This is a genomic window from Pseudomonas sp. MIL9, assembly GCF_016887925.1.
Classification (GTDB): Bacteria; Pseudomonadota; Gammaproteobacteria; order Pseudomonadales; family Pseudomonadaceae; genus Aquipseudomonas; species Aquipseudomonas mohnii.
Map to the genome: position 1 here is coordinate 115,343 of NZ_JAFEHE010000004.1, position 57,671 is coordinate 173,013.

The window sequence follows — 57,671 nt, forward strand, 5'->3', positions numbered from 1 at the left end:
TGCTGGGGGCCAAGGGGGTCATCCAGATCCCGACCACGGGCATGCAAGCCAGCGCCAGCACCGATCTGGATGCCGAGCTGAACCTGGACGCCAGTGAAGACATCATTACCGATACCTTCGACCAGACGGACTCCTCGACTTACTCCTACTCAACGACCGCGACCCTCTACGACTCCCTGGGCACCAGCCACACCAGCACGCTGTATTTCAGCAAAACCGCCGAGAACACCTGGGATGTCCATACCGCGATCGATGGCAACCTGCTGACCGAGACGCAGACCGTGGCGTTCAGCTCCAGCGGCCTGATCACCAGCGGAGAGACCGGCACCTACACCTATGACCCTGACAACGGTGCCGCGGACATGACCATCGCATTGGATCTGACGGGCACGACACAGTTCGGTAACGACTCCGAGGTGTCCGACATTTCTCAGAATGGCTACACCTCGGGCAGCCTGGTGAGTTTCACCATCGACGATACCGGAACGGTCATTGCCACCTATTCCAACGACCAGACGCAGAGCATCGACCAGATTCAGCTGGCCACGTTCAGCAATGAAAACGGCCTGAAATCCAACGGTGACAACACCTGGCTTGCCACCTCCGAATCCGGCCAGGCCTTACTGGGTGTTGCCAGCAGCGGTTCTCTGGGCTCGATCCTGAGTGGCACGACCGAGGACTCCAACGTCGACCTGACCTCCGAACTGGTGAACCTGATCATTGCCCAGCGCAACTTCCAGGCGAATGCCAAGTCGGTGACGGCGCAAAGCGAAGTGCTTCAGCAAGCCGTAAACATCGGTTCTTAACCCATGGACCGCATGCTTTTCACGGCGATGAGCGGGGCCAATCAGGCGCTCGAGCAGCAAGCCGTCGTAGCCAACAACCTGGCCAACATCGTGACTCCGGGCTTTCGTTCGCAACTGGTCGAAATGCAGTCCTCGCCAGTCATGGGCGAGGGCTTGCCCACACGGGTTTCGGTCGCAGCCAACGGCGTGGGTGTCGACTGGACCGAAGGGCCGATCACCCATACCGACCGGGCGCTGGATGTCGCGCTCGGCGAAAACGGCATGTTGGCGGTGCAGACCGCAGACGGCAAAGAGGCCTATACCCGGCGAGGTGATTTGCAGGTCGATGGCACCGGCGCAATGACCGTGGGTGGGCGCCCGGTCATCGGTGACGGGGGACCGATCACCGTGCCGCTGGGCAGCGAAGTCACGTTGGGCAGCGATGGCACGATCAGCGTCCGTGAACTGGGCATGGAGCCCCGTGGCCTGAGTCCGGTCGGTCGACTGAAGATGGTGTCGGCCTTGCCCGGCACGCTGCAGGCCGGCACCGACGGGCTATTCCGGCCACAGCCCAATGCCAGCGGCACCGTGCAGCCACTGCCTGCCGACGAAAACATGCGGGTGACACCCGGAGCACTGGAGGGCAGCAACGTCAGCCCGACCAACGCCATGGTCGCGATGATCGACAACTCGCGACGCTATGACATGCAGATGAAAGCCATCAGTACCGCCGACGAAAACGCCAAGACCGCCAATAGCCTGCTCTCCCTGCAGGGCTGACCTCACGGTTGAATGAATAAGGAACCGATCGATGATCAGATCACTGTGGACGGCCAAAACCGGCCTGGAAGCCCAGCAGGGCCAAATGGACGTGATTGCCAACAACCTGGCCAACGTCAGCACCAATGGCTTCAAACGGTCGCGGGCGGTATTTGAAGATCTGGTGTATCAGAACGTGCGCCAGCCGGGCGCGCAAAGCAGCACCGATACCCGACTGCCATCTGGCTTGCAGGTCGGCACAGGGGTGCGTGAAGTCGCCACTGAACGCCTGCATACCCAAGGCAATCTGGAAGAGACCAGCAACTCCAAGGATCTGGCGATCAATGGCCTGGGTTTTTTCCAGGTGGACATGCCGGACGGCACCACCGCCTATACCCGTGACGGCAGCTTCCAGCTCGACTCGAACGGCGAGATGGTCACTTCCAACGGCTACAAGCTATCGGCAGGGGTCACCATTCCGGCCAACGCCACGGCCATCTCGATCAGTACCGACGGCATCGTTTCGGTGACCCAGCCCAGTAGCGCCACTTCGACCCAGGTTGGCCAACTGAACCTGGCGCTGTTCATCAACCCGGCAGGCCTGCAAAGCATCGGTCAGAACCTCTACCTGGAAACTGACGCCTCGGGCTCTCCGACCGAAACCACACCGGGCCTCAACGGCGGCGGAACGCTGTCCCAGGGTTACGTCGAAACCTCCAACGTCAACGTGGTGGAGGAAATGGTAAGCATGATCCAGACCCAGCGCGCTTACGAAATCAACAGTAAGGCGGTCGAGAGCTCGGACGAAATGCTTCAGCGTCTGACCCAGCTCTGACCGCTATGTTCGAGACACACAAAATGGCTCACAAGCCCTCATCGGCATGGCCGCTGTCCGTGGCACTGGCCGGCATGCTGGCGACCGCAGGCTGCGATCAACTGCCCCACAAGCCCGTCGTGCCTGACGAGGATATGCAGGTGCCGGCCCTGCCGGCTCGCCTGGCCAACGGCTCGATCTACCAGAGCAGCCGTGGATCGCAGCCCCTGTTCGAGGATCGGCGTCCGCGGATGGTCGGCGACACGCTGACCATCGAACTGGAAGAACAAGTCAGTGCCAGCAAGACCTCTTCCTCCAACGCCAACCGTGCCGGCTCCATGGGGTTGAGTCTGGCGACCACCTCCAGTCGTGCGTCCCAGGTCGACAATTTTGGGCTGGATGCCTCGACGACCCACGACTTCAGTGGCGGCGGCGGCTCCCAGGCGAGAAATTCCTTCACCGGCACAATTTCCGTGACGGTCATGCAGGTGATGCCCAATGGCAACCTGCGGGTGCGCGGCGACAAGCAGATTGCAATCAACCAGGGCACCGAATTCATACGTTTCTCTGGCGTGGTCAATCCCAGAACCATCACCGGAGAAAACACGGTGTCGTCGATCCAGGTCTCACAGGCCCGGATCGAGTACGTCGGTGATGGCTACATCAACGAAGCACAGCGCATGGGCTGGCTCCATCGCATCCTCCTTAATGTGTCTCCTTTCTGAGTACGGGAACCATGGCTGACTCTGTATTCATTCAATCTCTTTTGCGCGCAGCCAAATCCGCAGCTCAAGCGCTCTGCACCCTGTTGTGCGCCGGCACGTTATCGCTCGGCGGCGCGGCACAGGGCGAGCAGATACGCGACATTGCCGATTTTGCCGGGATACGCCCCAACAGCCTGGTGGGCTATGGCCTGGTGGTCGGCCTGGATGGCAGCGGCGACCAGACCACCCAGAGTCCCTTCACCGAACAAGGCCTGACCAACATGCTGTCGCAGCTGGGGGTCACCCTGCCTGCGGACGCCAACATGCAGATGCGCAATATTGCAGCAGTCATCGTGACTGCCAACCTGCCGTCACTCTCGCGCCCGGGGCAGCAGATTGACGTGGTCGTGTCATCGATCGGTAACGCGCGCAGCCTGCGCGGCGGCACCTTGCTGATGACGCCGATGAAAGGGGCCGATGGCGAGGTTTATGCGGTGGCTCAAGGCAACCTGCTGATCGGCGGAGCCGGTGCTTCGGCGAACGGCAGCAGCGTGCAGATCAACCAACTGGCCGGTGGGCGTATCAGTCGCGGCGCCACCGTCGAACGCGCGGTTCCGTTGCGCCTGAGCAGCGACAACGGCTTGCTCAGTCTCTACATGCATGAGCCTGACTCCGCCACGGCCCAGCGTGTCGTCTATGCCATCAATTCCGAAATGCACCGTACGGTGGCGTCGGCCATGGATGGCGGGATGATCGAGATTCAGGGGCCGCTGTCACCCAATGAACGAGTCAACTTCATGGCCCGCATCGAGAGTATCGAGGTATTGCCAATCCAGACCCGTCCCAAGGTGATTCTTGATTCGCGCACCGGCTCTATCGTGCTCAACAGCTCGGTGAAGCTGTATCGCGCCGCAGTCGCGCACGGCAATCTCTCGGTCGTCATCGACACCACCAACACCGTCAGCCAACCCGGCGCCCTCAGTGGCGGCCAGACAGCCGTGACTTCCCAAAGCAATATCTCCATCGAATCCCAGGGTGGTTCGCTGCACTTGCTTGAAGGCACAGCGAATTTGATGGACGTGATCAAGGGATTGAACGCGTTGGGGGCTACGCCGCAAGACCTGATGGTCATTCTGCAGGCACTCAAGGCCGCCGGTTCCCTACGTGCCGAACTCGAGATCATCTGATGAACAGTACTGGCAGCACCGATGGCTTTGCCCTTGATGTCCAGGGCCTGGAGCAACTCAAGCGACGCTCGCATCAGGACGCCAGCGGGGGGCTGAAAGAGGCCAGCAAACAGTTTGAAGCCCTGTTCCTGCAGATGATGCTCAAAAGTATGCGAGGCGCGATTCCGAAATCGGAAATGTCCAGTGACTCGCAGACCGAGATGTACACCGAAATGCTCGATCAGCAGTGGGCGCAGAGCCTGTCGGGAAAAGGCATCGGCCTGGCCGAGCAACTGACCCGACAGCTCAGCGGTCATTCCGCCATCTACAGCGATGCCAACACCGACATCGATGCGCAAGCGGCCCTGTTCCTCGATCTGCCGCCGTCACGCCCGACCGGCACCACGTCGCCCTTTGCGAACACGGCGTATCAGACTCAAGCGTTTGAAGCCTGGAAACGCCGCGAAGTCAGCGGCGCGCAAAACGAACAACCCGAGCATGTGCTGGCGTTCGTTTCACGCTTGAACGAACCGGCGCAAAAAGCCGCACTCAGCAGTGGCGTGCCAGCCGAGCTGATCCTTGCCCAGGCAGCACTGGAAACCGATTGGGGACGACGCCAGATCACCACCCCGAATGGGGCCGACAGCCACAACCTGTTCGGGATCAAGGCCGGCAGCCAATGGCAAGGCGCGACAACGCAGGTCATGACCACTGAATACGCTGAAGGTGAGGCGCAAAAACAGGTGGAGCGCTTCCGCGTTTACCCGACCGATGAGGCGGCCTTCAACGATTACGCCCGATTGATTCGCACCCGCCCCGGTTACGCCGCCGTGCGCAACGCCACCGACGCGCCACAGGCGGCCATCGCGTTGCAACAGGGGGGGTACGCCACCGACCCGCGATACGCCCAAAAACTGATTTCAGTCATGGCCACCATCGGCCCGCTGCGACCTGTCCCTACCGTGGCGCAACTGGAAAAGTGACGGACAACCCAATGCCGAGCGCCCCGATCGCGCCAGTCATGGACCTGTCGACAAAAGATTCTTGAAAAGAATCAGGGTTACCGGTCAAGTTGCACTTTCGCGGAGCCGATAGTGCGCACTATGTAGCGTAGGAGCTTCTCGATGAATATTATTTCCATTGGTGTCAGCGGCCTCTCCGCCGCACAGATCGCACTCAGTACCAGCAGTAACAACACCACCAACGCCTATACGGATGGCTATACCCGGCAGGTCGCCAACTTCTCCGAATCCGCATCGGGCAGCGGTGTGCAGATTTCCAGTGTCGATCGCCAGTACAACCAGTTCGTGACCACCCAACTCAACAGTTCGATCAGCACCGAAAGCGCGCTGTCGACCTATCAAACCGAAGTCGATCAGATCGACAGCCTGTTGGCCGATGGCGATGCCAGCCTCGATACCCTGCTGCAAAGCTTCTTTTCAGCCATCCAGACCCTGACCTCCGACGCCAGCGACACCGCAGCGCGGGAAGAAGTCGTAGGCGCGGCTGAAACGCTGACATCGCAGTTCACCCAGTTGGGCAGCTACCTGGACGAGATGGCGGACGACGTGAACAGCCAGATCGATGATCAGGTCACGCAGGTCAACGATCTCACCGGGCAAATTGCCGATCTCAACAAAAAAATCAGCCTGTCCGACGCACTGGGCACAACCTCCAACGACCTGCTCGATCAACGGGATCTGCTGGTCAGTCAGCTCAGCGAATTGGTCAATGTCGATGTCACCACGCAGGACAACGGCAGTTACAGTGTGTCCCTGAGCAACGGCCTTGCGCTGGTGTCCGGCAATGACAGTTTCGAACTGCAAACCAGCGTCTCGGCCAGCGACCCCACCCAAACGGTGGTCGCCTACGTGGACGCCGCCGGCAACACCACCGTGCTTGACGATTCAACGTTCGAAGGCGGCTCCCTGGGTGGGCTGATGGATTTTCGCGACACCACGCTGACCGAAACGCAAAACCAGTTGGGCATCCTGGCGGTCACATTGACACAAGCTTTCAACACCCTGCAGGCCTCGGGCATCGACCTGAATGGCGATACGGGAACCGATTTCTTCTCGGTCGACGACCCCAGCATTTACGGCAATACCAACAACACCGGCGACGCGATATTGACCGCGACTTTCACCGACGATGTGAGCGCATTGAGTGCCAGCGACTACACCGTCAGTTACTCCGCCAGCAACGGCTACACCGTGACCCGCAATGACACCGGCGCCAGTGTGGATTCAACCTACGACACCGACACCCTGACGTTCGCCGGGATCAGTGTGACCATCAGTGGCACCGCCGATGACGGCGACAGCTTTCTGGTGTTGCCGACACGCAACGCCGCCAGCAGTTTCAGCACCCTGACCAGTGACGGAAGCCTGATCGCTGCGGGTACCTCGACCGGCAGCAGCGATAACACCAACGCCCTGGCGATGCTCGACCTGCAAACCGACAGCCTCGTCGGCGGCACTTCGACCCTCAGCCAGACGTACTCGACACTGGTCAGTGACGTGGGCAGCACCGCCAGTAAAGTCGCTGGCCAACTCGAAACCCAATCGAGCCTGACCGAGCAACTGACCACGCTGCAGCAATCGGAATCGGGGGTCAATCTGGATGAAGAGGCGGCCGACCTGATTGTCTATCAACAGTATTACCAGGCCTGCGCGAAGATCGTCGAAGTAGGCACTACCGTGCTCGACAGCATTCTCGACATCAGCTGATAACCGTCTGAAAGGAGCGTCACGCCATGCGTCTCAGCACTGCGACGATTTACAACCAAAGCTTGAACGCCATGCTCGCACAGGAAAGCGCCTATCAGGACGCTGCCCAGGAAGTCGCCAGTGGCACCCGAGTGGTCAACCCTTCCGACGACTCGCTGGCCGCCGCCCAGGCTGTCAACGTCCGACAGGCGATCTCGACCAATGAGCAATACGCCGACTCGCGCAGCGCGATCACCACCTCGCTATCCCAGGAAGAAAGCACCCTCGACAGCATCAACGATGCCATCAGCAGCGCCATGGCCCTGCTCGTTCAGGCCAACAACGGCACCTTGAGCGACGCTGACCGCGAGTCGATCGCCACCTCGTTGCAGGGCGTCTACGACACGCTGGTGACGTTGGCCAACGCCACCGACAGTAACGGCAACTACCTGTTTTCCGGCTATCAGAGCCAGAGCCCGGCGTTTGCCGAAAATGCCAATGGCGAGCTGGTCTATCAGGGCGACAACAACGTCGTCACGCAGCAAGTCAGCTCCACCCAGACCATGGCCAGCGGCGATACCGGCGCAACGATCTTCCTGTCGGTCAGCAGCTCCGCAGATTTCATCGCCGAAGCCGGCGACAACACCGGCAGCGTGACCTACGACGGCCCCGACATCACGGACACACAGGATGCGAATTACGGAACAGGCTTTGTCGTGACCTTCAGCACCGCCACCGACGGCACTGCCCAATACAGCATTGATGGCGCCGATCCGGTTGCCTATTCCTCGGGCGACACCCTTGAAGTCAACGGCTTGTCCCTGACCCTAAGCGGAACCCCGGCCGACGGCGACACCATCACGGTCAGTGCCGCCGCCGATGCCGATCCGGACCTGTTCGCAACGTTGAAAAACCTGATCTCGGTGTTGCAGACACCAGTGGATACCGAGGCCGATCAGGCCAACCTGAGTAACACCCTGTCCACGGCCAGCCGCGAATTGAGTAACGCCCAGGACACGGTGCTCACCGTCCAGACATCCGTCGGTTCACGGCTTAATCAGTTGGAAGTGCTCGACACCATCGGCGATGACCTGGCACTCAGCTACACCGAACGTCTTTCCGGCCTGGTCGATGCCGACTACACCGAGTCGGTCACCGAATACACCGCGCTGCAAGTGGCGCTACAGGCCGCCCAGCAAACCTTCGTCAGCATTCAGAAGATGTCGCTGTTCGAGTACATCTGAGCCCTCGGCCCCTGCGCCGCCCGGACGACCTGGCGGTCGCAGGAGCGTTTCAGGGCCGCGCCATGTTGTCGATCAGGTACTGCATGAATTGCAGTGTGCTGGTCATCAATCTTTCGAGAAACTGCCCCAGATCGCCCATCACCACCATCAGCAAAACCAACCCCACGCTCAACGTCGCCGGGAAACCCACGGAGAACACCGTCAACTGTGGCGAGACGCGGTTCAGAATGCCCATGGCCAGGTTGATGATCAGCAGCGTGCCGACCATGGGCAGAGCCAATAAAAGACCGGTGAGGAAGATCGTGCTGCCATAGCGGGCTATCAGATTCCAGGCATTGGGGTCGAAATGCAGGTTGCCGATCGGCAAGGTCTTGAAGGTGCTTGCCAGCAGCTCAAGCACCATCAGGTGCCCGTTCAGCGCGAGAAACATCAGGATCGTGATCATGCCCAGAAAGCGCGACAGTACCATGCTGTTGGTGCTGGTATCGGCGGAAAAAAAGGTGGCGAACGCCAGGCCCATTTGCATGCCGCAAATGTCGCCGGTCATCTCGACCACCGCCAGCGTGATACGCATGACCATGCCCAGGGACATCCCGATCAACACTTGCTCCACAATCACCCCAAGCCCCGCCCACGAGAACAGGGTGACATCCGGCAAGGGCGGCAGATTGGGCGCGAGCAGGAAAGCAAGGAGCATCGCCAGGCCCACCTTCACCTGACTCGAGACGTTTTTATGACCGAGAATCGGGTCGCTCATCAGATACGCCAGCACTCGACAAAACGGCCAGAAGAAGCCGGTCACCCAGAGCTGCAACTGTGCCGAACTGACTTCGATCACGGGCGTCAGCCGATCAGCATGGGCAAATTGCTGAACAATGCGCGTGTGTAGTCCACCAGCATCTCCATGATCAGCGGACCTGCCAGCACCAGCACCACGCACACCCCGACAATTTTGGGGATGAACGACAGGGTGGATTCGTTGATCTGCGTCGCGGCCTGAAACAGGCTCACCAACAGCCCGATAAACAGCGTCACGAGCAGCACGGGCGCGGCCACGATCATGCTCATGCGCATGCCTTTGTAAGCCAGGTCCATGACCATTTCCGGTGTCATTATCTACGTCCTCGAAGCCACTTCATCAGGTGTAAAAACTTTGCGCCAGCGAGCCGAGCAGCAACTGCCAGCCATCGACCAGCACAAACAGCATCAACTTGAACGGCAGCGAGATCGTGGACGGCGGCACCATCATCATGCCCAGCGCCATCAACACACTCGCCACCACCAGGTCGATGATCAAAAACGGAATGAAGATGGTGAAGCCGGCCTGAAAAGCAGTCTTCAGCTCGCTGGTCACAAAGGCCGGCAACAATACCCGCATCGGTACATCCTCAGGGCCCTGCAAGTCCTCGATCTGGGCCAGCCGCGCAAACAATGCGAGGTCGCCCTGACGCGTTTGGGTCAGCATGAATTTGCGAAACGGCTGACTCGCCTTGTCGAGAAACTGCTCGACCGTGATCTCGTCTTTGGAGAACGGTAGCCAGGCTTTTTCGTACGCCTGATCGAGGGTCGGTGACATGACGAAAAAAGTCAGGAACAGCGACAACCCCAACAACACCTGGTTCGGCGGTGCCGACGTGGTGCCAATGGCGGTGCGAAGCAAACCCAGGACAATGATGATGCGGGTAAACCCGGTCATCATCAGCAGCACCGCAGGCAAGAACGCCATGGCACTGAGCAGCAACAGGGTTTGCAGGCTCAACGACCACTGCTGACCACCCGCCTGCCCGGTGAAGGCCGCCAGCCCTTGAATCGCCGGTTCGGCCTGAGCATCGGTCAAGCACGCGAACAGCAATACAGCCGACAGCGTCCGTTTCAACCCGCGTCGAACAAAAACCGGCGCACTCATGACGGGCTCCCCGGACCCTCGCCAGTACGCTGGACACTGCGCTTCAGAGCACCGGCCAGGCGTTCGGCAAAACCGTCACCGAGCATGACAGCGCTGCCCTCGGGATCGGCGGGCGGTGCATCCATCTGCGACAGTGCACTGACCTGTTGCGCGGTGACACCCAGCACCAGCCACTGGCCCCGTACCTCGACGATCACCACTTTCTCGCGCTGGCCCAGGCTTGTGCTGCTGACGACACGCATCAATTTCCCGGGGGACAGCGGACGCGCACCGACACGCCGCACGATCCAGCCACAGAGCAAAACACAAGCAACCACTAGCGCCAGCGCCAATGCCGTCTTGCCGAGCAATGCCAGGTTCATCAGGCTGTCCGAAGGGACGCCGAGGGCCACGGGCGGCGGAGTCTGACTGACGAGGCTCATCGGTTGAGTTTTTGAACGCGTTCGGAAGGCGTGATGATTTCCGTGATTCGGATACCGTACTTGTCGTCCACGACCACCACCTCGCCCTGGGCTATCAGGTAGCTGTTGATCAAGATGTCCATCGGCTCCCCCGCCAGGCCGTCGAGTGCCAGCACCGAACCCTGGGCCAGTTCCAGCAACTGCTTGATGGTAATCCGCGTGCGGCCCAGCTCTACGCTCAGCTTGACCGGAATATCCATGATCATTTCCAGCTCGCGTGCTGCTGCCGTGGGCTGCGGCGCGGTCAACGGCTTGAACAGGCTGGTGCCGACGCTCGGTGCAGGGCTGTCGGCCGTCGCCTCGGCCTCGGCCTCGCTCTGTTCGGCCAGGGCGATGGCCCAGGGATCCTCAGCAACCGCCCCGGCGCCCTGCTCGGCCAGCGCGTCAGCCCAGTCATCGGCCACTTGCGGCTCGGTAGTGTTTGAATCAGTCATGGTCGGATTCCTTGGCAGTGGACACGTGGCCCTTCACGAATCGGCTGGTAGAAGAGGAGGCAAGGCTCAGGGAGTGATCGACCAGTTCCTTGACGAGCAACGCACGCATCCCGTTCTGGCTGCCATATTCGCAACTCATGACAGGCACGCCGTCGACACGCGCACAGACGATATCGGGCAGTTCGATGGGTAAAACGTCGCCGACTTTCAGCGCCATGACCTGCCCTACCCGGGCATCCATTTCGACAAAGTCAGCGATCAGCTCAATCTGGGAATGGGTGATCTCGCCGGCCATGCGCTTGTTCCAATGCCGCTCCTCTTCTGGATTGGTATCGGTGAGCGGGCCGTTGAGCAACTGACGCATCGGCTCGATCATCAGGTAGGGGATGACGATGTTGAAGTCGCTGGACAGGTTGCCGACCTCCAGATGGAAGGTCGCATTCACTACGATTTCATTGGGCGAACTGGTGATATTGGCGAACTTGGCCTGCATCTCGGAACGCAAATATTCGATTTCCAGCGGGTAAACGGACTTCCAGGCATTTTTGTAAGCGTCCACCGACAACCCCAGCAAACGCTGGATGATGCGCTGCTCGGTATGCGTAAATTCCCGCCCTTCGGACTTGGTCACAAAGCGGCCGTCACCGCCAAACAGATTGTCCACCACCATGAACACCACGCTCGGCGGAAACACCACCAACGCAGTACCTCGCAGCGGCTTCATCGCCAACAGGTTGATGTTGGTGGGCATCGGCATGTGCAGGGAAAAGTCGCTGTAACTTTGATAGCGCACGCTTTTGACCGTGATGTCGATGCTGCGCCTGATCAAATTGAACAAGCCCATGCGGAAGTAGCGCGCGAAACGCTCGTTGATGATATCCAGCGCGTGCAAGCGCTCGTGGATCACCCGGTGCTGAGTCGCCGGGTCGTACGGACGGACCTGGGCATCCTTGAGCACCCCGACATCGTCATCCGGAGCATCGTCGTCGCCCCCACGAAGCAACATGTCGATCTCGTCCTGGGAGAGCAAATCGTCAATGGCCATGGGTTACTGCACAATAAAGTCGGTGTAAAGAACGTTCAGCACCGAGAGTTCAGGCTGCTGTGCCGCCAGGGATTTTTTGAGTGTTTCGAGGATTTTCGCCGCCAGGATTTCCTTGCCCTGAGGGTTGACCAGCTGCGTGCTGTTTTGCCCGCTCAGCAGTGTCAGAAGCTGGCTGCGAATCTGCGGCATGTACTGCTGCATGAGCTTTTGCGTCGCATCGTTTCCGACTTCCAGTGCAAACCCCACATACAGCAGGCTTTGCTCATCGCGTTCGTTTTGAAGATTGACCGTCATCGGTGCAATCGTCACCAGCCGTGGCGCCTGGGGAGTGTTCTCGACGGTTTCAACCTTCGCCGCTGCATCTGCATGCACTGCTGTTTTGCTCATGTAGAAGTACATGCCGCCGGAACTGGCTGCCGCGGCGACCAGCGCCATCAACAGAATCAGGAGCCAGGGAAATTTGCGGGTGGTGGTCATTGGCTGGAACCATGCAATGAAGGAGAACGGTTAGGCAGGGCTCAAGTATGACCAGCCCCCTGGTCTTCCCATGGGGCGATAAGACCAGGGTAACGGCGGTATCTCGCGGTTTTGATTTGCCATTCAGACGTACAGGTCGACACCCGAACTGCGCACAACGATACGCTGCACCGCCGCCTGCTCAACGTCCGGCACGGCATCGGCGCTGCTCATCGGGGCGTTTGCTCGATTGCCTGGCGAATCGCGCCGAGCCTGATCGCCAGAGGCCTGGCGCGCAGACTCATCGTTCACCGAGGCCTGCCCCAGGGAAATACCCTGGGATGCGAGGGCCTCGCGCAACTGCGGCAATGCCTGCTCCACCGCGGCACGCACCGACGCATGTGCCGACTGGAACTGCGCATGGGTGCTGCCGTCATTGAGATTGAGGCTGATCGACAGCGGGCCGAGCTCGACGGGATTGAGTTGCAAGTCGACCTGCTGCTCGCCCCGCGTGATCATGTCGAACACCTGCTGACCGAGGCCGTCCTGCCATTCGGACGTGCCAACAGCGGTCGCGAGCACCAGACCATTGCTGATGACTTTGTCGCTGCCAGTCAGGCCGACAGAGCTCAATGTCAGCGATGCCAGGCTAAAGCTACTCTGGGCATCGCTACTGACGGAGCCATCGGCCTGGCTGTCGACCGGTGTGTTGTCGGTTTGCGCGCGCAGATCTTGCAGCACATCGGTAACGGGTCCGGTCAGCGTCTGCGACGTGTCCTGCCTGTCGATCGGATCGGACGTGTCCTGACCGGCATCAACGCCTGAGTCGACCAACGTCAGATGCTCGGCCGGCAGTTTGCTGTTGGCGCTGATCAACGTATCGGGGTCCGCGGGCACAGCGCCCTGAGCGGGGATCTCGGCGGGTAGAGCAACCGCTGGCGCAACGACCATCGAAGAGATATCGGGTTGGCCTGCGCTTTCGATCAGCGCCATGCGCTGACGAATGTCCTCCAACGAGCTGTCGACAGCACTCGAACTGTCCGAGGCACTCAGATCGGCATCGCTCGCAAGATCGTCTGCCGTGGCATAGAGATCCAGGCCAAGGTCATCGTCCGTGAGCGAGGCATCCGGCTCGGCGGAAGTGGAAGCCAGTGGCGGGGTCAGGGGGGGCATGGCTGATGTCGAAACGGCTGGAGCCGGCTGCTCGCCCGGTTCGGGGACGACACTTGCCACTTCGGAGGACGGCAACGTCGGCGCAAGGTCGGCGTCTTCGACCGGGCCACGGGTTGCGGTCTGCACCGTACTGTCGGTGATCGACGATACAGAGGTTGGCGTCACGGGTTCGGCGCTCGGGTCTGCCGCCTCTGTTTGAGGCTTGGCGTCCCCCATCGCAGCGGTCGGGCTCGCCGGGTCCTTGCTCGCCGGCGCCTCGCTCACCTGACTCAGCACAGACGAAAACGACTCACTCGTCGTGCCTGGCTTCTGGCCGCAAGCACTGGACTGAGTCGACGCAGCGGACGATGGGGCAAACGAAGCGATGATATCCATGGTGTCCCTTAGTGGCTGCTATCGATGGAGGACGAAAAATGACCAGGCCGCCGACGTAACTGGCTGGCCATTTCATCGGTTTGGCGCTGCTCCACACGCCCGGCCTGCAACCGCTCCTGCTGGGCCCGACGACTCAACAGCGCTTCTATCGCATTGACCTTGCGCCATTGCTCCAGCCAGCTCTGTTGGTGCAGGGCCACCTGTTTGCGGTGACGCTCCAGACTTTTTTGCGCGCGATCGACGGCCTCTTCCAGTGAATGGAGAAAGCCACGGTAGTTCGTGAGCGCAGAAGGGCTCATGCCATCCTTGAGCAACTCCTGCTGCAGGTTTTGGCGGTACTCCTGTTGATACTGGTCAAGCGTGCGCAGCTGATTGACCACCTGCTGTTCGGCGTGACGGCTCTGCGCCAAAGCGCGCGCCGCAACGTCCCGCGCTTTGCCGGTCAGCTCGATCAGCAGGTCAAGCGATTGATTAGCCATGGGTGATTACTCGCCAGGGACAGGAAAAAGTCATTTGCCAGGGAACAAGAGGTTGAGCCCGGACAGGGTCTCTTCCACGCTGGCGCGATCATTGATGCGCTGTTGCAGAAACCGCTCGATGTGCGGGTACAAACCGACGGCACGGTCGAGCTGGGGATCGTGTCCCGGCGCATAGGCGCCGACACTGATCAGGTCGCGATTGCGCTGGTAACGGGACAGGGTCTGCTTGAGCTGTTGCGCCTTGCGCTGCTGCGATTCACTGACGATGGCGGTCATCGCCCGACTGATCGAAGCTTCGATATCGATGGCCGGGTAATGCCCGCTTTCGGCCAGATGACGCGACAGGACAATGTGCCCATCCAGGATCGCCCGCGCCGCATCGGCAATCGGATCCTGCTGATCGTCGCCCTCGCTGAGCACCGTATAAAACGCCGTGATCGACCCGCCGCCGGGCGGACCATTGCCGGTGCGCTCGACGAGCTTGGGCAGCTTGGCAAACACGGATGGCGGATAGCCCTTGGTCGCCGGCGGCTCGCCCACGGCCAACGCGATCTCGCGTTGAGCCATGGCGTAGCGGGTCAACGAGTCCATGATCAGCAGAACATCCTTGCCCTGATCGCGAAAATCCTCTGCCAGGCGCGTCGCGTATGCCGCGCCCTGCAAACGTTGCAGCGGGGACGTATCGGCCGGCGCCGCTACAACCACAGAACGGCGCAAGCCTTCTTCACCCAGGATGTTGTCGATGAAATCCTGCACTTCCCTGCCTCGCTCCCCGATCAGCCCAACCACGATGACGTCGGCCTGGGTATAGCGGGCCATCATGCCGAGCAGTACCGATTTGCCGACGCCTGAACCGGCAAACAGCCCCAGGCGCTGACCACGACCGACACACAGCAAAGCATTGATGGCACGGATGCCGACATCGATCTGACGATCGATAGGGGCACGCTTGAGAGGGTTGAGCGGCTGTGTGTGCAAGCTGGAGTGATGGGCTCCCAGCAACGGTCCGCCGCCGTCCAGCGGCTGCCCGCTGCTGTCCAGCACCCGGCCGAGCAGCGACAGGCCCAGCGGAAAATAACGACCGCCGGCCGCGCCCGTCAGGCCGTCGTCCGAGGCAAAGACCCGCGCCCCCGGTTGCAGACCGTGGATTTCTTCCAGTGGCATCAGGTAGAGGATATCCCCTGAAAAGCCCACCACTTCGGCCTCGGCATAAGCGGGGGCCGGGCGGGCGAGACTGAGCACCGCCAACTCGATGCGGCAGGCACCACCCAACGGCAGACGCAGGCCCACCGCCTCCAGCACCATGCCAGTGGCGCGGGTGATTCGCCCGCTGCGCAGGTAGTGCGCCACCCTCAGCGACTCGCCCTGAAACGTGTCCAGCACGCCGCTCCAGCGTTCGACATGCAGGTTGCCCGGGATCATGGCTGCTCGCCGAGGATCGCCACGGCGTCCTCCAGCCCCCGCGCGATGCTGCGATTCAACATCTCCAGGCGTGACTGGCGCGTGGCGTCCAACTCACCGCTGGCGCTGACCACTCGACAGCCGCCAGGCAACATCGTGGTATCGGCGTGCAAGGCCCAACCCGCCGCACCAATCTGTTCGCCCAGGCTGCCTTGAACCAACTGCAAGTCATCGGGGTTCAGCCACAGGCGCGGCTTGCCACTCAGCTCGGGGTCGCTGTTGAGCATCTTCTGCACAATAACGATCACCTGCTCCGGTTGGGCGGTCAGGGCTTCTCCTGCCAATTGCTGCGCGGCCTCAAGCGCGATCCGGGCCAACTGGCGGGCAATATGCCCGTCCATCTGCTTGAGCGCCTGATCGAAGTTTCGGCACAACTCCAGCAACGGTTGCAAGGTGTGCACAACCTGCTGCTGCAACTCCACGGCGGCGGCCTGACGACCCTCGCTCAGGCCTTGGGCATACCCCTGTTCCACCCCTTGCGCATGGCCAACTTGCTGCGCCTCGCTGAGGGTCTTTTCGCGCAGCACCTGCATTTCCAGCCGGTGCTGAAAGGCTTGCTTGCGCAGCCTTTCCCGATGGCTCATCTCCGGATCAGGGGCAGGCAATTCATTGCAGCCCAGCGGGTCCATCTGCCAGGGTTGCCAACGGTCGCTGTCGGGTGCGGGAGAGGACTCAGACATAAGCGTCATTACCGCGTGCAGTCACAATTTCACCGCTGTCGGACAAGCGTCGAACCACCTGCAGGATGGCCTTCTGTTCAGACTCGATCTGCGACATGCGGATCGGTCCGCGCGCCTCCATGTCCTCTCGGAACAATTGCGCGGCACGCTGCGACATGTTGTTGAGGAAGCGCTCCAGCAAGGCCGGCGGTGCGCCTTTAAGAGCAATAGCCAGCGAGTTGCTTTCGACCTGCTGAAGCAGCGTCTGAATGCCGCGATCGTCCACCTCGATAAGGTTTTCGAACAGGAACATCTCGTCGAGGATCTTCTGCGCCAGGTCTTCGTTGTGCTGGCGCACGGTTTCGATGGCCGACTCTTCGTGCGTGGAACTCATCAAGTTGAGGATTTCCGCCGCCGTTCTGACACCGCCCATTTTGCTGCGTTTGAGGCTTTGCCCATCCAGCATCACACCCAGTACTTCCGTCAGTTCCTGCAACGCCACCGGTTGTACGCCGCTGAAGGTCGCGATTCGCAGAATGATGTCGTTGCGCAGACGGTCGGGCAGCAACTGGAGAATGTCGGAAGCCTGATGACGCTCCAGATGCACGAGGATGGTCGCGATGATCTGTGGATGCTCGTCACGAATCATCTCGGCCACCATCGACGCTTCCATCAGGTTCAACTTGTCGATGCCGGAACCGGTGTTGGTGCTCTCCAGAATATCGTCGATCAGGCTGGCCGCGCGTTCGCTGCCCAAAGCCTTGGTCAAGACCGCGCGAATATGATCACTGGTCTGGATATTGATGGCCGCATATTGATCGGTCTCGTCCATGAACTCTTCAAGGACCTGGCGCATTTCCTCATGGGACACCTGGCTCAGTCGCGCCATCTCGATGCTGATGGCTTCGACATCCGTGCTCGGCAGGAATTTGAACACTTCGGCTGCACTGTCGGCATCGAGCGACAGCAGCAGGATGGCGCTGCGGCGAGCCCCGCTCATTTTGTTAGTCATTTTTCTTCATCCATCCGCGCACGATCATGGCGACCAGTCTCGGGTCTTCGGCTGCGATCTGCTGCAAGCTCTGCATGTTCTGCTCATACACGGCCGACTTGCGTGGCAGGGTGTGCGGCGCGGGGTCCTGGCCGGCGATCATGACAGCGGTGCCCGTGGCCGTCGGGACCAGTGCCGTCCCCGGCTCAGACTCGCTCGCCAGCGCCAACCGGTTCAACTCGCCATGGCGCCGTTGCATCGGCCTGAGCACCAGCCACCACAGCGTCAGCGCGGCAAAGCCGACCAGTAGATAGCGCATGGCGCTCATCAACAGGTTGTATGCCTCGGGGGTTTTCCACCACGCGGGCTCAGCCACGGCAATCTCTGTTTCAACAAACGGGCTGTTAATCACTTGCAGCGCATCGCCCCGACTTTCCGTGAAGCCCATGGCCTGGCGAACCAGATTGTTGATGTTTTCCAGTTCTTCCTTGCTCAGGGGCTCAGGGGTCGGCGTGCCGTCCTTGAGCACCGTGCGATAGTTGACCACCACTGCCGTCGTCAGGCGCTGGATGTTGCCCAGGCTCGATTTGACGTGCTCGACATTGCGGTCGACTTCGTAGTTGATCATCCGCTCGCTCTGCAGCGACTTTTCGTTCTTGCCGCCCTTGGTGTCAGCTGCGTTGGCCGCACTGGCGGCTGTCGTGTTCGCGGCGTTGGCCGCGGGCGTTGGCGCGGTGGCGCGCGTCGGCGCGGGGGTATTGGGTGGCGAGTTGGTCAGCGCCCCCGGAACGCCTCGACCGGCGTCGTCGCCCTCCAATACATGCTCGGACGTCTGCTTGCTGCGCACCGCCGCTTCATTGGGGTCCTGATTGGGGGCGTAACGTTCGGCGGTGCTTTCGCGACTGGAAAAATCGATCTGCGCGACCACCTGCGCATGAACGTTCTGATTGCCCAGCGGCGGCGTCAGGATGTCTTCGATGCGACGCTGGTAAGTGCGCTCGACCTCACGCACATAATTGAGCTGCGAGCCATCCAGGCCGGGATTGTCACCATGGGTCTGCGACAACAGACGACCGTTCTGATCGACCACGGTAACGGCATCGACGTTCAGTTCCGGCACGCTGGAAGTCACCAGATGCACAATCGCATTGGCCTGACTCTGCCCCAGCTCTCGACCGGGTTGCAGGGTCAACACGACCGACGCACGCGCCGCTTCGCGGTCGCGGACAAACACCGACTGCTTGGCCATGACCAGATGAACACGCGCCTTGGCGACCGGTCCCAAGGACTCGATGGTGCGAGACAACTCACCTTCAAGGCCGCGCTGATAATTCAAATGCTCGGCAAACTGACTGACACCGAAGGCCTGCTTGTCCAGCAACTCGAAACCAATGCCGCCGCCCTTGGGCAACCCTTGCTCGGCGAGTTGCAGGCGTAACGCATTCATCTTGTCGCTGGGCACCATGATGGTGTTGCCACCCTCGCCCAGCCGATAAGAAATGGCGCGCTTGTCCAGCTCACCGATGATCTGCCCGCCGTCCGCTTCACTGAGACCGGAAAACAGCACGCGATACTCCGGTTCGCGCGCCCACAGCAGCAGGGCCACGACGACCGCAATGACCGCCGCGCCCGCCAACAGCAAAGGCAGCAGGGGCTGACTGCGAAACAGCGTCGACAACGCCTCCAGCGGCTTGGCCGGAGTGCGGGTCAGAGTGTTTTTTTGCGCGCCTTTGGCCAGGACTGCGGAACTCACGAACACCTCGATAGCGAGGATAGGGCCTGTACGAAAGACATTGCAGAGTCCGGTAGCAGTAGTAGTCGATCAGCCTCCTGTTTCAGGCAGCACCCAGGGGTACCGCAGCGAATCGGGACGGCCGGCAGGACTTCATTCTGGCGAAAATGGCGGAAGCTAAAGGCCGGAAAAGCCGCCGGTTTTGTGGTCAATTGAGCGAATGTGCGGACCGGCAGGCTTGGTAATCTGCTGGCCTAATCGCTGCATACAGGTCTTGCGCCATGAATTCGTCCGCCCTCACCAATGCCTTGCAACAACTGACGCTCCTCGCCGAGCAGGCCGAAGGCGCGAATATGCATAACGTCAGCAGCGGGCCCGCCAGTGGTTTCGCCGGTGAATTGCAGGTTTCGCTGCAGCGCATCAACCAATTGCAACAAGCCGCCAGCAACCAATCCAACGCCTTCCAGGCAGGCAGTGCCGCGGTTTCGCTCAGCGATGTGATGGCCGACTCACAGAAAGCCAGCATTGCCTTCCAGATGGGTGTGCAAGTGCGCAATCGCCTGCTCACGGCCTACAAAGACGTGATGGCCATGCAGGTCTGAAGTCGCGGAGCCCGGCGGGCTTCGTGGCACGGCGCTCGGCAGCCTTGCTGATGAGATCGTTGAAAAACGCGATCAAGCCCTAAAGACGGGTTTGCCCGTTGCCGATGTTGCGTTCAAACGCACTCCTTTGAGTGTGAACACAACACCTTGCTCAACGAGCAAGGCCAGGCACTCACCAAGACAGGCCCCCACATGACAACGACCACCACCTCCAGCAGCTCGACCGCAACCGTTACCTCCCTGGGCGTTGGCTCCGGGCTGGATCTGGACAGCATTCTGGAAAGTCTGGAAGACTCGAAAGAGACCAGCCTGCTGGACCCGATCACCGCACAAGAGGACTCGGTGGAGGCCGAAATATCGGCCTACGGTACGTTGACGAGTGCCCTGACCACCCTGCAATCAGCGGTTGAAGCCCTGGCCGATGAGAGCCTTTACAAGTCGTTGACCACGACCTTGTCCGGCACCGGCGTGACGGCGGCAACCACCAGCGAAGCCGAAGCCGGCACCTACCAGCTGGAAGTGACACAACTGGCCCAGGCACAAAGCCTCACCACCGATGGCATCGCCGACAAGACCACCGCGCTGGGCACCGGCACACTGACCCTGCAAGTGGGTACAAAAGAGGCGGTATCGATCACCCTCGACAGCAGCAACAACACGCTGGAAGGTATCCGCGACGCAATCAACGCGGCCGATGCCGGCGTGACCGCCTCGATCGTCAGTGACGGCAGCGACACCCCGTACCGCCTGGTGCTGACATCCGACAGCACCGGCACCGAATCGGAAATGACCGTGACCTACACCGGCACGGACAGCACCGATGAAGCGTCGAGCCTGTTTGGCTACGACGGCTCGACAGGCAACATGACCGAAACAGTCGAAGCCCTGGACGCAAAACTCACGATCAACGGCATCTCTATTTCGAGCCAAAGCAACACCGTCGAAGATGCCCTGGAAGGGGTCACCCTGAGCCTGTCCACAACCGGCAGCTCGCAAACTCTGACGATTACCCAGGACACCGACGCCATCCTCGATGCCATTACCACGTTCGTCGATGCGTACAACGATTACGTCACGACCGTGGATGACTTGACCGCCTATGACGCGGATACGGATACGGCAGGCGAGTTGCTGGGAGACTCGACCACCCGCCGAATCAGCAGTGAATTGAGCAGTGATCTCTACAGCGCTATCGGCAGCGGGACGTATAGCTACCTCTCGCAGCTGGGGATTTCCCTGGAAGTCGATGGCACCTTGTCGATTGACGAAGACACGCTGACGACCGCGCTCGAAGACAACATTGATGCTGTTTCGGAATTCTTTATCGGCACCGATGACACCACAGGCTTTATTACCCAGATGTCGACCGACCTGGACAACTACCTGGACGAAGATGACGGCTTGATCGTCGCTAAAACCGACAGCCTGGAATCCAAACTGGAGCAACTGGAGGAGCGCTATGTAGAGAAGCAGGCGCTGATCGACTCCGAGATGGCACGCTGGACCGACGAATTCACCCAACTTGATACCTTGATATCCGAGCTGAACTCGACGGCCGATTATCTGACGACCCAGTTTGATGCACTTAACAGCGATGATTGACGACCCTACTGCGGAGCAAATTAGATGAGTTCCATTCGAGACGCGAATGCTTATGCCAGGGTGGGCGTAGAAAGCGGCATTTGGGCGGCCTCTCCTCACCAAAGGATCGTGATGCTGTTCGACAGTTACCAGGCATCGATTCGTATCGCTCGCCTGCACCTGCAGACCGGCAACATCGCCGAAAAAGGCAAGGCCATTACCAAGGCAATCAATATTGTCAGTAAGGGGTTGCGCGCCTCGCTGGATCTCGAACGAGGGGGCGACGTTGCCGTGCAACTTGACCAGCTCTACGACTACGTTGTTCGTGTGCTGCTAAGGGCAAATCTCAACAATGACGAGACTGCGCTCACGACTGCCGCCGATCTGCTGGAACCTGTCGCCGCAGCCTGGCTAGCCATTGGTTCGCACATTGAGGAAGAGCGGTAGACATGATGCAAGCACAATTGATCGCCGCTTATGAACAACTACTCAAACAATCACAACGCCTACTCGAATGTGCAGAAAAATCCGACTGGAACGGCATCTTCACCTTAAAGTCCCAAGGGCTGATCGATGCCAACTACTTGCGCCGCGCCGAAGATCAAGTCGAACTTGACGATGCCGGCCGGCAACACAAGTTTGAACTCATCAGCCAAATCCTGATGCTGGAAGAACAGGTCAATTCGTTCTTGCATGCCCGTCAGAATGACTTGGGTGAGCTCATGCAAATCAATCGTCGAAAGAGCGATCTGAATACGGCTTACCGCGCATCGACCAACAGCGTGATACCCATCGACCGCTATTTGTATCGAAAAAAATAACAGCCTTGTACAAGCCGTACCAAGTCACGACACATTGATGTGAAATTATCTTTGAGGTGCAAAAAGACGCCTGACAACAGACAACAAATAGTCTGCCTCAGTCGGTTATCGTACGTTTCAATTGATACTTTAGAAAAAATTAAAAAGCCGGTATTCACGACCTGCGAGTGGACGGTCGAGCGTGTGAATAACCGAATAAAAAAGATATGACAGGGTGCCTGCCTGCAAAGCAACAGCACCCATTTTTTGTACTTGTCGATTTGCAGCACCTGTCTGCCAGAGGTCACGCCGCCAAGGCGCACCGAACTGTAGTACCCATCGGGAGGGTAGAAGTTGCCAAATACCAACGCTGAACTAGAAGACATCCAGGATCTGAATCTTTCCTATTTATTACTGGCCCAAAACCTGCTGCGCAAAGATCGGGAGATCGCCATTTTTCGCCTGAAACTCAGCGAAAAAATGGCGGACCTGCTAACCAAACTGAGCAGCAAGCAAATGACCCAGCTAGCCCGGGTCAATCAATTGATTTGCCGCCCCGTTTTCGAAGAGACAGACCGCCTGTCCAAGGTCCTGGGCAACTCTCGCGAACTGGGCATGGTGGAAATTCATTCTGCACTGCTGATGGCCGCCGCCGATCGTTCAGGCGACATGCGAACCGGGGAAGGCTGATCCATGTCAGAAAAAAGCCTGGTTACCGAAATGCAGCAGGTGCAACTGGCGATCGAACTGATTGAACTGGGTGCGCGACTGCAGGTACTGGAAACCGAGACCTCGCTCAGCCGGGGCCGACTGATCCGTCTGTATAAAGAAGTTAGAGGAGCCTCCCCACCCAAGGGCATGCTGCCCTTCTCCACCGACTGGTTCGTGACATGGCTACCGAACATTCACTCATCCCTGTTTTACGGCATGTATCGCAGCATGATCGAAATCGGCGGACACCGGATCGATGCTTTCGTCAAAGCCTATCGCCTGTACCTGGAGCAGGTGGCCGATCAAGAAGGGGAATTGGTACTCGGCCTTACCCGAGCCTGGACCCTCGTACGCTTTTTTGAAAGCGACATGCTTGAGCTGATCCGTTGCGAGTGCTGCTCCGGCGAGTTCGTCGCCCATTCTCATGCACCAACGCAGCACTATGTATGCGGCATTTGCCAGCCACCTTCGCGCGCCGGCAAAACCCTGAAACGCCGAGACTTCGACGCCCTGCTACTCGACAGTCTGCCGCACGTACGCAAGGCTTGAAACGATCACAGCGTCGCGCCCCCCTCACCCCACGCAAAAAGAGCAGGTAAGCCCGACGGATCGGGCTTGCCTCTTTTCACCCCAGCCGCTCACCCCCAAAAAAAATAACTTCAAGTTTTCGATAGGCCTGCCGATATCCAGCAGGTCATCTATTTCTTAAATTTAAGGAACGACCACGTGCTCATCGCATTAGGGCTTATCGTTGTACTTTTGTCGGTGTTCGGTGGCTTCGTCCTGTCCGGTGGCAGCCTCGGCCCACTGTATCAACCGACCGAACTGCTGATGATTGGAGGGGCTGGCATCGGTGCGTTCATCGCCGCGAATAATGGCAAGACGATCAGGGCCACGCTCAACGCGATCTCGCGATTCAAGCGCAGCGCCAAGTACGACAAAACGTTGTACCTGGAACTGATGGCAATGATGTACGCCTTGCTGAGCAAAGCACGACGTGAAGGCATGCTGTCCCTGGAACGGGATATTGACAAGCCCGACCAAAGCCCGATTTTTGCCCAGCATCCACGGCTGGTGTCCGACCCGATGATCATCCATTTCATTACCGATTACCTGCGCTTGCTGGTCAGTAGTGCGATGCAGGCCCATGAACTCGACGAGCTGATGCTGCACGAAATCGAAGAGTTCGAACACGAAGCCCATTTGCCCGCCGACGCCCTGTACAAAGTCAGTGATGCCTTGCCGGCCTTCGGTATCGTCGCGGCCGTCATGGGGGTGGTCAAAGCCCTGAGTGCGGTTGATGTCGGTCCGGATTTGATGGGCCAGATGATTGCCCATGCCCTTGTCGGGACCTTTCTCGGGATCTACCTGGCCTACGGCCTGGTTGCGCCATTGGCCAGTCGTATCGATCGACAGGCCGCCGAATCGGCCAAGATGCTGCAGTGTATCCGCGTCACGTTGCTGGCGAGCGTGCAAGGCATGCCTCCACAATTAGCGGTGGAGTTCGGTCGCAAGGCCCTGCACACCAGCGAGAGACCCGGCGCGCTGGAGCTGGAAAGCCATGTGCGTGGCGGTAGCAGCCAACCCGGGCTCGAATGAGCATGAATGATCAACCGATCATCATACGGCGCAAGAAAAAGGCCGCTCACGGGCACCATGGCGGCGCATGGAAAATTGCCTTCGCCGACTTCATGACCGCGCTCATGGCGCTGTTTCTGGTGTTGTGGGTACTGTCCAACGCCAGCAAAAGCGATAAGGACGCGATTGCCGAATACTTCAGTACGCCATTGCTGGTCGCCATGAGCAAAGGGGATCGCAACTCGGCAAGCACCAGCGCCATTCCCGGCGGAGGCCCGGACCAACGCTTCTCTGAAGGTGAGCGAGCCCGAAGGGATCAACGCCCACAACGCCTGTCCAGCGAGGAGCGTCGTCATCTGGAGTCGCTCAAGCACCGGCTGGAAAGCGCGGTGGAGCGCGATCCACAACTGAGGGAGCTCAAGCAACAGATCGCCATTGAGCTGAGCCCGGAAGGTTTGCGCGTGCAATTGCTCGACACCGACAAACGCCCGATGTTCGAACTGGGCAGCGCCAATGTCGCGCCGTATTTACGAAAACTGCTCAGGACCCTCGCGCCGGTGCTCAACGAACTGCCCAATCGCATTCAAATCAGCGGGCATACCGACAGCCACCCGTACCCAGGCGGCGAGACGGGCTACAACAACTGGGACTTGTCCGCCGATCGTGCCAAAGCCTCTCGCCAGGAACTGGTCGCCGGCGGCCTGGACCCGGACAAGCTATTGCGTGTCTCAGGCATGTCCGATCGCATTCGCTTCCATGGCGCCGGCCCCTATGACGCCGCCAACCGGAGGATCGAAATCATTGTTCTGGACAGCCGCGTCGCGCAGAAAATTCTGTCTCAGGACGAATACGGCCCATTGGAAGTGCCGGAGCCGACGACTCCCGAGCCCTCCACAAGCAAACCGGCGGAACAAACCCGACATTAACGCTCGATTGTGCGTGGTGTTTCCACGATCAGTGCTCTTGGCTGCTGCGCACAATGACGACCTTTGACATGTCGCGCGGGTCGCCGCAGGCGCCCGGAGAGCCATGGCCGAGACCAGCAGAGAGGACAAGACCGAAGCGGCGACGCCGCGACGAATAGAGAAGGCCCGTGAACAGGGTCAGGTCGCCCGTTCTCGTGAAATGAACACCTTCGTCATGTTGCTGGCCGGCATCGGAGGGCTGTGGATCATGCGTGGCAAGCTGTATGACAGCCTGGGACAAGTCATGGAGCAGGCGTTGCTGTTCGACCGGGCACAACTGTTCGACACGGCACGCATGCTCAGTGGGCTCTGGTCATTGAGCCAGATCGCGCTGTTCGCCTTGATCCCATTCTTCGCCCTGATGACGCTCGCGGCCCTGGCCGCCCCGACGTTACTGGGCGGATTGGTGATCACCCTGTCGGCCGTGCGTCCGCAGTTTTCAAGGGTTAACCCCATCAATGGGCTGGCACGGCTCTTTTCCGTGCAGGTGCTGGTTGAGCTGGCGAAAGCCATCGCCAAGGCAACGCTGATCGGTACGGTGGTCTATTTCTTTCTCAAAGCACACATCGGCCAGTTGCTGGTCTTGCCGCAAATGCCGGCGCAGCAAGCCCTGACAGCGGTCATGGGGTTGACCGCCAAGTCCTGCGCAATGTGCGTGGCCGTCCTGATTATCGTGGTCGGCATGGACGCGCCTTATCAGTTGTGGACCTACGCGAAGAACCTTCGCATGTCCAAGGAAGAACAGCGCCAGGAACACAAAAACGCTGATGGCGACCCGCGTATCAAGGCGCGGATTCGTCAACTGCAACAGGCACGCGCCCGGCGACGCATGATGAGCAAGGTGCCCAAGGCCGACGTCATCGTCACCAACCCGAGCCATTTTGCCGTTGCCCTGTCTTATCAGAAGGATCGGAACGGCGCACCACGAGTGGTCGCCAAAGGGGCCGATGATGTAGCTCTGCGTATTCGCGACATTGCACGGGAACATCACTTGCCCGTGCTGGAAGCTCCGCCGCTGGCCCGTGCCCTTTACTTCCACGTCGATCTCGACCGTGAAATTCCCGTTGAGCTGTACACCGTTGTCGCCGAAGTCGTGGCCTGGGCCATACGTCTCAAGCGCGTGAGTGAGCATGGCGGTGACGTGCCACCGACCCCGGTGAACCTGTCCGTGCCGCCAGGCATGGACCAGCGTGGCCCGCGTAACGCTAAACCTGAGGATGAACAGAACGAATGAAAGGAATGACCGATTTACTCGGCCCTGACTCCTGGCTGGCCAGAACCGACCTGAAGATCATGACCGGGCCTGCGCTGATCGTTCTCATCCTCTCGATGATGATCCTGCCGCTGCCGACGTTTATTCTGGACTTGCTGTTCACCTTCAACATCGCGCTGGCGATCATGGTGTTGATGGTCAGCATGCTCACGGAAAAGCCACTGGACTTCTCGGCGTTTCCCTCGGTGCTGCTGTTTACCACCTTGCTGCGTCTGTCACTCAACGTGGCCTCGACGCGGGTGATTCTGATGGAGGGCCACACCGGCCCCGACGCCGCCGGGAAGGTCATCGAGGCCTTCGGCGAGTTTCTGGTGGGCGGTAACTTTGCCGTGGGTCTGGCGCTGTTCCTGATTCTGGTGACCATCAACTTCATGGTGATCACCAAGGGTGCCGGACGAATCGCCGAAGTCGGCGCGCGCTTTACGCTGGACTCGATGCCCGGCAAGCAGATGGCGATCGATGCCGACCTGAACGCGGGCCTGATCGGCGAACCGCAAGCCCGCCAACGCCGCAAGGAAGTCGCCCAGGAAGCCGATTTCTTCGGCTCCATGGACGGTGCGAGCAAGTTCGTGCGAGGCGACGCCGTGGCCGGGTTGGTCATCATGGGCGTCTGCATCATTGGCGGCCTGGCCATCGGCATCCTGCAACACGACATGGCCTTCGCCGACGCCGCCCACACGTACACCATGCTGACCATCGGCGACGGTCTGGTGGCGCAGATTCCTGGCCTGGTGATCTCGATTGCCGCCGGTGTCACGGTGTCGAGGGTCAATACCGAACAAGACGTCGGCCAACAGATGATGGGCCAGCTGTTCAGTCGGCCCAAGGTGCTGATGATGACGGCGGGCGTGATGGGTTTGCTCGGGCTGGTACCGGGCATGCCGAACCTGGTGTTTCTGATTCTCACCGGACTGCTGGGCGGGCTGGGCTGGTGGTTCACAAAACAGGAGGAGCTGCCGCAAGAAAGCTCCACCCAGACCTTGCTGCCCAAATCGGCGTCACAAAGCTCCGAAGCCTCCTGGGACGATGTGCACCTGGTGGATACGCTGAGCTTGCGCGTCGGCCACCGACTGATTCAACTGGTGGATGCGCGCCAGCAAGGCGAACTGATCACCCGCATCAAAAGCCTGCGCAAAAAGTTCGCCCAGGACGTGGGCTTTCTACCGCCCGTGGTGCATGTGCGTGACAAGCTGGAATTATCTCCCAACACCTACATCATCAGCCTCAAAGGCGTCGAGATCGGACGTGGCGAAGTCTTTCCCGGCAAGTGGCTGGCCATCAATCCCGGCAAGGTCACCAATGTGCTTGAGGGCACAGAAGCGGTGGATCCGGCGTTTGGTTTACCGGCCATCTGGATCGAGCCGAGCCTGCGTGAGCACGGACAGATTTATGGCTACACCGTGGTCGACGCCAGCACCGTGACAGCCACCCACCTCAACCATCTATTGCATCAGCACGCCAAAGACATGCTGGGCCGCGGTGAAGTCCAGAAGCTTCTGGACAAGCTCGGTCCCGACAGTAAGGGGCTGATCGACGAAGTCGTGCCCAAGATGGTGTCGCTGACGGTATTGCAACGTGTGCTGCAGAACTTGCTGGAAGAAAACGTCTCGATCCGCGACATGCGCACCATTCTCGATGCCCTGGCCGAACACGGCGGCGCGCAACAGCCACCCGATGTTCAGGAACTGACGGCCGTGGTGCGCATCGCCCTGGGGCGTTCGATCGTCAATCAGTTGTTTGCCAACAAGCCCGAACTGAAAGTCATCGGGCTGGACTTCAACCTTGAACAGGTGCTGATGCAGGCGGTCGGCAATGGCGGCTCGCTGGAGCCCAGCCTGGCGGACAACCTGATGCAACAAACCTCACTGGCCCTTAAACGCCAGGAAGTCAGCACCGAGCCGCCCGTGTTGGTGGTGCCGAACAAGCTGCGTCCGGTGCTGTCACGGTTCTTGCGACGACGTCTGCGTCAGTTGACGGTGATTTCCCTCAGCGAAGTACCGGATGACCGCACACTTCGAATGATTAACGTGATCGGAGGAACACCCAAGTGAGTGCTCAACGATTTATCGGTGCCAACAGTCGCGAGGCCATGAATCAGGTGCGTCTGGCCCTGGGTGAGGAGGCGTTGATCCTGTCGAGTCGCATGACTGACGAAGGCGTCGAGATCATGGCGCTGGCTGAAGAAACACCCGCGCACGCTTTTACGCCACTGCGTATTGCCACCCCGACGGAGTCAGACGACGGCCCGGTGCCAATCAGCCTTCACCATGCCGCGGCCGCTTACGCCCACCAGACCAGCCCATTTTCAACACACCCCGAGCCCATCGATACGCCGGTTGCGGCGCACCCGACGCCCGCAACCACCCTGGATTTCACCGCGTTGAGTGAACGTCTGCTGAGCGAAATTCAGGACATGCGCCAGCTAATCGATCGCCAGGCAGAACGGGCAGTCAGCGACCAGAGTGGTCGACCTCAACTGATCCGATGGCTGCTCGATGCAGGTTTCAGCGCACGTCTGAGCGAGGAATTGCTCGGCACGATCCCCCCCCAACTCCAAGGGCCTGATGCCACACCTGCAAGGTTGCAAGCCTGGCTGGCGCAAAAACTGGACAGCCAATTGAACCAGCTTGGTGACGATGCCGAGCTGTTCGACCACGCAAGCATCATTGCCCTGGTGGGGCCGACCGGGGTAGGCAAAACCACCACCACCGCCAAACTGGCGGAGCGTTATGTCATGCGTCATGGCGCCAGTCAGGTCGCCCTGATCACCACCGACAGTTTCCGTATCGGCGCCCATGAACAGCTGAAAATCTATGCCCAACTGCTGGGTGTCGACCTGCACACCCTGGGGCCTGCGGCGGCGCTCAGCCCGTTGCTGGCCAAACTGGCGGACAAGCGACTGGTGATCATCGACACCGTGGGCATGAGCCAGCGTGACCAACGCCTGCTGACGCAAATCAACCAATTGGGCTCCAGCGGCCGAGCGTTGCGCCTGATGCTGGTAATCAACGCGGCCAGCCACGGCGACACCCTGGAAGAAGTGGCGCAGACCTATCGTGACGCCGCGCAGGCGGCCGGCTGCCCACTGGATAACTGCATCATCAGCAAATGCGATGAAGCCGCACGGCTGGGCCCGGCACTGGATACCGTGATTCGTCACGGGCTTCGGCTGAACTACCTGTCCGTCGGTCAGCAAGTCCCTGAAGACTTGCAGCTCCCCGCAGCCTCGACCTTCCTGCAGCAGGCACTGGATATCTCCCGCCCTTCCCTGTTTGCCGCAAAACCGAGGACCTCGACGGCCCAGCGACTGGATGCGCTGGTGCGCAGTTTACTGGGTCAGAGCCGGACGATTTCGACCCTGCGCGACAGTCTGATCCATCGGATCGAGGGCTTTGAGCAGTTGCTCGATGCCTGGCCATTGGTGGGCATGCCCCAAGCGGAGCAACACCGGCTTTGGTCAGCGTTCCTGAATGTGCAAGAGCGCTGGACGCCGGCCAGTCCGAACGGTCTGCTGTTGTGGGGAGCGCCGCGCCCGGCGTCCGGAGCCTCATGGAACATGCCCTTGTTGACGGTGGACAGCGCCGGTCAATTGAAGGCCCGCCCCTGGCTGACGCATCGCATGCCGATTGGCCCCCAGCCACGACTGAGTTGGTGCCAGCCACGCTGGCCGGCACACCGTCATGTGTGGGCAACCTGTCCGAGCGGCGCCACCCTCGATGCGCTGCATGACAACGGACAGCCGTGGCAGAGTGCAGTCAAGGGCAGCCAGCGCGTCATGTACCAGGGCGAACATCGGCGCCTCGGCACACTGAACACACACAGCGAAGACTTCGGCGTTCGTGAACTGCGATACCGCAACCGCAACGTGCGTCTGAACCTGAGTCATCTGTCGGTCACGCTCAAGGGATCGACTCAAGCCCCCCTGCGTGCCTGGTTCGGTACGCTGCAAGACAGCCACAGCGGCCAGTGCCTGGGGCAACGCAGATGGCTGGCAGGGGAAAACACACAAGGCGTCTTGAAGGATCAGGTGGCCGATCTCATCCTGCAGTTGAAACACGATGAACTGGCAAAGCTCACCGGGCATGGCTGGGCGCTATTGGCGGACATTCAGCCGCACCTGCATGCCGAACTGCGCTTATACCTGGCGAGCGGACTGGCCGCGACCGCCGTACGACTGACCAATGCCAGCGATGACTGGGCCTTCCAGGCTCGCGCGCAACTGCTAGGGCTGTCGCCTGAAAAGAGAGCCGGCAATGCATCGGGGATTCTTGAAGGGTTGCTGCACCTGCTGACCGTCAGCGATGCCTTTACACGCATGGGCAGCGCTCGGCACAGCGCCTTCCCATGAACGATCCGGACACCCGACCGGCGGTGGACACACTGGATCAGGCCGCCGGCCTGCGCCGTTGGGCCGAAAAAAACAAGGCGAATCCCAACGCCACCGCCCACCAAGCCGCCCCGTTATCGTCGCCCGCGCCGGATCGCACACTGATCCTGTTCGGCCCAACGCAGGCGGCAGGCCCGGCGCATGAGACCCTGGAGCGCTGGCATCGGCAAGGCCATCAATGGATCGGCCACCCCGCCCGCTGGCGCCTGCTGCTCGTGGATAACAAGCACCGGAATCTGCAAGCCCTGACTCGCCAACAACCGCGCTGGGGGCTATGGATCGACAGCGACCTTGACGCCTTCCGCCGAGCCTTCCAGACCTTGTGCCAGCTCAGCGAACAAGGCGGTCCCGACCACGTGCTGGCGCTGCACGCCGGTTTTCCCCGGCAGGGCCTGCTCAACAACCTGCGAGAGGCGGCCCACCGTTATCTGGGCGTTCGGTTGTTGCTCATTGATGAAATCAGTGACTGAGGCCTTCGTCATTGGCTACTGCATCTAAGCGGGGAACATGTCGTGTAGCGCATGGCTGTTCCGCGCTTAAGGGGCTCGGGGGTGCAGTAATAATCCTCGCCATACGACTCCAGGCGTCACGCGGCTTCCAACTGTGCGGATGCCTCATCGCCATTTTCTGTCTTTCGCAGGCGCGCACGATGTATACGGCACAGGGCAAGATAAACCAGCAGGAAGTGCTCCAGCAGTACCTACCCTTGGTCCGGCGGCAAGCACTGGGTCTGAAAACCCGGCTGCCAGCCAATATCGAGCTGGACGATTTGATTCAGGCCGGCAGCATCGGCTTGCTCGACGCCATGTCTCGCTATGACTTTAGCGTGGGGGCCACGTTCGGAACCTTCGCCTCGCAACGTATTCGCGGCGCAATGATCGACGAACTGCGCACCCGCGACTGGGTACCCCGCAGCGTGCGACGCAACGCACGTGCGCTGGAGGATGCCATGCATCGCGTGGAGCAAAGCCTGGGCCGACCCGCCAAAGAGCGCGAAGTCGCTTCAGCGATGGGATTGACGCTCGCTGAATACCATCAAGTGCTCAGCGACACTAATGGTAGTCAAATGTTGCCCATCGACGATGTGGGCGAAGAGCATATCGATGCGATCAGTTCCCGGCACCTCACCCCCTTTGCCGAACTGGTCAATGATCGCAACCGAGCCCAACTCATGCGCGCCATTGACGCCCTTCCAGCGCGGGAAAGACTGCTGCTCGCGCTGTGTCATCATGAAAAACTCAACCTGCGCGAGATTGGCCTGGTGCTGGAAGTCAGCGAGTCACGCGCCTGTCAGTTGCACAGCCAGGCCATTGCCCGGCTGCGCGCCAGCATGACGGAATAACGACACGTGAAAATCACTGTGTTCGGTTCCGGGTATGAGGGGCTTGTGGCAAGCGCGTGCCTTGCCGATGTCGGCCATCAAGTGATGTGCATGGACATCGGCCCGCACGCATCGAACGGCTGCAGGACGGTGAAATACCGATTCACGAGCCGGGCCTGAGCCCCGCGCGTCCCAACCCGCGAACGCGCACGGCTCAGTTCATCAGCGTCTGACGATCACTGGGCGTAGGCCACCTCGTTGTAGCTGGCCACCAGCCAGGTCAGCTCTGACCGAGGAATTTCTGCGAGAGGACGCAGGTCGAATCGCGCCATTCGACCGACGAACCTGGTCGGTGCCAATAACCGCTCGACCACGTGATAGTGAGGACGATCGAGGTAATCGTCGAACAGCACGATCATCGGTTTGGTCGCCCGCAGGTAGGCGGTCACGAAGCAGGCAATCCGAAAACGCCCGTCGATCAGGACCACATCCGGTTGCTCGAAGAACGGTTCATCCCAAACCTTCAGCGGATAGGTGTGGAATTTTTTCCAGGCCCGGTCATTTTTCGGACGCGCCCATGGGCCGGTCTCGCCGACATCGATCGGGTAAATCACCGGTGGCGATGGCAGCGAAGCGCTGGCAATCCAGGCTTGCATGTCCTTGGCCCAACGGGCGTCGTTCTCGACCGAAATCACTGACTTGTCCGGCATTCTGGCGGCCATGATTGTCGAACCACCGCTGCCGTACTCCAGAATCACCGAGGCCTCTGCATAGATCGTTTTCAGGTAAGCGGCGACCTCTTCCGGGAATGTCACCTGGGGTTCCAGCATCGGCGCCCGCAAGCCATCATCTTGTCGAGCGGCAAGCGCTTCGACCTGGTTTGATGTGGGCATCGAGGCCGATGACGTGTTCTGACAATGCTTGAGGTACCGCTCGGCCAAACCGCTGTCGAGCGCGCTGAGAAGCTGTGTCGCGACGTCGTGAGCGCCGTAAACCGTGTGCAGGATGAACGCCAGCTTCAGCCGCTGGTTGTCCGACAGTGCCGCCAAACGCGCCGAGTCGGGCAGAAACAAGGCATCGGCACAGACCAGATGTGAGGCCTGAAGTTGATCAGGACTCTCACCCTGCAGCCGGTGGCTGTCGTGTTGAAGTTTATTCAACCGATAAAAGCTAAACCCCAGGCGAGCAAGGCTTTGGCTGATCAGGCCCACATCGGGCTGCTGGCGATGGGTCGGCGCAAAGTTGACGCGTGCCTGCACCAGCAGCGTATCGCTCAGTGTCCGTTGCCCGTGATCAATGACGGCGAGGCTGTCGTTCAGATTGTCCAGCACCAGCCAGTCAACGGACGACAAGCCATTGATCGCGTCCAGCTTCAGGGTCGGCAGCGCAAGTTGGGCCAATACGCGGGCACCCGGACGTTGCGCGGCCAGAGGTTCCAACGTCGCTGTCATCATCGGATCGAGGCACGCGTAGAGAGTGGTCGCCTGGCCATTGCCCAGTGCCGCATGCGGGTAATAATGCAACTCGCCGAGTTGTGCCAATTGCTTGGCATTATCGATGCGACTGGCCGGGTCGAACGCTATCGTCGAAAAGGCGCCCAGCTTTTGTAGCGCGACAAACTGCGCCGAAGCCACCAGTGTCGCGCCATGATCGAGCGTGACGATCTTGCCCTGAAACTTGAAACTGAAGCCCTCCTCCCTGACTGGCTCAACCGGGTGCTGGATGTCCACTGCCTCGGCTTCGCCCTGGAACCGGGCGCCCCCATCCTTGCTCAGCGTCAACGCGGCAGTAGGTTTGCCCTCGCAATAGCGCTGCCAGATTGCCCGCATGGCCGTGCTGAAATGGCTCGCAAAGCGCTGACTGTCACAGACCGGCGAACGCATCAGCACATCGCGCAGGTGGCCGCGAATGCGGGAGAGACTGTTCAGGTCCCTCGTCAGGCCGATGACGCGCTGACGGTATTCATCCCAACTGTCAACCACCAGCTCTGGCAGCCCGGCATTGACCAAGTGGGTGGCCGAGTGGCGCCCGGCGAATGTCGGGCCGGGCAGCGTAACCACCGGCACCCCCATCAACAACGCCTCGCAGGTCGTCAGTCCGCCGGAATAGGGCCAGGTGTCAAGTGCGATATCGACGCGGTTGTAGGTCTCGAGCAGGGATTTGTGGCCGACCGGCCCTTCGACCAGCACACGTTCAGGCGCAATTCCCTGGGCAGCCATTACGGCCTGCACATGCTCGCGCAGCTCACTGTTGCCGAACGCCCCGCCCTTGAGCAGCAAGCGCGAATCCGGCGTAGCCCGCATCAATTCGGCCCACTGGAGCAGCAGGACATCGTTGACCTTGGTCGGGTTATTGAAGCACCCATAGGTGATGAAGCCACTCTCCAGCGCCGGCAATGGCTTGATGTCGGGCGTGTAGGGCGGAGGGTCGTAACAGATGTAATCGTCGGGCAGACGGATGAGTTTTTCGGTGTAGAACGCATCCTCGCCTTCAGGCGACTCAATACTGTCGCTGAGCAAATAATCGATCGCATCCAGCCCCGTCGTATTGATCAGCCCGCCCACCCACTTCACCAGCAACGGCGCCGGTTGCAGCGCCATGGCGCCCATGCGATTACCAGCGTTATGGCCGCACAGATCGATCAGGATATCGATCCGGTCATCGCGAATGCGCTGGGCCAGCGTGTGCTCGTCCATGTGCTTGATCGCGAGCCACTGATGAACCGTCGCCTGAATGCGCAGGGTCAGATGATCACTGGCCTGGCTGGTGCTGTAGGCGAACAATTCAAACTGATGACGCGGCAATTTTTCCAGCACACCCACGATCATGTTGCCCACCGGATGCTGGCGCAAACCGTCGGACACCAGACCTATGCGCAGGCAGCGGTTCAACGCACGGTCCTGCACGTCGGGTCGTGCGGGAACGGATTTCGGACCGAAGCGTGACTGCCACTCCTTGCAGACCTCGAAGATATAGTCGCGGCTGCGGTCAGGATCATAGTGCAGCGACGTCAGACGATTGGAGTACGGCAGCACATCCTTGCGCCTGGCCAGCGACACCGCCTTTTGATAGTACTTATCGGCCTTGGCCAACTGACCGATGTCCTTGTAAAGGTTGGCCGCATTGTTCCAGTGACTGTAATCCCCCGGCTCTCGTTCGATCAGCTTGTCGAACACCGCAATGGCTTCGCCGTGGCGTTCCAGGCGATTGAGGATCAAGCCTTTGCGCGACAGCATGCGGCAGTCATGGGGCATTAACGCCAACGCGCGTTCGATGGACGGCAAAGCGTTGGCGAACTGGCCTTGCTCGAAATACAGCGTGGCCAGACGGTGATGGCCGACGGCGAAATCCGGATTGATCCGCAGCGCCCTGTGGACAAGTTCCAGGGCGCGATCCGCGTGGCCGAGCTTTTGCGCGGCCTTGGCCACCCGCTCCAGGGCCTGGGGCTCGTCGGGCGACAGGCGCAGGGCCTGCTCGAAACTGGCCAGCGCCTGTTCGGGATGGCTGTGCAATTGCAAGTCGCCCAGGTCTTTCCACACGCGCGGGTCGTGGGGGCGCTGCTGGCTGAGCCGTCGCGCCTGGGCCAGCGTGGGCGGGGCGGCGTGTTTGTGCGAGCCGGGACGCGGGGATCTGGACATTCAGGAGTGGCCTTGTGAAAAAGAGTCTGCGCGAAATGCTATCGCGCGCCCCTCCTCGGCAAAGCCCGGATAAAGCCCTCGCAATGCAGCGATTACCAAATATTGTGCGGCGAACACACGCAAAAAAGGGGCGCAGCGTGAGCTGGCCCCTTCGTACCGCGCCGTCGCGATTATTGCAGCAGCGACAGCATTTGCTCCGGCATGGAGTTGGCTTGGGCCAATACCGATGTACCTGCCTGTTGCAGGATCTGGGCACTGGTCATGGCCGACACTTCGGTGGCGTAGTCCACGTCCTGGATACCCGAACGGGCGGACGTCAGGTTGGTGGTGGTGGTCGAGATGTTGGTAATCGCCGAGTCGAACCGGTTTTGCACCGCACCCAGGTCCGAACGCATCGAGTCCACCGTATTCAGGGCGTTGTCGAGGGTGGTCAGGGTGCCGGTGGACTTCTTGGTCACCGCGTTGTCGGTGTCGATGCTGATGCTCGCCGAGGTGGTGGTGCCGCTGGTGGTCAGGGTCACTTCGGCTGCGTAGGTCTTGCCGCCTACGGTCAGGAAGTAGTCGCCGTCGGCGTCGGTGGACAGCGTGCCGCCGCTGACGGTGGTGCCGGACTTGTCGACATAGCTGGTATTGGTCGACGTGATCGCGGTGCCCGAGGAATCCGACAGCGTGCTGGCGGTCAGGGTGGTGTCGTAGCCGTTCACGTTGAAGTTGCTCAGGCCCAGGGTCTTGGCATTGACTTCGCTGAGTTTGATGTCGATGGTTTCGCCATCGTTGGCGCCGACCTGGATGGTGATGGTCTGGTCTTTGGACAGCACGTCCACGCCGTTGAACGCGGTTTGCTCGGAGATACGGTCGATCTCGTCCAGACGCTGGGTGATCTCGTCCTGGATCGATTGCAAGTCGGACTGGGAGTTGGTGCCGTTGGACGCTTGCACCGACAGCTCACGGATACGCTGCAGGTTGTCGTTCACCTGGTCCAGCGCGCCTTCAGTGGTCTGCGCCAGGGAGATACCGTCGCTGGCGTTGCTGCTCGCTTGTTCCAGACCGGTGATCTGCGAGGTCATGCGGTTGGCGATCGCCTGGCCGGCGGCGTCATCGGAGGCGCTGTTGATTTTCAGGCCGGACGACAGGCGTTCGATCGAGGTGCTCAGGCTGTCCTCCGAGGAGTTCAGGTTTTGTTGAGCGATCATCGAGGTGATGTTGGTATTGATAACTGACATTTTTGCAGTTCCTTCTCGTGGGTGAAGTGCTTATGACAAAATCAGAGTCCGGCACCCGTTACTTTCAGCGCCGTTACCGTACAGACATTGCGAACATCGGCGACCCGATCACCCACCTTTAGCCGGCCCTCAAAAAATTTTCACACACGCCATTCTGCGGCCCTGCGCCCCGCCAGCCATTTCCCGTAATGCTGATTTCGCCAGGGAATGTGGCTGTATTAACGGATTTGAATCCCCCCGCGCCAAGTTATAAAGCCTCCCTTTATCTCAATCGCACCCACGCCCTCGGCGTGGGTGCCGAGTGCTGTTTCAAGGAGTGCTGCATGAACCCCTCGACCCTGATCGGTATGCTCGCCAGCCTTTTACTGCTGGCGGTTCTACTGGTGGTCTGCGCGCAACAACCCGGATTGTTCATTGATATGCCGAGCCTGGGCATTGTGGTCGTCGGCACGTTTGCCGCGACCTTCATCAGCTATCCGCTGGGCGAAGTGCTGCGCATCTTCAGCCTGATCAAGACCGTCATTTGCAACGAGCGCGAGTACACCCAGGAGGACATCGATGAACTGGTCAGCCTGTCGCGTCTGTGGGTTGACGGCGACTTGCGAGCGGTTGAGGAGGCACTGGATCAAGTCAAAAATCCCTTCCTGCGCTCCGGTGTGCAATTGGTGATCGACAAGACACCCGAAGACGACATCCTTGAGCTGCTGCAATGGCGAATTTCCCGGCTGCGCGCCAAAGAACACGCCGAAGCACAGCTGTTTCGGGTCATGGCCAGCTATGCCCCGGCCTTCGGCATGCTGGGTACGCTGGTGGGGTTGGTGAACCTCATGTTCGTACTCGGCGATGGCGACATGGTGACCATTGGCAGGCAAATGGCCGTAGGCCTCATGACCACCCTTTACGGGGTGCTGTTCGCCAACCTGGTGTTCAAACCCGTCGCGGTCAAACTGGAGCGCCGTACTGAACAGCGGGTGGTGTTGATGAACATGATCCTGCAAGGCATTTCCATGATGTCCAACAAACGCAGCCCGGGCCTGATGCGTGAAACGCTGAAATCCTTCGTCGCCGAGCATCAGAACGAATTGCGTGACGAACCCGTTCGCCCAAGCCGTAAACTGATACCCCTCAAGTGGAACTCGCGAGCATGAGGCCTTCCCACCGCGCCGCCTCAGTGGACGTTCTGGCCGACCATCAGCACTGGCTGGCCCGTCAGCGAGCCCTCGAAGTCGAGCTCATGCAGGCGCGCCAGAATCATCGCGGTCTGAAACGCAAAACCGCAACGGCGGCCGCGGTTGCCGGCATCCCCCCAGTGGACGACGCCGGGGGCGAGGCTTGGATGATGACCTATCTGGACATGATGACGCTGTTGCTAGTGGTCACCATGGCAATGCTGGCCATGGCTGGCAAGGGCCATGACCACACCCGCAAGACCGACCTCAACCTGAACCCGATCTTCAGTGGCAAAAACCTGACCCAACTGGATCCCCCAGGAGCTTTATTGCTCGTGCCGCAGGCCAAAACACCGATCGAACCGGAACCGACACCGGAGACGATCACCTCAACTGAAATGGCATCACTGGAAGCCGCCACATCAGTCGCCGCAACGACTGAGGCTCCAGCGCCCGAACCCGCCATTGCAGAACAACCCACACCCCCCGCTCCCGCTAAACCAAGTGTTGATGAGCTGCTCAAAGAACTGCCGCTGGACAAACTGGGCAGTGATATTGAAGTCGTCACCAGCGAAAGCACCATCAGCTTCCGGATCAGCAGTGAAATCCTCTTCCCCTCCGGCCAATCCGACCTCAACCTGGGCGGCCTGAGAGTCCTGCAACACCTGATACCGGTACTCGACAGCGTCCCGCACAAAGTCATTGTCGCTGGCCACACCGATACACAGGATATTCGCAGCTCACGTTTCCCCTCCAACTGGGAGCTCTCCGGCGCCCGCGCCGGCAGCGTCGTGCGTTACCTTCAAAGCAACGGTATCAAGAGTGATCGCCTCACAGCCGTCGGCTACGCAGACACCCGTCCCCTGGGCGACAACACAACAGCCAAAGGGCGCGCCATCAACCGCCGGGTGGAATTGATTCTGGAACGCTGAAACTTGAGTTAACCGCGGGTAAAAAGGTACGCGTCCGAAATTGAAACCTTCACGATCGGCAGAGGTTTGCAGACGCAGACTTCACGCAGCAACGCGTAAAAAAAAGCGTTTTCACCAGTCAATGATCAGACCGTTTTGGATGTCCGACTTTTTCAACGGAGCCGGCCACAAACGGACGGTCACTACTTGTCCGAACCGATACCGAAGAGCCAATCCTCTAAACGCGCTTGTAAAGAGCGTGCCATGCGTGCCGGTTCGTATGTATCAATCGCCGTATTGACGGGACTGAATCAGGTGTTTGAGGTGTGTCAGGGTTTATACTGACTACACCCTTTTTAATCAGATCCACCCTTGATCATCGAACAGCCCACCAGGCAGAACACGTGAAACATTCGAAACTTATGGCCGCGCTGCTCGGCCTGTTGCTTGGCACTCGCGTCTGGGCTGAGCCGTATCGGATCGTTACTGAAGAGTGGGCGCCATACAATTACCTTGAGAACCATCAGCTCACCGGCATGGCCACGGAGATCGTTCGGGGAATAATGGCGCTGACCGGAGATGACTTTGAGGTGGTGCTGCTGCCCAGTATGCGAAGCACCCACGCATTAAATGCCCGGCCCAGGACCATCATGTATTCCCTGTTCCGCACGGCGGAGCGCGAACCGTTATACAAGTGGGTCGGACCGATCGTGGAAGAGTCCATTCACCCCTATCAGTTAGCCAATGCGCAACACCCGGTCAATACCTTGGATCAGCTTTTGCGCGCCCCAAAAATCACGACGAGACATGCCGGCCTGATACCCGAGACTCTGCAGTCGCGGGGCTTCAACAGCCTCGAAAAAAGTGCAACCGAGAGCCTGCAGCTCTATCTCATGCTGTTGGCCGGGCGCACGGACATCATCATAGGCGACACCGCTGCGGGGGTGGCTTACTACAGCCGCCAGTTGAACATCGCCCCTGGCACACTGCGGCAGGTTCCCATCGAGCTCTATCGCTCATCGCTGTACATCGCCTTCAGCCGCGACTGTGAAGACGAAAAGGTGGCGTCCTGGGCCAACGCCCTGGAGCAGATGCGCCGCTCGGGCGAGCTAAAGCGCATCCAGGATCGATACAATCCCCCCATCGGGCAATGAAAGCGCGGAACCCGCGCAAGCCCGCAGAACGATTTAGCCAGTCTGATGCATCATTTGCGGGACGTTGCTCAACCGAAGCCGCATGCCCTCCCATACGGCTTCACGCTCATGGTGATGTGCTCTTAACGTTGAGCCTGCCGATCACTCGGCCGAAAAATTGACTGCGACCTGGCCTATGCCTTCGATCACGGCCTCGAAACGATCGCCCACGCGCCCCCCCACCATTGGCCCGAGAGCGCCAGTGAGGATGATGTCGCCGGAAGGCCGCGATGCGCTGCCGGGCCGCCTCGACGACGCTGGCGACCTCATCCAGAACGGCTGCAGCAGGGTCCACATGCCCCATCAATGGTGTATGCGATAGGCAATGTAGATAGGCGCTCATTTCACTCTCACTGTCACGACCAACTGATCCATGGGAATCACTGGAATGTTCGTGATTGATTGGACCCTGAGCATAAGTCCGCGCTAAAAAACGAACAGTCCACTGAAACACCGCGCTATCCCGTCAGCGCACGAAAATTGCACAGTGGGGGGCGTTGAGGATTTGATGTCCGTGAGGGAGGGGAATGACGTATCTACCGGCTACTGCGTTGTCACCGCCGATGCGTGGGGCATCGCAGGCGTGGTAGTAACCGGTTGTCTTCAGGGCGTCGACCCCTGACCGTTTCCAGTAGCGCCGGGTTCACCCTGGATAGCCCATCACTGAGCGCTACCTTCCAAAAATGAAAAACCCCGCACTGGGCGGGGTTGGCCTGCATCATGGACACAGGCGTTTCAAAGATGCCGGGATCTTCCCCCGGCCTGCCCCATTGGGGCGTTTGAACAAACCTGCCACGGGCAGGCTTTGTCGGGACTCGGTTAGTTGCCTGAGCAACCGTTACCCATTGCGCTGTATTGCATGACGTGTTGCTGACCCTGGTGGTCCAGGTAAGTCATCTGCAGAGGGACCACGGCGCAGACGTCATCGGGAACGGCGTCCATGTGAATCACTTTGGCGATGTCGAGGTGAGAGCCGTAGGTGTATTGCTCTACCGCAGACTGATCGGCAAAAGCCATTTGGCTACCCAGCATTACAAAAGAAGCAGCAATCAATGTCTTAAACAATTTCATTTCAAGTGTCCCAACGATGCAAACGATTCACGTCTTCAGTCGGAATAAATAAGGCCGAAGGCTCTACGATGCGCGGCAGGGTGGTTTGCTTGGACCCCTATGAGCTTGCGCTTCGTGGCTTTGTTTGGAAGCTGGGCCCATTTTATTCCGGTGGTGTTTTTGATAAAGACCAAAGACTGAAATGCATTATTGGAAAAACGGTAATAATCGGCAGCCTCTACCGCGCTGGGGTTTATTCCCACCGGCCGGGCATTCTGAGTGGCAATGTCGGACCCGCATTCGCGCCATGAAGTGCTGTAGCCGGCTTGAACGGTCCATCAAGGAGTGGCCGGAGCAAGTCGTCTTGCGTCGGTATCGTGGCTCACAAGGCCTGTCATCGGATGCAACCACGCCCAATAAAAAAAAAGGCACTGACGATGATCGCCAGTGCCTTTTCAGCGCCTCGAAAGTATTTCAGCGCGACAGCATAAAGGTGTCGTACTCGAGGTCTTCCAGTGCCGTGGACAACCGGTGCAACCCCAGCAACACGCAAACCAGCAATGACAGGGTAAAGCCATAACCGAAGAAGCTCGGCCCCAGGTGCATGCTGAGCAGGGTCAACCCGGCGTTCAGCACCGCGAAAATCACGCACAGTTCCAGCACCACGGCGCGTTTGTCGAGGTAGAAAAACACGTTGAGCAGCGCCATGAACACCACCTGGATACTCACACCGATCAGGTCGATGTAGAACAGCGGCAGGTAGTAACTGGAAATGCCCAGCCAATCCAGCAAGCGCGGAGCGAACAGGAACAGCAGCACCACCGTCAATCCCTGTACCTTGCAGATTTCCAGCAGGCCCTGGCGGATCGACAAGGTCATTTCGGTTTTCAGCGAACCGATGTGTTGCAGGGTTTCGCCTTCGCGGATGGCCCGGAACAGGCGGTCGTACCACTCGGCAAAATCGGTTTCGATGCGCACCAGGAAGACCGCCATTCCGGGAATGATCGCCAGGTACGCGAGGAAGATCGGCAAGTCATACAGGATCGACGCACGCAGGGGGCCGACGACGAGGTTCGAGGTACCGGGGTTGAACCAGAACAGGAATTTGTCGATCCAGATACCGAAGTTGTAGAAGAACCCGGTCGCCAGCAGGCTGAGAAACACCTGGCGGCGTTGCAGGAAGTCGAAGGCGATCAGCTTCTCCGCGCGGTACTCACGCAAGATGTCGTAGAGAAACAGAAACAGCAGCGTGCTGTGCCCGATCAGCAACGCCAGCAACAAGCCCGGCATCTGCAGGAAGCTCAGCAGGTAGGCACTGGCGACCATCAGCGTGTAACCCACCAGCATCACCAGCAGGATGCGGTTGTAGGCCTTCATCCCTGAAAGAAAGATGATCACCAGCCACAAGTTGCACAACACCACGAAGTTCGACAGCACCAGCAACCGGTAGATCAGCGGCTGGTCGAACAACAGGCTCAGCACCACGATTCCCAACACCCCGGCACCGACGGTCACCAGCAACAGCACGCCCAGCAGGTTGGGCAGAATCTGCTCGTACTTGTGCTCGAACAACCGGTCGGAAACGAATCGGGTGAAGAACAGTTGCAGACCGCCCGTGAGAATCAGCGAGCTGGCCATCAGGTACGTCACCGTCACCAGAAACTGCCCGACCAGCACATTCGGCAGCAACAGGCCCAGGCTGATGATGCCCACCAGCATCACGCTGATGATCGACAGCACCCAGGGCCCGGAGCTGATCAGTCCGGCGTAGACGTAAGCGTGCAAAGTCGCGGTGTAGGAATCGCGCGACAGGATCTTGCGTAGTTCGAAGCCAATCCCGGCCATTTAACTGTTCTCCATGGCGGCTTGATACAAGTCGCGATAACGCTGCAGCATCAAGGCTTCGGTGTAGTAGCGATTGACCCGCAGCAAGCCGCTGGCCTGTGCAGCTTCCCAGCGTTGCGGGCTGCGCAGCAGTTCGAGGATCGCCACGCTGGTGGCTTGCGGGTCGGCAATCGCAACCACTTTGCCGGCCAGGCCGAGGTCGCGGTCTTCGACACTGCCGCCTTCGATCAGCTCGCGGCAGGAACCCACGTCGCTGCTGACGACCGGCGTACCGGCGGCCCAGGCTTCGAGAATCACCAGCGGTTGCGCTTCGCTGATCGAGGTCAGCACCATCAAGCCCAGTTGCGGCAGGATGTCCTGGATGCGCTGGAAGCCCAGGAAACGCACCTTGCCCTCCAACCCGAGACTGGCCATCAGGCTGCGGCATTCGCTGACATATTCCGGGTCTTCCTCTTCCGGACCGACGATCCAGCCTTCGGCCTGGGGCATGGCACTGATCACCCCGCGCATCGCCCGCAGGAAGGTCTTGACGTCCTTGATCGGCACCACACGCCCGATCAAACCCACTACCGGCGCGATGCCGGGAGCTCGGGATTCGAGGGCGGCGGTCCATTGCGGCAGGTCAATACCGTTGGGAATGACCCGGGTGCGGACCGGATCGGCGCCGTCCTTGATTTGCCGCTGTCGGTTACCGTCATACAGCGAAATGATGCTGTCGGCGCTGTTGTAGGTCAGTTGCCCGATGCGCTCGAAGAAACGCACCCATAAGGTACGGATGTAACCCGAGCCGGCATCGAGGCTGCGGTTCAACGCCTGGCCGGAACTCTCGGCGATCCAGCTGGCCTGGGCCAGATCGATCTTGCGCTCCTTGGTATAGATCCCGTGCTCGCTGAGCAGGTAGGAACAGTTCCAGCGTTGCTTGAGAATGCAGCCCAACAGCCCGGCGTAACCGGTGGAAATCGAATGCAGCACCCGCGCCCGGGGCATCTTGCGCGACGCCTCGGCGAGCATCAGCAAAGGCGACTGCATCGAGCGCAGGGTCCAGAAATAGTTGATGAAGGACGGGTCTGCGCAATGCAGGCGATAACCTTCGCTCAACGCCTCCCAACTGGCGCGGCTGCGCAGCACATCGTCGAGGGTCAGACGGCCCTGGGCGATGTTGTCGAGCAAGCGCTCACCCAGTTCGGGCTCCGGCGCGTCCGGGTGATGCAGGAAGCGATACAAATCCTGCAACTGTTGCAGATCGGCGTCCCGTGGCGTGCCTCGGGTGTCGGTCGGATGAGTGGCGTCTTCGAGAAAGACTTCTTCGATGTGCAGTACATTCGCCGGCACTTGATAACGTCGCTGCGAATACGCCGAACGCTGTCCGCCAATGAACATCACCGAAAACGTCAGTTCCGGCAGACCGAGGATCATCTGGTGAATCCAGCTCGACACGCCGCCGCGCACATAAGGCCAAGTGCCTTCGAGCAGCAGGCAGATGTCGGCCATCGGTGCCTCTTGCTTGTGACTCATGTCCAGCTCCTCACCAGGTCAGCGAAGGGGGGTCGCTGACGGGTTTTCTCGGGGAGGCTCGCCAGCAACCCGGGAATCTCGCGATAACGACCCGCCTCGAACGCCAGCTCGGCCTGGAAAGGCAGAATCTGCGCCGCCCCCATACCGTTGTCCTGGGCTTCCTGGAGCAACACTTCGGCACGCGCGATATCACCACGCTCCAGGGCAATGCGCCCGGCCAGCAGAAACAATTCACCGCCCTCACCCGCTTCCAGGCCCTGCTCGGCATGCTCGCTGGCCTGATTGAGCACGTGCTCGAGTACGCTGCCTTGCGCCAGCCCCAGGTACGCCAGCTCCCAGTACCAGCGCGCCAGCGTGCCATGCAGCACGCCGGCGGCTTTGCCCTTTGCGCCGTTCAGTTGGCCAAGGGCGATCTGGATATGCAAATTGATATCGCTTTCCTGTTTGTCCAGCATCGAATACGCCAGCAAGCGCACATCATCGCTCGGGTCGCCCAGTGCCAGTTTGAGGATCGGTACCGCTTCCTTGCCGCGCATGCGTCGCGTCGCCAATAGAGCGGCCAGACGCTGATCGGGGTCGGGCGCATGGCGCAGCACGTCCTGCAAACCGCCGTCGGCAAAAATCGGTTTATGCAGTTGCTGTTGCGCCCGATATGGCAGGCTCGGAATGCCGACCGCTTGCCAGGCTTGCTTGTCGCGTTTGCGTGGCAGGTACAGCGCCGGAAAAATCGCTGCAACCACGCCCACCGTGCCGAGCACAGGGACAAAGAACGCCATGCTGAAAATGAACAGCGGGCTCCAAGGCAGCGGCGAACGATACCGCGCCGGCAACAGCAGCCACACCGCCGCGCACAGCATCACGCAGGCCAGACCATGAGTGAGGGTGAACACCAGCAGTTGCTGCACCTCGGGCACGTCCACCCACAGACTGGTCCAACTGCCTGCCTCTAACAACAAGGCTCCGCTAAACAGCCACTTGCTGATCATTCAGACCACACTCGTTGAACAGGAAGTTACGCAGCCCGTTGTGTTCACCAGGCTCCAGGTTGAAAGGCATGACCCGTACGCCGAGGCTGTCCATGTCACTCTCAATGCCAAAGTGTTCGTGTATCAGCAGGTTGATGCGGGACAGATAACCTTCGGTGCCCTGCGGGCTGGTCAACGGCAAAAGCACCAGCAGCAGCTGATGGTCGCGGTTGTTGCGCAGCGGCAGGTGCAAATCCAGACCGCGCTGACTGCGCTCCAGCAAGCGTGTCAGCTCTTCGTTGGCCCGGGTCATTTCAAAGGCGAACAGGCCGGCCGACAACTTGTGCTGCTCGACGTCCGCCAGCGAACGCTTGAGTTGCAGTGTGAAGTGCTGCGCATCGGCATTGACCAATTGCAGCACCTGCGTGTCGCGCAGCAACAGGTCGGCGATATGCCCGGCCAGCAGCGCCAACAGGCTCAGGGTGCGATCCTGGAAAGCGAAGAACGGCATGTGCCGTACAGCCAGCACCGCCAACAAACGGCCCTCGGCATCGATTAACGGAATACACGCCTGCAATGACGAGAATTGCGCCGAACCGCCGGCATCGATCAGTTCCTGGCGCACGCTCACCAGCTCGCCGCGCTCCAGGCACAGCTTGACCAGCCCGTCTTCGGTGTCCAGATCCCCCATGACCCCGATGGTCGCCAACGGCTTGGGCAACAGGTGGCCGGCGTGATCGTCCACGCGATACAAACCGGCTACCCGCAGCGCACCGTATTGCCCCAGCACCGCCACGATCGGGTCGGCCAATGCACCCAGCGCATCGCCTTCCTCCGGCATCACCCGCAGTTTTTCGCGCAGGCCCAGCAACGAGCTGCGCAAGCTTTGGTCACTGCCCGCCACACGCTGTTCCAGCAGATCGTGGGAGACCCGCAGAATCTGATGCGCGCGAGTGAATTCATCGAGTCGATATTGACGATAATCGTTGGCCATCTGCAGACGCTCCAGTCGGCGTTCCCACAGATCGCGCACCTCGCCCACCAACATCCCGCAGACCAGCACGCCAACAATCCAGGACGGCTCAAGCTCTGCATAACCGGCGTGGCCGCTGTAGCGCAGCGCGAACACCGCCATGACCAACAACACGGCGCTGAGCAAACCGCGGACAAATCCGTAACGCACACCCAACAGCAGCGGCGCCAGGATCGGCCAGGGGAACCCACCGTGCATTTGCATCGGGTCTTGCGGCGTCAGCCACAAGCCGAGGCCGATCGCCAGGCCGGTCACCAGGAACGTTTCCAGCCAAGACACCGGGCCGCTGGCGCGAGGCGCCAGGCTGTAATCCATGTGTGGAGAATTCATTGCGATCACTCGAACCGAAGGGCGCCAACAAGCGTATCGAGCACTTTTTGCGCAGTGCCCGCGAGGCTTTCACGGGACCAGCCGGCACGTGCGCCACTTTTGCTCCAGAGCACCCGACCGCTGTCCGCATCGAGCACGCGCAGGCTGATGCCCACCGCCGGTTCGCCGTCCAGGCCGTTCTTGTACTGCCACTCTTCAACGCTGCCGGTGACCACATAATCGAGTTTCTGCTCACGCGCCCAATCCAGCGCACCGGCCAGACGCTCGTTGTCATCCATCAACGCTTGTTCGCCCTGGGTGCTGGCCGGGTAGACCCGTGGTTGCAGACCATGGCTGCTGAGCACGCTGAGCAGGATTTGCTCGCTGCGCTCACCGGCCTGCGGCGTCTGCGAATAGTTGACCATCGGCAGGATGCCCCACTGCGCAGTGCGCGGCAGGCTCGGGCTGGCGTCGCCGGTGAAGCTCGCGCAACCAGCGACGAACAGGACCGCCAGCGCCAGGCCCAGATTACGAATTGCTTGCATACGTTTTTCTCCCGTAGAAAATTCCATGATCAGCGTCCGAAACGCACGCCGTAGCTCACACCCAGTGTTCCGCCTGACTTGCCATCCCCGCCCTGTGGCGCGGATTGGTAGCCGAAGGTCAGGGCCAGTTCGTCGTCACCCAGCACTTCAACGCCAATCCCGGTGTTGATGCCGTAGTTGAAGGTTTGATCCGTCCATTGCCAGCCCGCCGTCAGGTCCACCAGCCAGGTGTATTGCGGCTTGGTCCGTACCAGTGCGCCGGGCAGACCACGACGCCAGGAACTGCCGAAATACAGTTGGCCGTAGCGGCTTTGCAGCAGGTCGCTGGCAGTGACGGTTTCGATGTCCAGTGGATTGATCGGATCAGGCAATCCAGTCTCCGGGTCGAACGTCTGCACAGGTGCTGCTCTGATGACCGGGCCACCAAAGTTACTGGACAGGTAATCCAGCGACTTATCCTTGACCTGGTTTTTCTGATAGTCGACACCGCTGCGCACGGTCCAGTTGGGACCGGCGAATTCCAGCGTGTGGTTGAGCTCCATTTTCAGCGCGTGACCATTGCCGAGGTCGTCACCGGCACGGGTGGAAAACGACCGCTGTGCGACCTCCCAACTGAACTGATCGCGAGCGGTCAGGCTGTGACGCCCCCCGAGGAACACCCGGTCCTGCTGACCGAAAGCGCGCATCAGGCCGCTGTCTTCGCTCTTGCGATGCCAGTCGACGCCGGTCTCCAGTTCATCGCTCACGCCCAACTGCCAGGTCCGGGAAAGGCCCAGGCCATTGCGGTCGTCGTCCTTGCGCTGGCTGGTGTCGGCGAACAGTTTGTAGCTGCCGTTTTCCACCGAACGTTGCAAGGTCAGCGCAGCGTTACGCTCTTCGCCGATTTTCGATGACTCGATCTCGTCGCCACTGTAGTCGCCCTGTTCCAGCTCAAGATCGGCGTACCACTGATCACCCAGGTTGTGCGCAATTTCCAGGCGCGGCGCCTTGAACGCGAGGCCGCCGAAATCCTGGTCATGCCACGACAACTGCGCACCTTGCGGCGTGCGTTCGTGGATTTCCACGGCCTGACGACGCAGTTGTTCGCGCACCGCTTGCGGCTGCTCGTCGCCGAGCGCCGTCAGGCTGGTGTCGAGGGCTTCGTTCAGCCGGCCCAGACGACTGAGGGCCTGCGCGCGTTGCGCCGGGTTCAGATCGCTGCTGGCCAACAGCGTTTCGACCTGTTCCTTGTTACGGCTACGCAGAGCTTGCTGGATCTGCTCATAACGCTCGACCTTCAAGCCCTGACCGCGTGCCCAATCCAGCCATTGGTCCTTTTGCGAGTCCTGGTTGGTCGCATCCAGACGCGCCAGCAACCGTTCGAACCACAATTGCAGCATCGCCGGCGAGCCATCCTTCCACTTCAGCACTTCGTGCTGGGCCTTTTTCGGCGAGTAACTGCTGGCCATCAAACGCAACCAGATGCCATAGCGCCCGGACGACGGCTGGACATTGTCCGCCTCGGGGCTGCGCAGCAACTTCAGGCGCAGGCGCTGGGCCGCATCCTGATAGCCGGCGCTCTCCAGCGCATCGGCGTAGGCCGCTTGCACCAGCCAATCCTGCGGACTGGTCTTGAGGTACATCCGATACCAGGCCAGCGCTTCGCTATCGCGACCGAGCATCTGGCTGGCACTGGCGAACGGTAGCCACAAAATCCGGTCTTCACGTGCCCGGGCTTTCCATTGGGTCAGCAACGGCTTGAGTTCGGCGGTATTGCCCTGATCGACGTAAAGCCACATCAAGCGCTCGCGAAACAGGTTGTCCTCGGGGAATCGCGCCAGTCCTTCCTGATACAGGCGCTGCGCCTCTTCAGGCTGGTCTTTGTGCACGGCCAGTGCGCCGCGCACGGCCAACACTTGAGCCTGCCCGTAAGCGGCCGGGTATTGCTCGGCATCCTTGAGCAACGCCTCCACTTGTGACCAGTCCTGCAGTTCCTCGGCTTGCTGCAACGCTTCGACCAGGCGCTGCGGGTCATGGCTGCGCTGCCAACTGCCGACCATCAACTGCAAGGCGCGCCGGGGATTGCTGGTGCGATAAAGGGTGATCAATTGACTCTCGTCGCCGCTGTTGAGCGAGCCCTTGAGCGCCAGCATTTTTTCCAGGGACACCTGCAGTTCATCGTCCAGTTCCAGGTCCCAGGCCAGCGCGGCACGGGATCGCCAGTAATTCGGATCGGTGATATTGCGGTTATCGACCTGCAACACCTGCCACGCGGCTTTGTTATCAAACAGCTTCAGGTAGGTATCGACCCAATCGACCCGTTCGGTGGAGGTCAGGGCAAAGCGTTTCGAGTAGTCCTTGTAGACCTTGGCCTTGGACGCGTACTGCCCGGTGTTTTCCAGGTTTTGCAGCAGACGCGTCCAGGCCAGACGATGCCGGGGGTACTTGCGCAAATAAGTGTGCAGCCAGGCCTCAGCCTGTTGCGGCGTGCCCCGGGATTCGTGGCCGTAGATCAATGCGTCCAGCTCGATGTCGGTCAGCGGCCGTTGCTCCATGATCTCGGCGAGCAATGGAATCGAGCGGTCGAAGTCGAACTGCTGGCTCGCCAGGCGCCAGGCGTGCTCACGGGTTTGCGCGTCTTCGCGCAATTTCAGCAGGCGAATCCAGTAGTCGAGGGCCGTCTCGGTTTCGCCGCTCCACTCGCCGAGCTGAGCCATTTGCTCCAGTAATTGCGGGTCTTCGGGATGTTCGAGCAGCAGTTGCTGACCGCTTTTCCAGGCGCCCGGCAAATCGCCGAGGGCCAGACGCATGCTGAAATCCTTTTGCAGGATTTGCGGATCGTCAGGTTGCAAGACGCGCCATTGTTGCAGGAAGCGTTGCGCCAGATCGAAGCGTTTGCTCGCGATCGCCACATCGACGCCCTGCTGCACCCAAGCCGTATCGGTTTGTGGATTGGTCAGCCGGTCGACTTCATCGGCGAGCACCTGCACGGCCTGGTCGCCCTGTCCGGAGGCCAGGAGGCTGTTGAACGCCAGTTGCGCGTATTCACGGCGCTCGGTCGCCTGTTCGGTGGCCTTTTTCAGCGCCAGGTAAATTTCGGCGGCGCGTCCCGGTTGCTCGCCGGCCAGGTACCACTGCGCGGCAGACTTGAGGGCATCGCTTCGCTGCTGCGGATCACGCGCGGCGATCTCTTCATAGATGCTGGCGGCAAAGGCTGGCGCCTGCAAGTTCAACGCGAGCTTGGCCAGGCTTTGCAATTGCGGCAGCGGCAGCAGGTGATGATCGAAGCTTTTCAGGCGTTCGACCAACGCCTGCTGCGTGATCAGATCGCTGCCCTTGGCCGCTTCCAGCGCATCCAGTTCAAGCCGGTAATAGGCCTGCAATTCCAGGTTCGGCTTGGGCCAGTTCTCCAGATGCTGACGGGCCTTGGTGTAATCGCCGAGACGGATCAACAGATCGATCAGTTGCAGGCGCAGGCGATCGTCTTCGGGGTGGGCCGTCAGCAGCAGTTCGGCATAGTTGGCCGAGACGGCATCCGGTTCACGGCCATCGGGCTGGAACACTTCTTCGCGCTGGAACGTCGCCCACAGCAGGCCACCCACGGTGACCGCCACCACCGCCAATGCCCAAGGATTGAGCAGGCGACTGCCTTTAGTGACTGAGGCGTTAGTTGCAGAGGAGCTGACCATTACTCACCTGCTTCATCGGTAATTGAAAAGTCCACAGGCCGGCGGACGCCTTGCCTGTAAAACGCTGTCCATCCACTTCGACCCGGCAGGCGCTCGCCGAGCGCACCGAGAAGCTCAGGTCGACTTGACCGGCAAACGAAAAGCTCACGCGTTGGTCATCCAGGTAACGCCAGTCCAGCAATGGCAAATTGGCTTCTTCAAGGGCCGGGCGTGAATCCCGGTCAGGGCGCAACACCAGCAATGCACGGTCACTGCTCAAGTGCACGTAGCGTCCCTGGGGCACATCACGCACCCCCGCAATACCTTGGGAACGCCGCAGATCCGGCCAGCCCATTTGCGGGTCAAGGCGCACGGTGCGCAACGCATCCATGCCGCGAATCTGCCAGTCGCCCTCGGCGGTGCGCGCCAGACTGGCCTGATACAGACCGTGCAGGCGATCAAGGTAATCGCTCATCCACAGCGACATCGGCTGCTGTTCGCGCATGTAGCCGTAGATCTCGTTCATCGCTTTGATCGAGGCCTGCTTGGTGCTCGAATAGAAGTGGTAATAGAGGTGCAGGCCGCGCAGGCGTCGTGGGCTGTCGGTCAGCTCAAAGGTGTCAATCACATCGCGAAAACCGTAATACGGTCCCTTCCACAGATTGGTGTAGAGGTTTTCGTTGATGATCGGCGCGTAGTACTGCAGACCGCCCGAGGTCGGTCGCAACAGCGGGTTCAGACCGGTCAGCGACGGGTTGGCCCTGGTCAGCATGGTCTCGGCGCCGTTGACGTTTTTCAGGCCCGCGTCATAGGCCAGTTTGATCGTGGCCGCCGACGGCAAGGCGTCGCCGGGCCAGAAGACCAGCTTCACCGGTTTTTCCGGGGTCGTCAGTTGCTGATTGATGTAGTCACGCGAACCAAAAATCTCGCGGCGGAAATCCAGTTTGTCGTAATTCGGAATGGCCATTTTCAAGCCATATTCCGGATTGAAGCCTTCGCGTTTCTGCGCCACTTCCGGCTGCATGAAAAACGGATGGCTGAAGGTGTGCGTCGCGACTTCGACTTTCGGGTTGGCGAACAACTCGCGAGCGATGGGCTCCAGCTCGCGGGCCAGGAACGGAAACATTCCGCGCGGGGAAATCTCGCCCTCGACGATCGATACCGAGGTCAGGAACGGGTTGGGCCGGATGAAGTCATCCAACACTTGTTTGCCCGCGTAAGGCGTGCCACGCACCTCGGCGCGCGAGGGAAAGCCGTCGCCATCGATGTGCACGGTGGCGATGCGCCGCCCGTTTTCGGTGGTGGTGTCCGGCCGTGGCTGCACCGGCAGCCGCAGGCTGGCCTGGAGAAACGCGAACGGATCGAGAATCCAGCGGCTGCGCTCGTTGTTGGTTTCCAGGATGTACGGCGCGAGTGCCAGACCGCCCCAACTGGCTACCGCGACAGGGGTAAACGTCTGGCCGCCTTCACCAGTCAGCAGCAACGATGCTTTAGGACCATTGGGCAGCACAGAAACCGCACTCAGGTCACGGGATCGGGGCTGCACCGGAGCTTCGAACGCCCCGAGCAGCGACTTGTCCTGATAGGTGATCGTCAGCGCTTGAGTGGCCGGAGGTGCCCGGCGTTCAAGGCCCAGGCGCTTGAGCAGCAGCTTGTCTTCAACCGGCAGACCGGCGAAGAACACCAGCGGCACCTGTTCGTCCAGACGCTTGCCCAGCCAGCGATTGAATGCCGGACTGTCCTGCGGCGGACCGCTGGTCATCCAGGTAATGATGCCCGCATACAAACCGCTGAAACGGTGCTCCGGCAGCGTTTCGTCAGCCGCCAGATAGTCGACCCGATAGCCCAGGTATTCAAGCAGACCGCCCAACAGTGTGTGCCCGGCGTTGCGAATCACATCGCCTTCGCGCGGGTCGTAAATCAAGGCGATGCGACGAGGCTGGACTTCGATGCTGCTGATGCCCATCGAATCCAGATCGGGGGTGCCAATGTACGGAATGAAACCTTCTTCACGCAGACGCTTGGCCAGCTTGCGCGCTTCCTCGCGGCGCTCTGGCGGCAAGTAGTCGATGGCCACCAGCGCAATGCCTTTGGCGCGCAAGGGTTGCAGCTGGGTTTCCAGCCACTGGCGGTCGGCTTCGGGCACCGGACGATATCGTTTGGCGGACGCGTCCCAACCGGCATGGATGGACTCGACGGCCACGGCGGCAGCCACGCCATCGAGCTCTGCCAGCACTTCAAAACCGCGATTGAAAAACAGCTTCAGGTCCGGCTGACGCTGGTGCAGCTCCCGCAGGAAACTGGCCAGGGCATGGCGTTGCGCTTCTTGCTCCGCTTGCGGCATCAACTGGAAGCTGTCGAGCGTGTCGAGGAACAGCCCGGCATAGCCTTCGGCTTGCAGTGCCTTGGCGCGGCTGAACAAATGCTCACGCCAGGCCGGCGCGGCGAGGTCCATGACCTGGCTGTCCCAGGCTCCGTTGCGAACCGGGCTGACGGCCTTGCCCAGGCCGGCCTTGTCGATGGCCGCCTTGTTGCCGCTGAATTCACCGACGGACAGGTAGGCAAACGGCTGGCTGCCCAACTTGCGCAGGGTTTTGACGTCCCCCGCCGACACATGCCCCGGCTCGACCACCGACCAGTCGAACTGGGCCAGCTCGGAGATCGGCGGCTCGTCGGCGTACCAAAAGGTCACGCTGGAGGGTGGCACCAATGCGGCAGCCTGCACGGCAGGTCCACTTACACACAACGCCAGAGCGGCTAACAGTCGCTTGGCGACCGAGCGGACACGCGTCCTGCGAAAAACGATTTCCATAACTCACTCTTGAAATGACTGAACCGTTACCGCTTGAACATCGGGCAGTAAAACCGGCCGAATCAAAGACTGCGGATAAGTTGCGCTAGACCATTGCCGATGGACGTCGGCTCCGGAAGATTGAAGCGTTCGAGCAGGCGCGCATTGTTGGCGCGCGAATGGCGAATATCGCCCTGACGTGGCGCCTGATAATTCACCGTCAAAGGGTTGCCGGTGGCCGCTCCCAGTTCAGCGATCAAATCATTGAGGCTGGTGGAGCGGCTCAAGCCGATGTTCACCGCACCGGATTGCGGTTCGCTCGCCTCCACCGCCTGGAGCAGGATGCTCACCAGGTCCAGGACGTAGACGAAGTCGCGGGTCTGCTCACCGTCACCGAAAATCGAAACCGGCTGCCGGTTCATCGCCCGCTCGGTGAAGATGCTGATCACACCGGAGTACGGCGAAGACGGATCCTGGCGCGGGCCAAAAATGTTGAAGAACCTCAGGATCACTGGCTCCAGGCCGTGTTCGCGGCGATAGAAATCCAGGTAATACTCGCTGGCCAGTTTGTCGCTGGCATAGGGCGTGAGCGGCGACTTGGCGGTGTTTTCATCAATCGCCGAACCTTCGCCATTGTTGCCATAGATGGCCGCGCTGGAGGCGAACACGACACGCTTGATCCCGGCCTTCAACATGTTTTCACAGACGTTGAGCGTGCCGACAAAATTGCTTTGATGGGTGCTGACCGGATCGTCCACCGATGCTTGCACGGAGGCCACGGCGGCCAGGTGAACCACCGCGCTGCAATCACGCATGGCCTGACTCACCGCGGCGCTGTCGGCGACATCACCGACGACCAGGTTCAGGTTGGCGTTATCCATTGGCAAGTTACTGACTTTGCCGGAGGACAGGTTATCCAGCACACGCACTTTGTAACCTTTCGCCAGCAACGCTTCCACCAGGTGTGATCCGATGAAACCAGCACCGCCAGTAACGAGTATTCGCTCCACAAACATGAAAGTTCTTCCTGAAAAATCAAGCGGATACATGGATTTGAAGTCCGCCATCGGTTTGAGCTCGCGCAATCACAGTCGCGGATGCCCCGTGAAACTTGCCAGTCGCGAGTGACATTTTTATGGCGGTAGGCCATCAAAACGCCGCCGATAATGGGAGATCGGGCGATGACTGTCAATAGACCGTCTATTTTTCTCATTGCTTTCAAAACCATAGAAAATTTGTCATTTTTTTGACGACTTTTATTCCAGATTTTGTGCCGGATCACTTGTACGGCCTCGAGGGGGCGCCAACCCTCTGGCAAATGAACTTTTCTTCACCCCGTCCATTGGCCGCAACCTGTACATTTTCTTCGCCCATTCAAGAAACTACGGTTTGCCCGCCCTCCCGCGGGCTTTTTTTTGCCTGTAAATTGTGGGTCGTCCACCGTAACCTCGAGCGCCCGATGACGATCCTCACCCTCCCCTGCAAACGCCTGACGCTGGCCATCCTCAGCCCCAGCCAGGCCGCGCTGGAAAGCGACTTCTACCAGCGCAATCAGGCACACCTCGCCCCCTGGTCACCGGTTCGCCCCGACGACTACTACCGTCCGGAAAAAATCCGCTCGCGCCTGGCGCAGCAGGCCTTTGCCTTCGAAGACGGCTACGCGGTGCACTTTGCAATGCTGGATCGCAACGGCCAGCAGATGATCGGCGCATGCAATTTCAGCGGCATCATTCGCGGGGCATTTCAGGCGTGTTACCTCGGCTATCACATCGACCAATCCCACCAGGGCCAGGGTTTGATGCATGAAGCCCTGCAAGCGGGTATCCGTTACGTGTTCGAGACAATGAACCTGCACCGGATCATGGCCAACTACATCCCCGACAACGAGCGCAGCGCCCGGTTGCTGGAACGCCTGGGTTTCGAGCGCGAAGGCTATGCCAAGGCGTACCTGAACATCGGCGGGCGCTGGCAGGATCATGTGCTGACGGCGCTGGTCAGCAAGGTCTACGAAGACCCTGATCAATGCTGGTCAAGACCGCTTTCCTAAGCTTTCACACCTCGTTCACGTTTTGTTAAGGATTCGCTTCGTATGCTCGGGATTCGAACTCCCTCCCCGGTCCCCGAACGCCCATGTCGCGCTCCACTTCCTCACTGTTATTGCTTGCCGCGCTGCTGTTTTTCTTCGCCCTGGGCAATCACCAGTTGCAAGGCTCCACCGAGGCGCGGGTCGCCGGTATTGCCATGGAAATGCACCTGGACAACGACTGGGTGACACCCCGCCTGTTCGGCGAACCCTTCCTGGAAAAACCGCCCCTGAGCCTGTGGCTCGACGCCGGAGCCATCGGCGCATTCGGCAGCACGCCGTGGGCGGTGCGGTTGACCTCGGCCTGTGCCGGGTTATTCAGCGTGATGCTGTTGTTCGCAATGCTGCGGCGCTTCGGCCGGCCAACATCCATGGCCTGGACCGCCGCATTACTGTTGGCGACCATGGCCAGTTACTGGAGCAACGTGCGCGGCGTCGGCGAAGACGCGTTGCTCGCCCTCGGCGTGACCCTGGCGCTGCTGGCGTTCTTTCAGGGGCACCGACAAGCGAGCCGGGGCAACGCGCTGTTGTTCGCCCTGGGAATCGCCATCGCCACCTTGAGCAAAGGCATCCTGGGGCTGGCGATGCCGGGGGTGGTGATCTTCGCCTTTCTGCTCGCCGAGAGCCTGCTGGACAAGCGCCTGTACCTCTCGCACTGGCTACGGCCGGGCCTGCTGACGCTGCTGGGATTGCTGCCCTTGATGATCTGGCTGGCGCTGCTGTATCAGCGCGCAGGCACCCAGGCCGTGACGGAAGTGCTGCTGACCAACAGCGTCGGACGCTTCAGTGGCTCCTTCGTGGAAGCCGGTCATTACGAACCGTTCTACTACTATCTGGCCAAACTGCCCCAGGCGTTTTTGCCCTGGAACATTCTGGTGTACCTGGGGCTTTGGCATTTCCGTAAAAGCCTGATGGCCAACCGTTACCTGCTGTTCTTCACCCTGTGGATACTGGCGCAGTTCGTCATGCTGACGCTGGCGTCGAGCAAACGCACGGTGTACCTGATGTCGATGACGCCGGCGGCGGCCGTCATCGCCGCCGAGTACGCGAGCGTCCTCTACGCAAGGCTGATGGCTCGGCAAAACGTCTCGATCTTGGCTAGCCGCATTATCCGGCACCGTCGCAGCGTGGCGGTTGGCACGCTGGCCGTGGTGATCGCCAGCTACCTCGCCGCGGCACAATGG

The 57,671-nt window shown here is 60.1% G+C and carries 50 protein-coding genes and 3 pseudogenes (2 of these 53 running past the window's edge); 27 read left to right on the forward strand and 26 right to left on the reverse strand.

Annotated features, from left to right (window positions below; genetic code table 11):
- From flgE to flgL, 8 genes are all read left to right on the forward strand, one after another.
- Window positions 1-806, forward strand: partial view of a flagellar hook protein FlgE gene (gene flgE / locus JQF37_RS05025; protein WP_130203881.1) — the 3' portion only. The gene continues 343 nt to the left of window position 1, outside the view; the window shows 806 of its 1,149 coding nt (coding positions 344-1,149); the start codon falls outside the window, past its left edge; its stop codon occupies window positions 804-806.
- 3 nt (window positions 807-809) lie between these two features.
- Window positions 810-1,565: a flagellar basal body rod protein FlgF gene (locus JQF37_RS05030; protein WP_130203880.1), complete on the forward strand. Its 756-nt coding sequence runs from the start codon at window positions 810-812 to the stop codon at window positions 1,563-1,565.
- 31 nt (window positions 1,566-1,596) lie between these two features.
- On the forward strand, window positions 1,597-2,379 hold the full coding sequence (gene flgG / locus JQF37_RS05035; RefSeq protein ID WP_130203879.1) for a flagellar basal-body rod protein FlgG: 783 nt from the start codon (window positions 1,597-1,599) through the stop codon (window positions 2,377-2,379).
- Between the two features lie 23 nt (window positions 2,380-2,402).
- Entirely contained in the window at window positions 2,403-3,083 is a 681-nt protein-coding gene (locus tag JQF37_RS05040) for a flagellar basal body L-ring protein FlgH (protein ID WP_130203878.1), read from the forward strand.
- 11 nt (window positions 3,084-3,094) lie between these two features.
- On the forward strand, window positions 3,095-4,249 hold the full coding sequence (locus tag JQF37_RS05045) for a flagellar basal body P-ring protein FlgI (RefSeq protein WP_130203877.1): 1,155 nt from the start codon (window positions 3,095-3,097) through the stop codon (window positions 4,247-4,249).
- The gene (gene flgJ / locus JQF37_RS05050) at window positions 4,249-5,211 is read left to right on the forward strand and encodes a flagellar assembly peptidoglycan hydrolase FlgJ (protein WP_130203876.1); all 963 of its coding nucleotides are present in this window, start codon (window positions 4,249-4,251) and stop codon (window positions 5,209-5,211) included. The genes JQF37_RS05045 and flgJ overlap by 1 nt, the downstream gene beginning before the upstream one ends.
- Window positions 5,212-5,352: 141 nt before the next feature.
- Entirely contained in the window at window positions 5,353-6,957 is a 1,605-nt protein-coding gene (flgK, locus tag JQF37_RS05055; protein ID WP_130203875.1) for a flagellar hook-associated protein FlgK, read from the forward strand.
- A 26-nt stretch (window positions 6,958-6,983) separates the two neighbouring features.
- A complete protein-coding gene (gene flgL / locus JQF37_RS05060; RefSeq protein ID WP_130203874.1) occupies window positions 6,984-8,180 on the forward strand; it encodes a flagellar hook-associated protein FlgL in 1,197 nt (398 codons plus the stop codon).
- A 49-nt stretch (window positions 8,181-8,229) separates the two neighbouring features.
- On the opposite strand, the gene fliR is transcribed toward flgL, so the two are convergent.
- The 13 genes from fliR to fliF form a co-directional block, all read right to left on the reverse strand.
- Complete coding sequence (gene fliR / locus JQF37_RS05065; RefSeq protein ID WP_130203873.1) at window positions 8,230-9,018, reverse strand: flagellar biosynthetic protein FliR; 789 nt, start codon at window positions 9,016-9,018, stop codon at window positions 8,230-8,232.
- A gap of 5 nt (window positions 9,019-9,023) precedes the next feature.
- Window positions 9,024-9,293, reverse strand: coding sequence for a flagellar biosynthesis protein FliQ (gene fliQ / locus JQF37_RS05070; protein ID WP_130203872.1), 270 nt, complete (start codon window positions 9,291-9,293; stop codon window positions 9,024-9,026).
- Between the two features lie 25 nt (window positions 9,294-9,318).
- On the reverse strand, window positions 9,319-10,086 hold the full coding sequence (fliP, locus tag JQF37_RS05075; RefSeq protein ID WP_130203871.1) for a flagellar type III secretion system pore protein FliP: 768 nt from the start codon (window positions 10,084-10,086) through the stop codon (window positions 9,319-9,321).
- Window positions 10,083-10,508, reverse strand: a complete 426-nt coding sequence (gene fliO / locus JQF37_RS05080; RefSeq protein ID WP_223272610.1) for a flagellar biosynthetic protein FliO — start codon at window positions 10,506-10,508, stop codon at window positions 10,083-10,085. The genes fliP and fliO overlap by 4 nt, the downstream gene beginning before the upstream one ends.
- Window positions 10,505-10,981 (reverse strand): flagellar motor switch protein FliN, encoded by a 477-nt coding sequence (gene fliN / locus JQF37_RS05085; protein ID WP_204149559.1) that lies wholly within the window; start codon window positions 10,979-10,981, stop codon window positions 10,505-10,507. The genes fliO and fliN overlap by 4 nt, the downstream gene beginning before the upstream one ends.
- A complete protein-coding gene (fliM, locus tag JQF37_RS05090; protein WP_130203869.1) occupies window positions 10,974-12,026 on the reverse strand; it encodes a flagellar motor switch protein FliM in 1,053 nt (350 codons plus the stop codon). Before fliM ends, fliN begins: the two co-directional genes overlap by 8 nt.
- Window positions 12,027-12,029: 3 nt before the next feature.
- Complete coding sequence (fliL, locus tag JQF37_RS05095) at window positions 12,030-12,503, reverse strand: flagellar basal body-associated protein FliL (RefSeq protein ID WP_130203868.1); 474 nt, start codon at window positions 12,501-12,503, stop codon at window positions 12,030-12,032.
- A 123-nt stretch (window positions 12,504-12,626) separates the two neighbouring features.
- The gene (locus tag JQF37_RS05100) at window positions 12,627-14,030 is read right to left on the reverse strand and encodes a flagellar hook-length control protein FliK (protein ID WP_130203867.1); all 1,404 of its coding nucleotides are present in this window, start codon (window positions 14,028-14,030) and stop codon (window positions 12,627-12,629) included.
- Window positions 14,031-14,038: 8 nt separating this feature from the next.
- Window positions 14,039-14,509 carry a flagellar export protein FliJ gene (gene fliJ / locus JQF37_RS05105; RefSeq protein WP_130203866.1) on the reverse strand — a complete coding sequence of 157 codons (471 nt, stop codon included), beginning with the start codon at window positions 14,507-14,509 and terminating at the stop codon, window positions 14,039-14,041.
- A 30-nt stretch (window positions 14,510-14,539) separates the two neighbouring features.
- Window positions 14,540-15,931 (reverse strand): flagellar protein export ATPase FliI, encoded by a 1,392-nt coding sequence (fliI, locus tag JQF37_RS05110; protein WP_130203865.1) that lies wholly within the window; start codon window positions 15,929-15,931, stop codon window positions 14,540-14,542.
- Window positions 15,928-16,650, reverse strand: a complete 723-nt coding sequence (locus JQF37_RS05115) for a flagellar assembly protein FliH (RefSeq protein ID WP_130203864.1) — start codon at window positions 16,648-16,650, stop codon at window positions 15,928-15,930. The genes fliI and JQF37_RS05115 overlap by 4 nt, the downstream gene beginning before the upstream one ends.
- On the reverse strand, window positions 16,643-17,641 hold the full coding sequence (gene fliG, locus JQF37_RS05120) for a flagellar motor switch protein FliG (RefSeq protein WP_130203863.1): 999 nt from the start codon (window positions 17,639-17,641) through the stop codon (window positions 16,643-16,645). Before fliG ends, JQF37_RS05115 begins: the two co-directional genes overlap by 8 nt.
- Window positions 17,634-19,373 carry a flagellar basal-body MS-ring/collar protein FliF gene (gene fliF / locus JQF37_RS05125; protein ID WP_204149560.1) on the reverse strand — a complete coding sequence of 580 codons (1,740 nt, stop codon included), beginning with the start codon at window positions 19,371-19,373 and terminating at the stop codon, window positions 17,634-17,636. Before fliF ends, fliG begins: the two co-directional genes overlap by 8 nt.
- A 260-nt stretch (window positions 19,374-19,633) precedes the next feature.
- Between fliF and fliE the strand changes: the two genes are divergently transcribed.
- The 14 genes and pseudogenes from fliE to JQF37_RS05195 all read left to right on the forward strand — a co-directional run.
- Window positions 19,634-19,954: a flagellar hook-basal body complex protein FliE gene (gene fliE / locus JQF37_RS05130; RefSeq protein WP_130203861.1), complete on the forward strand. Its 321-nt coding sequence runs from the start codon at window positions 19,634-19,636 to the stop codon at window positions 19,952-19,954.
- A 192-nt stretch (window positions 19,955-20,146) separates the two neighbouring features.
- Window positions 20,147-21,556: a flagellar filament capping protein FliD gene (gene fliD / locus JQF37_RS05135; protein ID WP_130203860.1), complete on the forward strand. Its 1,410-nt coding sequence runs from the start codon at window positions 20,147-20,149 to the stop codon at window positions 21,554-21,556.
- A gap of 24 nt (window positions 21,557-21,580) precedes the next feature.
- Window positions 21,581-21,982: a flagellar export chaperone FliS gene (gene fliS, locus JQF37_RS05140; RefSeq protein WP_130203859.1), complete on the forward strand. Its 402-nt coding sequence runs from the start codon at window positions 21,581-21,583 to the stop codon at window positions 21,980-21,982.
- Between the two features lie 2 nt (window positions 21,983-21,984).
- Window positions 21,985-22,356 (forward strand): flagellar protein FliT, encoded by a 372-nt coding sequence (locus tag JQF37_RS05145; protein ID WP_130203858.1) that lies wholly within the window; start codon window positions 21,985-21,987, stop codon window positions 22,354-22,356.
- Between the two features lie 333 nt (window positions 22,357-22,689).
- Window positions 22,690-23,025: a flagellar transcriptional regulator FlhD gene (gene flhD, locus JQF37_RS05150; protein WP_130203857.1), complete on the forward strand. Its 336-nt coding sequence runs from the start codon at window positions 22,690-22,692 to the stop codon at window positions 23,023-23,025.
- 3 nt (window positions 23,026-23,028) lie between these two features.
- Window positions 23,029-23,595: a flagellar transcriptional regulator FlhC gene (flhC, locus tag JQF37_RS05155; protein WP_130203856.1), complete on the forward strand. Its 567-nt coding sequence runs from the start codon at window positions 23,029-23,031 to the stop codon at window positions 23,593-23,595.
- 177 nt (window positions 23,596-23,772) lie between these two features.
- Window positions 23,773-24,645 (forward strand): flagellar motor stator protein MotA, encoded by an 873-nt coding sequence (gene motA, locus JQF37_RS05160; protein ID WP_130203855.1) that lies wholly within the window; start codon window positions 23,773-23,775, stop codon window positions 24,643-24,645.
- Between the two features lie 2 nt (window positions 24,646-24,647).
- Window positions 24,648-25,550 (forward strand): flagellar motor protein MotB, encoded by a 903-nt coding sequence (gene motB, locus JQF37_RS05165; RefSeq protein WP_130203854.1) that lies wholly within the window; start codon window positions 24,648-24,650, stop codon window positions 25,548-25,550.
- Window positions 25,551-25,653: 103 nt separating this feature from the next.
- Entirely contained in the window at window positions 25,654-26,823 is a 1,170-nt protein-coding gene (gene flhB, locus JQF37_RS05170) for a flagellar biosynthesis protein FlhB (protein WP_130203853.1), read from the forward strand.
- Window positions 26,820-28,913 carry a flagellar biosynthesis protein FlhA gene (flhA, locus tag JQF37_RS05175; protein ID WP_130203852.1) on the forward strand — a complete coding sequence of 698 codons (2,094 nt, stop codon included), beginning with the start codon at window positions 26,820-26,822 and terminating at the stop codon, window positions 28,911-28,913. The genes flhB and flhA overlap by 4 nt, the downstream gene beginning before the upstream one ends.
- The gene (gene flhF / locus JQF37_RS05180) at window positions 28,910-31,210 is read left to right on the forward strand and encodes a flagellar biosynthesis protein FlhF (protein WP_204149561.1); all 2,301 of its coding nucleotides are present in this window, start codon (window positions 28,910-28,912) and stop codon (window positions 31,208-31,210) included. Before flhA ends, flhF begins: the two co-directional genes overlap by 4 nt.
- Window positions 31,207-31,719, forward strand: coding sequence for a hypothetical protein (locus JQF37_RS05185; RefSeq protein ID WP_206770291.1), 513 nt, complete (start codon window positions 31,207-31,209; stop codon window positions 31,717-31,719). The genes flhF and JQF37_RS05185 overlap by 4 nt, the downstream gene beginning before the upstream one ends.
- Window positions 31,720-31,898: 179 nt before the next feature.
- The gene (locus JQF37_RS05190) at window positions 31,899-32,591 is read left to right on the forward strand and encodes an RNA polymerase sigma factor FliA (RefSeq protein ID WP_130203850.1); all 693 of its coding nucleotides are present in this window, start codon (window positions 31,899-31,901) and stop codon (window positions 32,589-32,591) included.
- 6 nt (window positions 32,592-32,597) lie between these two features.
- Window positions 32,598-32,749 (forward strand): annotated as a pseudogene (locus JQF37_RS05195) (UDP-glucose 6-dehydrogenase); the annotation flags it as partial.
- 57 nt (window positions 32,750-32,806) lie between these two features.
- Here the strand turns inward: JQF37_RS05195 and JQF37_RS05200 are convergent.
- Window positions 32,807-36,208, reverse strand: a complete 3,402-nt coding sequence (locus JQF37_RS05200) for a tetratricopeptide repeat protein (RefSeq protein WP_130203849.1) — start codon at window positions 36,206-36,208, stop codon at window positions 32,807-32,809.
- Window positions 36,209-36,378: 170 nt separating this feature from the next.
- Complete coding sequence (locus JQF37_RS05205) at window positions 36,379-37,431, reverse strand: flagellin (protein WP_130203848.1); 1,053 nt, start codon at window positions 37,429-37,431, stop codon at window positions 36,379-36,381.
- Window positions 37,432-37,754: 323 nt separating this feature from the next.
- Between JQF37_RS05205 and JQF37_RS05210 the strand changes: the two genes are divergently transcribed.
- The 3 genes from JQF37_RS05210 to JQF37_RS05220 all read left to right on the forward strand — a co-directional run bounded on the left by JQF37_RS05210 (window position 37,755) and on the right by JQF37_RS05220 (window position 40,665).
- Window positions 37,755-38,579, forward strand: coding sequence for a MotA/TolQ/ExbB proton channel family protein (locus JQF37_RS05210; protein ID WP_130203847.1), 825 nt, complete (start codon window positions 37,755-37,757; stop codon window positions 38,577-38,579).
- A gap of 23 nt (window positions 38,580-38,602) precedes the next feature.
- Entirely contained in the window at window positions 38,603-39,532 is a 930-nt protein-coding gene (locus JQF37_RS05215; RefSeq protein ID WP_223272607.1) for an OmpA family protein, read from the forward strand.
- A 383-nt stretch (window positions 39,533-39,915) separates the two neighbouring features.
- A complete protein-coding gene (locus JQF37_RS05220) occupies window positions 39,916-40,665 on the forward strand; it encodes an ABC transporter substrate-binding protein (RefSeq protein ID WP_130203846.1) in 750 nt (249 codons plus the stop codon).
- Between the two features lie 141 nt (window positions 40,666-40,806).
- Here the strand turns inward: JQF37_RS05220 and JQF37_RS05225 are convergent.
- From JQF37_RS05225 to JQF37_RS05270, 11 genes and pseudogenes are all read right to left on the reverse strand, one after another.
- Window positions 40,807-40,923: pseudogene (locus tag JQF37_RS05225) on the reverse strand (2-keto-4-pentenoate hydratase); the annotation flags it as partial.
- A 1-nt stretch (window position 40,924) separates the two neighbouring features.
- Window positions 40,925-41,047, reverse strand: a pseudogene (mhpB, locus tag JQF37_RS31300) (3-carboxyethylcatechol 2,3-dioxygenase); the annotation flags it as partial.
- Window positions 41,048-41,523: 476 nt separating this feature from the next.
- Window positions 41,524-41,775: a DUF2790 domain-containing protein gene (locus JQF37_RS05230; protein WP_047537250.1), complete on the reverse strand. Its 252-nt coding sequence runs from the start codon at window positions 41,773-41,775 to the stop codon at window positions 41,524-41,526.
- A 453-nt stretch (window positions 41,776-42,228) separates the two neighbouring features.
- On the reverse strand, window positions 42,229-43,599 hold the full coding sequence (gene pelG, locus JQF37_RS05235; RefSeq protein WP_130203845.1) for an exopolysaccharide Pel transporter PelG: 1,371 nt from the start codon (window positions 43,597-43,599) through the stop codon (window positions 42,229-42,231).
- Window positions 43,600-45,114 (reverse strand): GT4 family glycosyltransferase PelF, encoded by a 1,515-nt coding sequence (gene pelF, locus JQF37_RS05240; RefSeq protein WP_130203844.1) that lies wholly within the window; start codon window positions 45,112-45,114, stop codon window positions 43,600-43,602.
- Entirely contained in the window at window positions 45,111-46,100 is a 990-nt protein-coding gene (locus JQF37_RS05245) for a HEAT repeat domain-containing protein (protein ID WP_090467081.1), read from the reverse strand. Before JQF37_RS05245 ends, pelF begins: the two co-directional genes overlap by 4 nt.
- Entirely contained in the window at window positions 46,078-47,442 is a 1,365-nt protein-coding gene (locus tag JQF37_RS05250) for a PelD GGDEF domain-containing protein (protein ID WP_223272606.1), read from the reverse strand. The genes JQF37_RS05245 and JQF37_RS05250 overlap by 23 nt, the downstream gene beginning before the upstream one ends.
- Window positions 47,443-47,447: 5 nt before the next feature.
- Window positions 47,448-47,966, reverse strand: a complete 519-nt coding sequence (locus JQF37_RS05255) for a penicillin-binding protein activator LpoB (protein ID WP_130203843.1) — start codon at window positions 47,964-47,966, stop codon at window positions 47,448-47,450.
- Between the two features lie 29 nt (window positions 47,967-47,995).
- A complete protein-coding gene (locus tag JQF37_RS05260) occupies window positions 47,996-51,634 on the reverse strand; it encodes a tetratricopeptide repeat protein (protein ID WP_130203842.1) in 3,639 nt (1,212 codons plus the stop codon).
- Window positions 51,612-54,425 (reverse strand): bifunctional glycoside hydrolase 114/ polysaccharide deacetylase family protein, encoded by a 2,814-nt coding sequence (locus JQF37_RS05265; protein ID WP_130203841.1) that lies wholly within the window; start codon window positions 54,423-54,425, stop codon window positions 51,612-51,614. The genes JQF37_RS05260 and JQF37_RS05265 overlap by 23 nt, the downstream gene beginning before the upstream one ends.
- Window positions 54,426-54,487: 62 nt before the next feature.
- Window positions 54,488-55,420, reverse strand: coding sequence for an SDR family NAD(P)-dependent oxidoreductase (locus JQF37_RS05270; protein WP_103404048.1), 933 nt, complete (start codon window positions 55,418-55,420; stop codon window positions 54,488-54,490).
- A 443-nt stretch (window positions 55,421-55,863) separates the two neighbouring features.
- Between JQF37_RS05270 and rimJ the strand changes: the two genes are divergently transcribed.
- Window positions 55,864-56,451, forward strand: a complete 588-nt coding sequence (gene rimJ / locus JQF37_RS05275; protein ID WP_130211249.1) for a ribosomal protein S5-alanine N-acetyltransferase — start codon at window positions 55,864-55,866, stop codon at window positions 56,449-56,451.
- Between the two features lie 83 nt (window positions 56,452-56,534).
- Window positions 56,535-57,671 carry the 5' portion of a glycosyltransferase family 39 protein gene (locus JQF37_RS05280; RefSeq protein WP_130211248.1) on the forward strand. Its footprint extends 303 nt past the window's final position, so the window shows 1,137 of its 1,440 coding nt (coding positions 1-1,137); it begins with the start codon at window positions 56,535-56,537; its stop codon lies beyond the right edge, outside the window.

Coding starts and splice junctions, on each gene's coding strand:
- JQF37_RS05030 (WP_130203880.1), top strand. CDS start 810: ATGGACCGCATGCTTTTCACGGCGATGAGCGGGGCCAATCAGGCGCTC.
- flgG (WP_130203879.1), top strand. CDS start 1,597: ATGATCAGATCACTGTGGACGGCCAAAACCGGCCTGGAAGCCCAGCAG.
- JQF37_RS05040 (WP_130203878.1), top strand. CDS start 2,403: ATGGCTCACAAGCCCTCATCGGCATGGCCGCTGTCCGTGGCACTGGCC.
- JQF37_RS05045 (WP_130203877.1), top strand. CDS start 3,095: ATGGCTGACTCTGTATTCATTCAATCTCTTTTGCGCGCAGCCAAATCC.
- flgJ (WP_130203876.1), top strand. CDS start 4,249: ATGAACAGTACTGGCAGCACCGATGGCTTTGCCCTTGATGTCCAGGGC.
- flgK (WP_130203875.1), top strand. CDS start 5,353: ATGAATATTATTTCCATTGGTGTCAGCGGCCTCTCCGCCGCACAGATC.
- flgL (WP_130203874.1), top strand. CDS start 6,984: ATGCGTCTCAGCACTGCGACGATTTACAACCAAAGCTTGAACGCCATG.
- fliQ (WP_130203872.1), bottom strand. CDS start 9,293: ATGACACCGGAAATGGTCATGGACCTGGCTTACAAAGGCATGCGCATG.
- fliP (WP_130203871.1), bottom strand. CDS start 10,086: ATGAGTGCGCCGGTTTTTGTTCGACGCGGGTTGAAACGGACGCTGTCG.
- fliO (WP_223272610.1), bottom strand. CDS start 10,508: ATGAGCCTCGTCAGTCAGACTCCGCCGCCCGTGGCCCTCGGCGTCCCT.
- fliN (WP_204149559.1), bottom strand. CDS start 10,981: ATGACTGATTCAAACACTACCGAGCCGCAAGTGGCCGATGACTGGGCT.
- fliM (WP_130203869.1), bottom strand. CDS start 12,026: ATGGCCATTGACGATTTGCTCTCCCAGGACGAGATCGACATGTTGCTT.
- fliL (WP_130203868.1), bottom strand. CDS start 12,503: ATGACCACCACCCGCAAATTTCCCTGGCTCCTGATTCTGTTGATGGCG.
- JQF37_RS05100 (WP_130203867.1), bottom strand. CDS start 14,030: ATGGATATCATCGCTTCGTTTGCCCCATCGTCCGCTGCGTCGACTCAG.
- fliJ (WP_130203866.1), bottom strand. CDS start 14,509: ATGGCTAATCAATCGCTTGACCTGCTGATCGAGCTGACCGGCAAAGCG.
- fliI (WP_130203865.1), bottom strand. CDS start 15,931: ATGATCCCGGGCAACCTGCATGTCGAACGCTGGAGCGGCGTGCTGGAC.
- JQF37_RS05115 (WP_130203864.1), bottom strand. CDS start 16,650: ATGTCTGAGTCCTCTCCCGCACCCGACAGCGACCGTTGGCAACCCTGG.
- fliG (WP_130203863.1), bottom strand. CDS start 17,641: ATGACTAACAAAATGAGCGGGGCTCGCCGCAGCGCCATCCTGCTGCTG.
- fliE (WP_130203861.1), top strand. CDS start 19,634: ATGAATTCGTCCGCCCTCACCAATGCCTTGCAACAACTGACGCTCCTC.
- fliD (WP_130203860.1), top strand. CDS start 20,147: ATGACAACGACCACCACCTCCAGCAGCTCGACCGCAACCGTTACCTCC.
- fliS (WP_130203859.1), top strand. CDS start 21,581: ATGAGTTCCATTCGAGACGCGAATGCTTATGCCAGGGTGGGCGTAGAA.
- JQF37_RS05145 (WP_130203858.1), top strand. CDS start 21,985: ATGATGCAAGCACAATTGATCGCCGCTTATGAACAACTACTCAAACAA.
- flhC (WP_130203856.1), top strand. CDS start 23,029: ATGTCAGAAAAAAGCCTGGTTACCGAAATGCAGCAGGTGCAACTGGCG.
- motB (WP_130203854.1), top strand. CDS start 24,648: ATGAATGATCAACCGATCATCATACGGCGCAAGAAAAAGGCCGCTCAC.
- flhB (WP_130203853.1), top strand. CDS start 25,654: ATGGCCGAGACCAGCAGAGAGGACAAGACCGAAGCGGCGACGCCGCGA.
- flhA (WP_130203852.1), top strand. CDS start 26,820: ATGAAAGGAATGACCGATTTACTCGGCCCTGACTCCTGGCTGGCCAGA.
- JQF37_RS05185 (WP_206770291.1), top strand. CDS start 31,207: ATGAACGATCCGGACACCCGACCGGCGGTGGACACACTGGATCAGGCC.
- JQF37_RS05190 (WP_130203850.1), top strand. CDS start 31,899: ATGTATACGGCACAGGGCAAGATAAACCAGCAGGAAGTGCTCCAGCAG.
- JQF37_RS05200 (WP_130203849.1), bottom strand. CDS start 36,208: ATGTCCAGATCCCCGCGTCCCGGCTCGCACAAACACGCCGCCCCGCCC.
- JQF37_RS05205 (WP_130203848.1), bottom strand. CDS start 37,431: ATGTCAGTTATCAATACCAACATCACCTCGATGATCGCTCAACAAAAC.
- JQF37_RS05210 (WP_130203847.1), top strand. CDS start 37,755: ATGAACCCCTCGACCCTGATCGGTATGCTCGCCAGCCTTTTACTGCTG.
- JQF37_RS05230 (WP_047537250.1), bottom strand. CDS start 41,775: ATGAAATTGTTTAAGACATTGATTGCTGCTTCTTTTGTAATGCTGGGT.
- pelG (WP_130203845.1), bottom strand. CDS start 43,599: ATGGCCGGGATTGGCTTCGAACTACGCAAGATCCTGTCGCGCGATTCC.
- pelF (WP_130203844.1), bottom strand. CDS start 45,114: ATGAGTCACAAGCAAGAGGCACCGATGGCCGACATCTGCCTGCTGCTC.
- JQF37_RS05245 (WP_090467081.1), bottom strand. CDS start 46,100: ATGATCAGCAAGTGGCTGTTTAGCGGAGCCTTGTTGTTAGAGGCAGGC.
- JQF37_RS05250 (WP_223272606.1), bottom strand. CDS start 47,442: ATGAATTCTCCACACATGGATTACAGCCTGGCGCCTCGCGCCAGCGGC.
- JQF37_RS05255 (WP_130203843.1), bottom strand. CDS start 47,966: ATGCAAGCAATTCGTAATCTGGGCCTGGCGCTGGCGGTCCTGTTCGTC.
- JQF37_RS05260 (WP_130203842.1), bottom strand. CDS start 51,634: ATGGTCAGCTCCTCTGCAACTAACGCCTCAGTCACTAAAGGCAGTCGC.
- JQF37_RS05265 (WP_130203841.1), bottom strand. CDS start 54,425: ATGGAAATCGTTTTTCGCAGGACGCGTGTCCGCTCGGTCGCCAAGCGA.
- JQF37_RS05270 (WP_103404048.1), bottom strand. CDS start 55,420: ATGTTTGTGGAGCGAATACTCGTTACTGGCGGTGCTGGTTTCATCGGA.
- rimJ (WP_130211249.1), top strand. CDS start 55,864: ATGACGATCCTCACCCTCCCCTGCAAACGCCTGACGCTGGCCATCCTC.